This window comes from Paraburkholderia nodosa DSM 21604 (assembly GCF_000519185.1).
Lineage (GTDB): Bacteria > Pseudomonadota > Gammaproteobacteria > Burkholderiales > Burkholderiaceae > Paraburkholderia > Paraburkholderia nodosa.
The window spans coordinates 55,554-101,065 of record NZ_JAFA01000031.1; the positions used below are offsets into that span (position 1 = coordinate 55,554).

Sequence of the window (45,512 nt, forward strand, 5' to 3'; positions counted from 1 at the left end):
TTGTATCCGGCGTGTTCGTTCTTGTGTGCACTCTGCTTCCGCCGTCGGAGCCGTCTCACGTGCAGGCTGTGCCGTGCTACCCCCGACGACACTCAACGTCGTGATCGGGTGGGTTGCCACCATTCATGGTGATCGAGATTGCGCAGCAAATCAGCCCGACGCCGCTCACGGAGATAGTGTGCAGTCACGCCGACCCCTGCGATAACAAGCACGATCGTGCCGGCAGCCATACCCAGCCAGGTTTGGTCCATGTCAGCTTCCCCAGTTAGACCCGGATCTCCGCCTCATACTCCAGGCGGCACGCATCGTGAATATAGTCCGTCGCGGTGACAGGCCATCGGCAATGTGCCCGCGCACAGCGCGCCCGGGCAATCGCCCGCAGGACTGCGTCGCCCTGCGGGGTCACGCGAGGAATCGGCAGGCCCGCTTCGGGCGGGTCAATCGCAATCAGCTCAAGCGCGCGAAGCGCGCCGAGTTCCAGGCGGTCCGCCTCCATCCGTTCAGGGGCATCCTTGACCAGCATCAACGTGGCAAGTTCGTGGGGGCTCAGCATGGCATTCCCTGACGTTGGGATGGTGAGAAAGAAGTCGGTATCCAGTGGCGATCCACCGGGAAACGGCTATCCGGACGACGGGCAGGATTAGCGCGACTGAGTTCGCCGCCTGCGGCCTGTCGGCGCCACGCCTGCGACGTGGTCTGCATCCTTGCGCGCGCTGTCCTGCATGGCAGCAGTGGGCATCGCGGCGACGGCGCAAACCGAATCGTCGGGAGGCAGCGTGGTCATTGCGTTGGCGGCCCGAACGCTCCTGACCATCGCAGTGATGGCCGCTGACGCGTGCCGGACCGTTTCAACATAGCCATCAAGGGCAAAACGGTTTAGCGCAACCGACGTCTGCAGCGTCATGTCCATCACGGCGCTGGCGTGTGCGGCGAACCGCACGACAAACGGCGGCAGCCTGCCGGCCGGGTTCAAGGCGCACGGCCCCAGCGCCTGCGGCGGCTGCGTGCTCTCGCGCCTGTTCTGGGCGCCGGCGAGGACCGCTGCGTACATCAAGAGGTTTAGCCGCGCGAGTTCACTGAAACCGGCAACCAGATGGCCGGCAAGGAAGGGGAACGCAGCCGCACGGGCTGCAGTTGTGGCAAATGATTTTTCTTCAGGATTACTAACGAATTGGCTCCAGGTGCTCACCAACAGGCGTGGCCGCTGCCACCGCGGCCGATCGTCGGCATGCCGGCGTGCGCGAACCTGCGCTGCGCGACGCCTCGCCGATCAATCTAGAGGCTTCATCCTAACTTTGTTAAATCTGCGCCATGAATCCGTATTGTCCAGGAGTTTCCCCAATATGTGAGAACGGGCGGGCGTGGTGACCGGACACGACGTTGGCTTGATGCGCATTCACAGAGCGCCATCGCAAAGCGCCGCCCCGACGTTGCGAGCGCACCGGTTTCGACCGTTCCAGCCGCAAGGCGGATCGATCAGGATTCAATGCCGGTCATGACAGAACAGGTCATCAACGATCTTGCGCGCAGCGCTGTATCCACCCATGAGCGCGTCGGCCTCCGTTGCGAAGGGCCTGCCGCCCGCTTCACCGACGCGCAACGGCGAAAAGACGGCGAGCGTGCTCGCTGCCTGAAATATCCTGACGACAGCGACATATCCCGGCCGGGTTGGCTCGAGCCTCTTCGGTCCGATGCTGATATCGGACTCAACAGAAATCTCAAGCGTAAAGCCCTCGTAATCGTAGCTTCGCGTCATGACAGTCTCCCCGCCTTACTTCTCGCGTCGACACTCGCGGACGCCCGACATGGCTTCGAGCCGCGCGCAAATCGCCGAGAATTCGCTCGTGCTCGTCCGCGACAGTGCGATCTGCACATCATCGAGATCGGCGTCATCCTCCGACTGCTGGACGATGAACTGCTTGACGCGAACGCTACCCGCGCCAAGCGCCTGGTTCAGTGAGTCAAGCGAGACACTACCGTGTTCGACCAGCAGTTGTATGTTGCGCTGCTGACGCACGGAAATAAAGCGCCGCTCCAGAGGCTTCACGCCGACCAGAATGATCACGATGATGGCCGTCGCGCCGATCGCGGCCGTGTACATGCCGCCCCCCACTGCCAGACCGATACCCGCAACCGATCAGAGGCTCGCCGCCGTCGTCAGACCGCGGACCACTTCGCCACGCAGAAGTATCGACCCCGCACCAAGAAAACCAATACCGGAAACCACCTGGGCGGCGACCCGGGACGGATCCAGCACGACGTTCTTCTCGCCCAGCACAACAGCAAAACCAAACGCCGAAACCAGCATCATCAGCGCGGCCCCGACGCAGACGAGCGTGTGTGCGCGCAGACCTGCCGTAGCAGCGCAGCGATCAGCAGGCACGGACCGAATTGTGACATTGTGTGTGACACAGCTGCTGGCCAAGGGGCATGCAAGGAGGCGAGTTGGCCACGCGAGCTAACCCTTCACGCGACCTCGATGCGCTGCACGGCGGTTGAACGATTGTCCGGACGCTACCCGCCTCAGATCCGTATCGCCGTTCGAAAATGGAACGCGACTCTCACCTGCAGCATTCCCCGCTGGGTGGCGCTCCAGCACGGTCAGATTGCTTTATCGCGTTAAACGGCAGATCGCGGGAAGTCAGCCTTGGTAGAGGCCTTGCTCGTCTTGCTGCCCAACGTTGATGTATATAAAGTGACCGCACTTTAATATGTGGTCCTAAACCATGGAGGCCTGAGCAACGAGGTTTGCGTGGTACCACATTCGAATCGCTCGAGACGGTGACCACCACGCGGTGGAAAAAGCAATTAGAGCAACGGCATAAAAGCACCGCAAATTTCTGACGATCATGTGCGCCAACTCTTTGCCACCAATTCCCATCGCCGAGATTGCTTTGACTCCCGGACCAACGGGCCAAGGCGTGAGCTAAACGTAGCGAACGGGAGCGAAATCGTACCGCCTGACCTGCTCGTCGTGCGTCAGGAGCACAATCCCTTCGGCGATCGCCTGGCCGATGAGTAGCCGGTCGAATGGATCTTTGTGCAGCGGTGGGAGCGAGGCAACTTCGAATGCGTGCTGGGCCTCGATCGACAGTTCCTCGTAGCCGGCGTCGAGCAGGCTCCTGCGCAGGACACGTGCGTCAAGTTGAAAGTCGTCGCGACCCAGCGCGCTCTTGATCACGATTTCCCACATGCTCGCGACGCTGAAATAGAGGGTGTTGTCCGTGTCCTCGATGACCGCGCGCGCTTCGTCGGATAAGTCTGGATCGTCGACCGCAGCCCAGATCAGCAGGTGAGTATCGAGCAACAACTTCACTGGGCCTTCCCTTCAAACTGATCGGCAATCTCATCGCCGCCCATCGTGTCGAAGTCTGCCGGGACCTTGATCTGGCCTTTCAGAAAGCCGATGCGCCGTGGCGGCTTTTCGATTCCCGCTTCGATGCGCACGACCTTCACTAGCGGCTTGCCCGCTTTCGCGATGACGAACGGTTCGCCGCCGCTCACGGTTTCTTCAATCAGCCGCGACAGGTTCGTCTTGGCGTCGTGGATGTTGTAGATCTGCATGACTATCCTCTGTCAACTTAGTTTAATGGACTAAGTTTACTCTGAATGTCCAGATATCGCTAGATCACATGAGACATGGACACAGGTAGCAGCACATTTACATAATGAAAGCTATCAATTTTTTAGGGTCGCATTCAAATTATGCTATAGCGGTGTCCCGGCCAGAAGCGCCCGAAATGTTCGTTGCCGCCCCTAATCCAGCCCGACCTCACGCTAACGTCTATTCATTGAGCCTGTATGGGGGAGTATCTGGTCAGAGTACACAACGAGAACGACCGGCAAACGCTGGAATGGCTGCGCCGACATATCGGTGACGCAGCTATCGCTGCCGCCATTCAACGATGTGGGGGCTCGGGCAAACCGTCTCTTTCTGCCGTCTGCAGGCAGCTGGGTGTCACGGCCGCACGGTTTCACCTGCCACGGCGGGAAAGCCCGAGCCCGGTGGCTGAGCAATCCCTGGCGACCATCAGGCGCATCCTCGCCGCGCGTGCCGCGCTGACCGTAGCAAACCCGATCGTATCCAGCCAGCAATGACCGGCCCGGTTGGTGGGATCCGGTCGGGACGACGCGTCGCCCTGTCGTGCGCTGGCACGGGCCGTGGTCCCGGCCACCGTTGCATCGCCCCTGTGATGTGAAGCTTGTACGAAGGCGGAAAGCAACTTCGGAGCTGGCATGGCGAACAAACACCACATTATCTGGGTCGAGCAGCGCGACACCCGAAAGGGTTGGCCGGAGTTCCGCGAAGAAGCTTTCCGGGGCGCGCTCGCTGACGCAATGGAGACTACATCATTGCTCTGGCCGAAGGGACGGGTTTCATCGTAGGCCAGGTCCTTGCGCAGGACGGCCAGATACTGGCAACGGTCGTTTCCTCTGTAAACGGCCGCCTTAACGGATGACCCATCCGGGATCCCGGAGCCCGAAGGATCGTAGTCGCAATTCGGGCCGTCGCCGGGATCGGCCTACTTAAACTCGATGCTATGTCACTCCTGATTGCGGGCCATCCCGGTGTGCGAAGACAGGCCGCATACAGCGCGAGGCAGGTTGGCAAGGCGCCCCGCGGCAGCGCCCTCTACACTCAACGCATGACAAACACGCGCGAGACGCTTTCCGCCCTGGCGATCCAGGCTGGCCCCCCCCCGCGCGATGATGGCCCGCATCGTCGCTTGCCTTCTGCTGCTCGCCGCGTTGAGTGCGGCGGCAATGACGTGGTTCGTCTACGAAGGCCGCCTTCAGCTGCGAATCGACGTCGAGCCGTCCTGTGACCAAGGTGCTGCCCGCGATCAGAAGCGCGTGGAGATCGAGCGCGGCGATACCGTCTAACGACAGTCGATCGCAACCGGTGCCAGGTTATTCCGCTTTAACGAACTTGAGCGTCATGCGATCCGATTCGCCGATCGCAGCATAACGTGCCCTGTCGACGTCGCCGCCCGCGTATGTCGGGGGAAGCGACCAGACGCCGTGCGGATAGTCCCTGGTATCCCGAGCGTTCGCGTTGATTTCACTGCGTGCGGCCAATGTGAAACCGGCCGCTTTCGCATGTTCGATCACGTAGTCTTCCGTTACGTAGCCGGTGTCGATCATTTGCTGTAGGGTTGTCCCCGGCCGCGCGCGATGTTCCTCGACACCCAGTATTCCGCCGGGCTTGAGTGCGCGATAAAAGGCCCGGAGATTCGCGTTGAACTGACCGTCCTTCATCCAGTTGTGGATGTTGCGAAACGTGAGCACACGATCAAACTGACCATCCGCATCCCAACCCGTGAATTCCCCGGCGCGCAACGTGCCGACCACAACATTACCGTAAATAGCCGGCTCTCCCGCCAGCTTGCGCAGATAGGCCGCATCCGTTGGACGGTCGTCGCCCGCCAGCTCTGCCGACGTACTGATGTATTGTGCTTCGTAAAGATGCCCATGGTCATGCAGATACGGGGCGAGTATGTCCGTGTACCATCCGCCGCCCGGCGCGATCTCCATGACGGTCTGCGTCGAACCGACCTCGAAGAACTGCAAAGTTTCCTGTGGATGACGGTAGACGTCTCGCGCCTTCGCCTTTTCGCTGCGCTGGGGGCCGTCGATGGCCGCAGTCAGCGAAGTTGCCGCCAACTCGGAAGCTTGCGAGTCGCGAGAAACCGCTTGCGAGGACGCGGTGCAGCCCGCGGTCATCACTGCAGCGGATACTGCCGCGATGGCAAAAACGAGCGTTAGCGGATATCCAGGCAGTGCCCGGCGCTGGCGGATCTCTATCATTTGCGATTTCGTCATGTTGAGGTTGCCATACGATACAAGCTTTCTGCGCCCTCCTGGCGCCAACCACCTCAGTACCGATCCTCGCTCCGCGTGCTCAGGGGCCGGGAGAGATCGACACCGCTGATTTCGGCGCCAATATGGGCTGAAAGCGGCCGGACAACTATCTGGCTTCTTCTGGGACGACGGCTGTGCTCATGATGATTTCCGGTCAAAGCGCAATACACGGTCCGAAGCGTCGACGATGCCTGTTTGCTGGGAATCGGAGGCGATGAGGCTCAGCGCTTCGTGCACGAGATGATGGTGGGTTGAGGACGAGGTGGTCAACGGCTTCGTGACGAACGCGACGTGCAATCGAGTATCGGTCTTGAATTGCCAGACGGAGACGAACGACTTGTGATTTTCATTTTTCGCGAATACGTCTCGTCGCGCTGCTTGCAGATCAGCGAATCGACGTCATTGCAGATCAAGGTGCCCATAGACTGAACGCCGCGCCGGCTCAGCGCGGCGAGACGACAATTGCGACCCGGCGGTTTTGCGCGCGGCCGGCTTCCGTGCGGTTGTCGCCCACCGGGTCGCGCTTGCCCTTCGCGATGATTTCGATGTGTTCGGCAGGAAGACCGGTGTCGACGAGTTCGAGTGCAACGACCTCCGCACGGCGTCTGGACAACTCGAGGTCATAGGCGTTCGAGCCCTCCCCGTCGCTGTAACCATAGACGCGCATACTGTTAAGCCCCGCCCCCCTAAGCGTGTGGCCAACGCGCTCGACAATCCGGCGGTCGTCGGGCTTGAGGTTGTAGCGGTCGAAGTCGAACAGGATGGGCCCGGTCAAGCCGAACTCGAAACCCTGCTCGGTCTCCTGGAACCCCGCCGACGTGAGTGCCTGAACCTGCGTCTGCGTCAGACCGCGGTAAAGCGGCGGCGTTTTGCAGCCCCCAAGCAGCATACAAAGGAGCAGCGCGCTCCCCACGCCTGTTCGCCAGATACCTGCAGGAAACGAGTGCTTATTCATCGCATTCCCCTCGAGCACGCCGGCCAGGCGCACACTATTTCGAATTCCTGCGACGGCGCCAGCTGCTGCGCCATGCCATCACGTCAAGCCGGTCCAGCGACACCTTCGGCGAACTGCCACGAGCCCGGCCGCGCGCGCTTGGCCCGGTACATCGCTGCATCTGCAGCGCGCAGCAAGCCGGTCGCGTCGCTCGCGTGATCCGGATACAGCGCAATCCCGATGCTCATCATGGTGGCCACCGTGCGGCCATCGGACAACGTGATCGACGGCGTCATGCCGGAAAGGATGTCCTCGGCGATACGGGCGGCGCTGGCCAGTTCGCGGATCGGCGCCAGCATCACGGCGAACTCGTCGCCTCCCAGCCGCGCAACCAGATCGACCTCGCACAACTGCGTGCGCAGTCGCGCCGCAATGCCGATCAGCACCGCGTCGCCGGCGTCATGGCCGAGGCAGTCGTTGATCTCCTTGAAACGATCACAGTCGAGATAGAGGACGGCGACCCGATGCTCCGTCACCATGGCCTCACCCAGGGCGCGCTTGAGGCGCGCCTCGAACTGCAAACGATTGGGCAGGCCAGTGAGCGCATCGTGGGTTGCCTTGTGTTCGAGCGACGCGTTTTCGTCGCGCAGGTTGTTTTGCCAGTCTTCGAATTCATCGAGCAAGGCGTTGAAATCGTCACCCAGCTGGTTCAGTTCGGCAATCGCAGCGGGCTCGACACGTCGCTCGAACGCGCGTTCGCGCCGCACTGCGTGGGCGACGCCGGCCAGCGCGCGCAGCGGAGCGACGATGTTGCGCACCACGCGCTTGGAACTGACATAGGCGCCAAGCACGCTAACGGCGAGGCAGGCCAGGATACCGCCGACGCCGCCGAGCAGGAAGCCGAAGAACTGGTGCCCCTGGCCACGCACTTCAACGTAACCGACGACGATGCCGTCGTGCAGCACCCGTACGGTCACGGGCCCGGGCAACGCAATGTCGGCGACTGCCCGCTCGAGCCTGGCGATCGCACTGGCGGCAGGCGAGCGCCATGCCGCGAACGGCCGTCCCCTGCTATCCACGACGACGATTTCAGCCACGTCCTCTTCTTTGGCAATCAGCGCGATCGCCTGGATCGCTGCTACGCGGTCGCCGAACACCAGCGCGGCCTCAACTGTATAGCCGAGCGAGCGGGCCAGCAGGTTCAGGTTGTTGCCGGCATAAGCCCGCAACGCGATCACGGCGACCATGATCAACGACACCGCGGCCATTGTGACAGCGACGAACGCCAGACGCAGGTGCGCACGGCGCAATACGCTTTGCAGCGTCAGGCGCGGCGTGGGCGGAGCGGAAACGGGGGGCGCGGGCTGTGTCATGGTGTCACCGGCCGCCGCGCGAGGTTGAGCACATTCGGGTGGACTCGTACACCGCTGCGCGCCACGGCATCGAGATTGATATCGAACGTGACGCGTTCGACATCGACATTGAGGCAAAACATGCTGCCCGCGGTGCAGGACGGATCGTGTTCTGCGATCGTCAGGACCGGATGGCCAGCCAGGGCGGCGCTGACCTGCTGTCGCTCGGAGGCGCTCAGGCCGCCTAGATAGACGGCCTGGCAGGTTGTGCCGAGGGTGGAATCATCAAACTGGACGTGCTGTACCTCGAGCGGCGTCGAACCGGCCTGCAGCGTGTCGACGAGGCCCTGCGCGTAGTCGGGCCGGCCCGTCACGCACAGGTGCAGGCGCGCGGGCGGCGTCGGCCAGCGCGTAAAGCTGATGATGCCCAGCACGACCCGGCGCACGGCGGCGTCGCGGGGCGAAATGGCGGGATCGGTAACGGCGTGCGCCGTGTTGGCTGGATCGACCGTATTGGCGGGTGCGTCGGCGTGCGAGGCCGATGCCGCGCCTAGCGCGCAAGCTACTGCGAGCAAGACATGGCGAAGCAAGGCCGACCAGCCAGGCCGGCCAGACGTCGCCAGCGCAATGATCTTCGTCGCGCACCCGTGCGTCATTGCAGTCGCACGACAGGTGCCCGCCGCGCGCACGCTCGCATCCATGATGAAAACACTTGTTGGCGTCGATCCGCGCACTGCCTTCTGGCTCCCGCCAATTGGAGGCCTACACCAGCCTGTGCGCATCGAAATTCATCTTAGGCGCAAAGTCGCACAGTCAACCAGTCGGAAACACCTGTTTTCGTTGTGGCCATCGACGATTGCCGCTTCGCAGCAGATTGATCTGAAGATTGGCGCGACAAAACCGTCGGTGCAGGCCAGGGGCCTCAGCCAGGCTGCAAGGAAAGGAAGAGCGTATCGAAGCGCGCAGGGCGTGCGCGCGATCGATCCGTCAGTGTTGAGTGGGTTGGATTGGTCCTGTCGCCAGCACAGGCGTCAAACCGCGAGAGATGGTTCGCATGCCTACACACGGATTCCAGGAAAATCGCTCAAGACACCTTGTGGATCCAGCCGAATGGATCAACAATTTTGCCGCGCTGAATACCGGTGAGCGTAGTGCGAATTCGTTGTGTGACAGGTCCTTCGCCACCATCGCCGATCTTGAATTCGCCCGCCGCGTGACGAACCTCTCCAATGGCCGTCACAACCGCTGCCGTACCACAGGCGAAGGCCTCCTTGACGCGACCGCTGATCGCATCGGCTTGCCACGATGCAAATGCATAGGGCTCTTCGGAGACTGTGATGCCCTCCCGTTTGACCAGCTCAATAATGGAAGCACGCGTAATACCAGGCAAGATGGTGCCCGATAGCGGTGGTGTACGCAGGGAGCCGTCGTCCATCACGAAGAACACGTTCATGCCGCCCAGTTCTTCGACCCATTTGTGTTCCGCGGCGTCGAGGAACACGACCTGGTCGCAGCCTTTCGCTGCCGCCTCGGTTTGCGCAATCAGGCTGGCGGCATAATTTCCGCCGCACTTGGCCGCGCCCGTTCCACCCGGGGCCGCGCGGGTGTATTGGTCGGAGACCCAAACAGTGACCGCCGTCTTACCCGCCTTGAAATACGGCCCAACGGGCGAAGCGATAACACAGAACAGATACTCGTTGGCGGCGCGCACCCCGAGAAAACTCTCCGTTGCAAACATGAAAGGCCGAAGGTACAAACTGCCATCGCCGCCAGGAACCCAGTCCCGATCGATCTTCACGAGCGCATCCACTGCGCCGACAAAGAGTGTTTCGGGGAGTTCTGCCATGGACATGCGCGCTGCCGACGCGCGAAACCGCCTGGCATTCTCGTAAGGCCTGAAAAGCGAGATCGAGCCGTCGTCGCCGCGATAGGCTTTCATGCCTTCAAAAATCTCCTGCGCGTAGTGCAGGACAGCACAGGCGGGGTCAATCTGAAACGGCCGGCGTGACTCAACTTTCGCGTCGTGCCAGCCAAGGGTATTGGTCCATCGGACAGTCGCCATGTGATCGGTGAACACGCGACCAAATACCGGGTTGGCGATGCTCGCGGTGATCTCACCGTGTGGGGTAGGTGTCGTGCTGGGCGAAATGACAAACTGGCCAGTTGTTTCAGTATTCATGGTTTCTTCGAGAAATGACGAAAATAGGGCGGTCGCAGGGTTCCTGCAGTCCGGCGGTCTGTGACGTGAGAGCCTTGGTCGCTGACCGTTATGGATGCGCGCTGCCGGAATTCACGCCCTCGCCCTGCCGTGCCAGGGCAACCAGCGCGACATCGGAAACGATGGCCTCACGATCGGCGAGAGCCTTGAAGCGCGCGAACGCTGCATTCAATTCAGCATCGCTGTCCATCATGACGCCAAGCTCACGCAGGCGCTGTTTGAAGGCAGTTCGACCAGAAAGCTTCCCGAGCACGATCTTGTTTGCGCTCCAGCCTACGTCTTCCGCCCGCATGATTTCGTAAGTATCACGCGCTTTGAGCACACCGTCCTGGTGAATGCCGGACGCATGAGCGAACGCGTTAGCGCCAACTACCGCCTTGTTGGGCTGCACTGCAAATCCGGTAATCTCCGAGACCAACTGTGAAGCGGCGACAATCTGGCTCGTATCGACGCGCACGTCGAGGTCGAAGTGATCTCTCCGGGTCTTGACCGCCATGACGACTTCCTCGAGCGCCGAATTCCCTGCCCGTTCGCCCAGTCCGTTGATCGTGCACTCGATCTGCCTTGCGCCGCCCGATTTGACCGCGGCTAGTGAGTTCGCCACCGCGAGGCCGAGATCATCGTGACAGTGCACCGAAAAAACCGCCCGGTCCGAATTTGGAATGCGCTCGCGTAGTTCGCGGATCAGTGCTGCATAACCCTCTGGCATGGCATAGCCAACGGTATCGGGTACGTTGATCGTAGTCGCGCCTTCGGCAATGACACCTTCCAGCACCCGGCAGAGAAAGTCCATGTCTGAGCGACTGGCGTCTTCTGGCGAGAACTCGACGTCATCGGTGAAACTGCGCGCCTGATGCACTGCGCGACGCGCCTGCTCGTACACCTGGTCGGGCGACATACGGAGCTTTTTCTCCATATGCAGCGGCGATGTCGCGAGAAAGGTATGGATGCGAAAACGACTGGCTGGCCGCAGCGCTTCTGCCGCACGTGAAATGTCACGCTCGTTCGCGCGTGCGAGAGAACAGATGATGCTATCTTTCACTTCGCTTGCGATTGCGCGCACTGCCTGGAAATCGCCCTCGGAGCTTGCTGCGAAGCCCGCTTCGATCACGTCGACCCGCATACGCTCGAGTTGCCTCGCGATGCGGAGTTTTTCTTCTTTTGTCATCGACGCACCCGGCGACTGCTCTCCATCCCGCAAGGTGGTATCGAAAATGATGAGTTGTTCTGCCATGCCAGTCTCCTGTAGGGATCGGCAACTGCATTGATCAGGGAATGGGGGTAACCTTTCCCGCTTGCCGGAACGCTGGATCACAGCGCCCGACCGTTCGCGATTATAGCCAACGATATTTCAGGTGAACCTGGGGTCAACCCGCGACTTTGAGGATCCAGTCGCACGGCCAATGTGCAAGGCAACGCAACGCTCATCAGTCCCGCGCAGCGCTTGCCTGATTGCGGATCATCTGGAGAAACCACTCGCGCGGCAATGTCACACGTGCAGCCCAAACAGTACGTGACTAACGTCTAGCGTGCATTTCCCTCTTTCTCGTGTTCAGAAGGTACACGTACCCGATGGCGCTACGAGGTTCCCCCGTGTTCGTTGCATTGAAAGATCAGCCTGCCTTCACATCGAGCCCGGCCAATTCATGCTTCATCGTCTTGTCGACCAGTTCCAGAAACGTCTCGACCACAGGATTAGCTTGCTGAAACTGCGGATTGCGAGGTGAGAACCAGACAGATTCGAGATGGGAGGCATCCAGACGCGCATCCAGCTCGCCAGCGGCCCATCCCTTGCCGTCCTCCGGAGATCACGCAGGCGGCGACAAACGAAGGGCGTGTCGCTCACGCACTCGTGGCGGCAATCGCATTCGCTCAAACTCTCTCTATTGACATGCTTGATGTCCAAGCTTTGCGCCTCCGATGCCAACGAAATTGCCTTGACGATATCCGCGACGCGCCTGATCGCAATCTTGACCTCCCTAATCGTTGTGCCTGCCTCCACCGCCTGCCGCGCGCCGTCCCGCACGATTGACGTGGAATCGTCAATAAGCGCTTTGATCTCATTTGCCGCCGTGGCCGAACGCTGCGCGAGATTGCGTACCTCGGTCGCCACAACCGCGAAACCGCGCCCATGGTCAGCCTCCCAATCTCCCCCTGATCAGGCAAGGATCTCACGCAGGTGCGCGCCCGCACGCTCAATCGCCTCAACCGCGGCCGGCAGAACGCCCGCCATTTCGATGAAGCCGTGGACCATACCCTGTACTTCGACGTATTCGGCCGGCACACCCGCCGCCTGCAACGCATTGCAGTAGAAGCTGCCGTCGTCGCGTAATACGTCGCACTCTGCGGTGATGATCAGTGCCTGCGGTAGATTGCTCAAGTCCGGCTCGAGCAGCGGCGATAGTCGTGTGTCGTTCGTATCGAAACTACCGCTGAACGGAGCAGACATTACGTGCATCAACTCAAGAGTCAACGGCGGTACCGCACCGTTCTCGTACCGCGACGCAAAATGCGCTCCGGCGGGAGACAGATCGGTCGAGGGATAGAACAACACCTGTGCGCGCAGCGGGACCTCACCACGCAGACGCTGACACGCGACAGCCGCAAGGCTCCCGCCCGCGCTGTCCCCCGCCACGGCAATCCGCTCCGGATCGAGCCCGAGCGACACGGCATGGGACGCCAGCCAGCGAATCGCGGCCAGTACGTCTTCCGGTCCGGCGGGGGCAGGATGTTCCGGCGCAAGCCGATAATCGACGCTCACCACACCACAGCCGGATGCGCGTACCAGCCGCCGGCAAATCCTGTCGTGACTGTCGAGGTCGCCGAGCGTCCAGCCCCCGCCATGAAGATAGACGGTTACCCCATACGGCACACCATCCGCCTTATCGGGCAGATACAGGCGCAGCGGGATCTTGCCGGCTGGACCGTCCGCCAGCAACGCGCGGACTTCCCGCACGGGCACCGGTTCTCCGCCTAAGGTTGCGCCGATCTGGCGGTATGCTTCGCGCCTTTGCGCGAGGGGCAGCGACTCCAGTGGCGGCGCGCCGCTCGCGGCCATCGCAGCCAGCAGTTCGCGCACATCGGGCGCGAGGCGAAGAGGATCAAATGGTGCAACCTGCATATGCGTCTGGAAGTCGTTTAGAACCGCGTCTGCAAGCCGACGCGACCGATGAACTGCGACGGGCCGCTCGACGCAACCATCACGTCGTTGATCTGTGCGTTCGCCCCCTGATTCGTGCGCTGGTAAACGCCAGCCACGTACACGCTGGTTCGCTTCGACAGGAAGTACGACAGCATCCCGGTGATCTGATGCGCGTGATTGTTGTCGACGACCTGATTGCCCTTCATGTACATATACGCGCCGCTCAACACCCACTCCGGCGCGATCAACCACATGCCGCCCAGCTCCGCCTGCCAGACTGACGCGCCGTTCATTTCGTTACGCACCGCGGTGTAGAGTGCGTTCGCGGTCACCGGGCCGAAGGTATAGTGCGCACCGGCGCCCCAGTTGCGCACGCTGACCTGCGCCCCTGAGACATCCGTCTTCACCTGCGTATAGGCCGCATTCGCCCCGAATGCTCCGTGGACGTAGTTCAGGCCCACGCTCACCCCGCTGTTCGAGCCGAATGATCCCGCCACGCCGCCGAAGCCATACATCGCGCCGGCGGAGAAGCCACCGTAGCTCGGACTTGTGTACTTGACCGAGTTATGGATGGGTCTTGAGCCCGCCATGCCATCCCAGTCGAACGCACCCGTCGGATTGTTCGGCAAAGCGAGTTTCGCAAACGGTCCATTACGGAAGTCGTAGACACCCTGTGCATAGATCGCGCCATCGTCGAGACCGAAGAAAAGCGAATCGATCATGAAATCGTACTGGTTGCCTAAAGTCAGCCGGCCAAAGTGATCGTCGTCCAGACCGACGAACGCGTTGCGGGTGAACAGGCTGCCGCCGGGCATGAATGTGCCCGTGCCCAGTTCGAACTGGCTCGTGAGTTCGAAGACAGCGCGCGTGCCGCCTCCGAGATCCTCCTTGCCGAGAAACTTCAGCAGGTTCGGCACGGCAATACCGTCGTCGAACTTGACCACGTGGCTGCCGCCTTCATTGCTGACGTAGGACACGCCGGCATCCAGCAGGCCAGTTAGCGTGACACTGCCTTGAGCGTTGGCATGGCACGCGAACAGCAGGCTCGCGGCAAAACAGAAGCTTTTCATTTTCATCGACGATCTCCTTTTCTTACTTGCTCTGATCCAGGTTTCGCGTCACATCGACGCCACCTGTGTGTTGGAACTGGAATAAATTCGAATACGCGGGCGCCTTATACGACGTCCTCGGGTACACCGGTCGCGGCTACCGGTGTTGCGGCACCGCGCTGGCGCGGCGAAGTCTCGGCGAGGAACAACGACACCACCGCGCCCGCAACGAGCCCGCCGAACGCGAAAGTCAGCGTGGACGGCAAGCCGAAATGCTGCGCGACGAAACCCGCGATCACCGGCGCGAGCCCCCCCCCGAAAATTTCACCTGCGCCCGAGACGAAGCCAATGGACGAAGCGATAAGACCAGCCGGTGCGGCCTCGGTCGCGATCGGACCACTCAGCAGCCCGAGCAGCCCCAGCGCGAAAACCGATACCCCGAACAGCAGCCCGAACAGCGCCAGAGGATCAGCGCCAGTCCGAGCGAACAGATACAGAAGGACCGCCGCACCGACAAATGCGATAAGTGCAGCGTTACGTCGACCAATGAAATCCGATATGCCGGCCACGCCGAACGAGCCGACGAAGCCGCCAAAGCCGATTGCCGAGACGACGAATCCCATCTGCTGCGTATCGAGATGCAGCACCTCGACGAGATAGGTCGGCACCATCGCGCTGACCACGAAAATACCGGTCATCGCACACAGGATCGCCAGCGTCGCCAGCCACACGTTCCGGCTGCCGAAGATCGCGGTCCAGCGCGGCCGGCTCGGCGCCGACGCCATGCTCCGTAGTTCACTCGCTGGCTTGTCACGCAGCGTACGCGCAATCAGCAGCGCGACGATCAGGCCTGGCACCGCGGAGATCATGAACACCCAGTGCCACGACGGCACAATGCGCAATAGTTGCGTGACGAGGATCGGCGCGAAGCCAAGGCCAAGCAGCGAGAACATGCTCAACTGCAACCCCTGGTTGAAGCCGCGCCTCGACGGCAACGACGCCTCGCCGGTGGCCGCGACACTCGCCGGCGTGAACGCACCTTCGGCCACGCCCATCACGGCACGGATCAGCATCAGGCCCGCAAAGCCGGAAGCCAGGCCCGACAGGCTCGACAACAGCGAAAACGCGACCATCGAGACAACCAGAATCTTCTTGCGCCCAATCCGGTCGGACACCGGTCCCATCGCAATCGCCCATACGCCCCAGGCAACGCTCAGGATGCCAATCAGGCTACCCAGTTGCTGAAAATTCAGATTGAGATCGCGCATCATGTGCGGGAACAGCGGCGCGACCATCCAGCGGTCCAGCCCGACCAGCCCGAAACCAAGCCCGAGCAGAACCAGCGTTTTTATTTCGTAGACCGAATCATGCTTCTTACGATTCGTTGGATCGTGTGGCAACGTGGAACTCACTGGATGTCTCCTGTCAAGGTTGTCTAAATTTACTTATTACGTATATTTGTTATTGATGATAAATTGTTTTCCGAAAAATGCAACAATCTGGAATTAAGGGATAACACTGAAATGGGAGCCACGAGCGTGGGGCGGCTGCCATATAAGCTCGACGCCACGCGTGGACGGATTCCGGGCATATCCACGATGCGTTGACTGCAACCTCGAGGGAGTGGGTGCGTATGTTGACGTGATATAATTTCCCACGTCCGCTTCACAAAATTGGCCCTTTGCCATGCCGACCAAAACCGTTCGGAACAACTTTGCCAGCGATTTTCCGGATCAGGTTGATCAGTCGGAATTGCTCGATCTTCTCGGATACAACATCCGCCGCACCTATCTCATCGTCCAGTCGACTTTCGACGCGCAGATGGAAAAGCTCGAGTTGCGCCAGGCCGACTTCGCAGTGCTGTCGACGTTGCGCCATAACCCGGGCATCAACCAGAAGTCCCTTGCCGATGCGCTGGCCATTGCGCCGCCCAACCTGGCCACGTTGCTGGACCGGCTCGAATCGGGTGGATTGCTGACGCGGCAACGCAGTACCGACGACAAACGCATCCAGCACGTCTCGCTGACCCCTCAAGGCGCCCGGCTTCATACCCAGGCACTGAAGGCCGCCCAGAAAGCAGATGAAGTGGCCGTCCACAAGCTTTCCGGCGCCGAGCGCCAACAGCTGAAATCACTCCTGTCGAAAATCTTCTCCGCCTGATTGTTGGGCGCCCAGCCGGGGCCGCTATCGCGCCCCGGCGGGATCAGGGCCTTCAATGCGGTTCGACCAGCATCAATGCGTCGAGCGCCAGCACGCCGTTGCCCTCCGGATAGACCACAACCGGGTTCAGATCAATCTCGCGGATGCCCGGCTGGGACTGAAGCAACGCGCCAAGACGCAAGACGACATCTGCGAGCGCTTCGACATCCAGCGCCGGTTCGCCGCGATAGCCTTGCAACAGCGGAGCGCCTTTCAGCAGTCCGATCTCGCGCGCTACCGCTTCCCTCGTCAGATCGTGCGGCAGCAGCCGGACGTCTCGCATCACCTCGGCTGCGACCCCACCGAACCCGACCAGGATCACCGGCCCCCACTGCGGATCGTTGCGCGCGCCCACGATCATTTCGAGGCCGCGCCTGCCCATCCGCTCGATCAGCACGCCATCAGGTACGACAGTCGGGGCATGACGCTTCACGTTGTCGCCGAGCTGCAGCCAGGCGGCTCTCAACGCGTCGATCCCGCTCACGCCGAGGATCACGCCGCCGACGTCGCTTTTGTGGCTCAACCCGGCGGCCTGAACCTTGAGTGCGACGGGATAGCCGATGCGCTCCGCGATCGTCAGCGCGGCATCGACGTCCGTCGCGAGCTCCCCACGCGAGAACGGAACGCCGAGCGGTGCAAGCACCTGCTTCGCGCGGTATTCCGGCACTACACCAGCCTGCTGCGGCAGGCGCACATTCACCGGTTCGAGATCGGCTTCGGCGAAGTCCCGGCTGGCGAGTTCAACGAGACGTGCGACGGCCCGCAACGCGCGTTCCGTGCTCGGGAAGTACGGGATGCCCAACTCGCGCATTTGCGCAACGTATTCGGGTGGGACGGCCGCGCCTTCATCCAGCCCCGCGCAAATTACGGGTTTGGTGGGACGCAGTTCACGCACCGCGCGCAACACAGGCGGCATCTTGATCGAGCAGGTGACCGGATCGGTCTGGATCAGACCCACGACGATGACGGAGAACCTCGGATCGTCGAAGAGCGCCGACAGCGTGCGGTAGTAGAGCTCCGGGTCCACCAGTCCCTGCGCGGTCAGATCGAGCGGATTGCTGACCGCAACGAACGCCGGCATCGCGGTGCGCAACGCAGGCGCATCGTCATCGCTTACCGGCGGCAGTTCGAGGTCAAGCGTTTCGCAGATGTCGAGGCACAGTGCCTTGAACGCGCCCGATTCGCCGACAATTGCGGTTCCGCTTGCCGGCAGGCGCGCGCAGCGCAGGCCGATTTCCGCAATATCGCCCAGTTCCTCCAGCGTATGCGCGACCACGATACCCGCGCGCTCGACCTTGGTTAGCATCAGCGCATGGTCGCCCGCCATCGCGCCCGTATGCGTCGCCGCCGATGCGCGCGCCGCAGCGCTCCTGCCCGGATGCAGCAGCACCAGCAGCTTGCCCGCCCGGCGAGCGGCGCGCGCAATCTCGAGCAGACGGCCCGGCTGCCGGAACTGTTCGGCGATCATCGTGATGACTCGCGTGCCGGGATCATCCAGCAGGAACTGCAGATAATCTTCGAGATGGCTCGCCGCCTCGTTGCCGGTCGATACCGCATACGACAACGGCAACCCACGGCTTGCCAGCATCGTATTGAGCACCGCCATCATGGCGCCGCTCTGCGACAGAATGCCGATCGCCGGTTGGCTGCGGCTGCGGCTCGCCTGCTCCTTGCTCACGTTCGTTTCGATGAACGTCAGAGGTACGCGTTCGAGGTAGTTGATGCAGCCGAGGCAGTTCGGCCCTTCGACGAGCATCCCCGCGTCGGCTGCGATTCTCGCGATCTCCTGCTGCTGCGCGATCCCCTCCGCGCCGGCCTCGGCGAAGCCCGCCGAAAAGATCACGACGGCCCCGACCTTGCGCGCGGCGAGCTGGCGTACTGCGTCGAGCACCGCTGCCTGCGGGATCGCCAGCACGGCGACATCAATGCCATCCGGCAATTGCTCGATCGAATTCACGCACGGTCGGCCGTTGATCTCGTCGCGCTTCGGGTTGACCAGATAGATCTGGCCTCGGTAGTCATTGCGTTCCAGATTGGCCAGCAGCGATGCCCCGAGCGCACCCGGCGTCGGCGAAGCGCCGACGATGGCAATCGACGCAGGCCGCAGCAAACGCTCCACGGATTGGGTCAGGTTCATGTCGACGGGCTCCCGCGCTCAGATATCCTGACGCGTCAGGTCGTACGTGCCAAGACCGGGCTTGTAGGTCTTGTCGTCCAGGAACTGCTTGAGCCCCTCCTTGCGCCCGTCGTCGTAGCTGTTGGCGGCTTCCTGAGCTCGCACGAGGAAATCCTCGGCATTGTCATAGGTCATCTCGCGCACACGCCGGATTGCATCCTTGGTCGCCTTCAGGGCAACCGGATTCTTCTTCAGCAGCGCCTGCGCCACCTCGACCACACGCTCACGCAGTTGCGCGGCCGGCACCGCCTCGTTGACGAGCCCCCATTCCGCCGCCTTGCGGCCGTCGATGTTCTCGCCGAGCATCGCGTGATACATCGCGCGGCGGAACGACAGCAGTTCCGCGGCAACCTTCGATGCGCCGCCGCCCGGCAGAATGCCCCAGTTGATTTCCGACAGGCCGAAACGCGCTTCTTCGGCGCAGAACGCGAGATCACACGCGAACAGCGGACCGTAGCCACCGCCGAAACACCAGCCGTTGATCATCGCGATGGTGGGCTTCTGGTACCAGCGCAGGCGTCGCCACCAGCCGTAGCTCTCGCGCTGCGCCTTGCGCGTTCCACCGAGGCCGTGGGCCTCCGTGTCGCGGAAGTACTCCTGGAGATCCATACCGGCCGTCCATGCCGTGCCTTCACCAGTCAGCACGAGCACGCCCACGTCCGGATGAAACTCAAGCTCGTCGAACACCTGCATCATGCGCCGGTTCAGCGCCGGACTCATCGCATTGCGCTTTTCCGGGCGGTTGAATTTCACCCATGCCACGCCGTCCTCGATGCTGAAAACGACGGTTTGTTCCTCTGCCTGGCTGCTCATTGCTCACTTCCTGATCGATAATGAAATATTATTTGGCATCCTGATCACTTCAGGACCCCGCTGTTGCCTAGAACGGATACTGCGGAACGGCGTCCTTGATCGTGACCCACTGCCAGTGCGTGTACTGCTCCCAGTCTGCCGGACCGCCCACGCTGGTGCCGTTGCCCGACGCGCCCGTTCCGCCGAACGGGTTGATGACCTCGTCGGCGACCGTCTGGTCGTTGATGTGCAGGAGACCCGTATGCAGCCGCTCGCCGAGCGCCATCGCGCGACCGACCGATGCCGAAATCACGCCTGCGGACAGGCCGTACTCGGTGCGGTTGGCCAACTCGGCCGCTTCTTCGTCAGTATCGAACGGAATCACACTGGCGACGGGCCCGAACACTTCCTCATCGAACACGCGCATACCCGGTTTCACGTTGGACAGCACCGTCGGCGCATAGAACAGGCCTTCATGCGTGCCCCCGGCCTCGACCACCGCGCCGGCCGCCACCGACGCGCCAACGATGTCGACGACGTTCTGCAGCTGGCGCTGGTCGATGATCGGCCCGAGCGCCACCTGCGCAACAGCCGGATCCCCCACCGGCAGGTGACGCGCCTTGTCGGCGAGACGCCGGGTCAGTGCTTCCGCGATGCTGCGGTGGGCCAGCACGCGGCCCGTTGCCATGCAGATTTGCCCCTGGTGAAACCAGGCGCCGAACGCGATCGCCGAAACGGCCTTGTCGAGATCGGCATCTTCGAGGACGATCAGCGAATTCTTGCCGCCCAGCTCCAGCGACACCTTCTTCAGATGGCGGCCAGCCAGTTCGCCAATCTTGCGGCCGGCGGCCGTCGAGCCGGTGAACGCGAGCATCGGCACGCCAGGCGCTTCGACCAGCGCCTGGCCGACATCCGCACCGCCGGGCAGCACATGCAGCAAGCCCTTCGGCAAGCCCGCAGCGGCCAGCACTTCGGCAATCACGAAGCCGCCGGCGTAAGGCGTACGCGGATCCGGCTTCAGAACGACAGCGTTACCGACCGCGAGCGCCGGCGCGACCGAACGCAGCGACAGCACGAGCGGAAAATTGAACGGCGAGATCACGCCGATCACGCCCAGCGGCAACTGGCGAGCGATGCTGAGCCGACCCGGCACGCTCGGCAGGACCCGGCCATTGGCTTCAAGCGGCATCGCCGCAGCACGCTGCAGCAGCACGATCGATTCCCGTACCTCGTGCTCGCCCTTGGGCAGGATGCCGCCCGTTTCACGGGCGATAAGCGCCGCAGCGGCCGGTGCGTGCTCCTGCAGCAACGCAGCCGCACGATGAAAAACCGCGGCGCGCTCGCGCGGCGGCGTCGCAGCCCAGAGCCGCTGTGCGGCGCGAGCCTCGCGCACAGCGATCGCAACGTTCTCTGGGGTGGCCTTGCCGACCTGGTGCAGCGGCTGACCCGAAGCCGGCTCGATGACGTCCAGCGCGCCGGACGCCGTGAACCAATCGCCGTTGAAAATCTTGCCGCGCCACGTGTCGGCGTTGGCAAACGAAAAGCCTGACGGATTGCTCATCACGAATGTCTCCTGGAATAATGGGATGGAGTAGAACGTGTTCAGATCGCGGTGGCAGCCAGCCCGCCATCGACGGGCAGATTGACGCCGTTGATCCAGCGCGCGGAATCAGAGGCAAGAAATACGATAGCCTCGGCCACTTCGTCGGCATACGCGGGGCGCTTCATCTTTGCAGCATCGGCCTCGACACGTTCGGGTCCGAGCATCGTGACGAAATCGCCAAGGATCGGCGTGAAAACGGGGCCCGGCGCCACGCTGTTGACGCGCACCGAGTGCTGCGCAAACCAGTCCTGCGAACGCTTAGCAGTCCAAACAATCAATGCTTCCTTGAAGTACTGATAGCAGGTAGCCTGGGGAACGGGATGCGCATCGAGCCATTTTGCGCCGCTGTCGAAACCCGCCGTATCGGCCAGTTCGCGGTGCAGGTTCAGTCGCTGCGGCCACTCCGCGCCGAGGATCGATGCGACGTTGATCACGCAGCCGCCAGGCGCGATGCGCGGCAGCAATGCTTCGCTGAGATGGCGCAGGCCGAGGTAGTTGACGCGCGCGACGGCATCGACTGGTGCAGTGCCTGGAACGCCTGCGATGTTGGCCAGCGCGTCGATACGTGCCGGAAGTTGTGCGACGAGCGCATCGATGGAGGCCGGTTCCCCGAGATCGGCCTGGTGAAACGCGTCAAGCGTCATGTTGACGGGCTGTCGATCGACGCCAATCACGCACGCACCGTAGTACCTTGCGAGCCTGGCCGTCTCCGCGCCGATACCGGACGCCACGCCAGTGATGACCAGGGTTTTCCCGTGCAGTTTCATGCAGTTGTCTCCTTCGTTCTGATTGAGCGTCGTTTATGGTTTTATACCATAATCGTTACTTGTTATAACTATTTTTTTGGACTTGTGCCACAACACGAAAACGGTCTGGAGGACCACCGCGGATGAGGCTGAAACCTGGCGGGAATGTCGACGCGCCCGGACAAACACGCCGGGCAACGCTGGAGGAACGTGCCGAAACGGCACGCCACAGATGAAGTTCTACAGGTCGAGCACGAGAAGCGCAGATCGGGCGCGCGAGCAACACGGCAGGAAGTACTCGCCGGCAGCCTTCTCCGCATCAGTAAGATAGCTGTCCCGATGATCGGGCTGGCCTTCGAGCACACGAGTCATGCATGTGCCGCAGACGCCCTGCTCGCACGATGTCAGCACGTCTACGCCGTGCCTGGCGAGCGCTTCGACAACCGAGCATCCGGGCTGCACGTCGATCACCGCACCGCTGCTCTGAATCCGGACCTGGAATGCCGCTTCTTCGCCCGAATACGGAGTCTGCCCGGAAAAGAACTCGTAGTGCAGCCGGTGTTCTGGCCAGCCCTGTGCGCGTGCCTCCGCCAGCACCGCCTCCATGAAGCCGCGCGGACCGCAGACGTAAAGATGCGTATCCGCCGTCGCTGCGCCGAGCACCATGGCAACATCGAAGCCTTGATGCTCGCCTGCGTCATCGAAATGGAACTGCACGCGGTCGCGATACGCAGATCCGGCCAGCCGATGCTCGAATGCGGTCTGTTCGCGCGAACGCGTACAGTAGTGCATATCGAACGACGCCCCGAGTGTGTGCAGATGCGCAGCCATGGAAAGGACCGGTGTCACACCGATGCCCCCTGCCAGCAGCAGGTGCCGGCCAGCCTGCGAATCGAGCGGAAAATGGTTGCGTGGCTCGCCGATACGGATCAGGTCACCCTGCTGTACGCAATCGTGGATCGCCATTGACCCGCCTCTCCCGTTCGCATCGCGCAGCACGGCGATTTCGTATCTGTCCTGCTGCGCTGGGTCGCCGCAGAGAGAGTACTGCCGCACGAATCGGTCTGGCAGATGCACGTCGATATGGGCGCCTGCGCTGAAGCGGGGCAGCGGCGCACGGTCTGCCCGCATGAGTTCAAAGCCGCAGATGCCGCGCGCCTCATCCCATTTGCGCACGACTTCGACCATCAACGTCGCGGCGCTCACGGGGCCTCCTTCGTGGGCACCATCGGCACAACCGGCACGACCGGACGCCCGGGCTGTTTCGCGCTCTCCCCGGCCAGCAGACGATCGATCACCTTGCGCGATAGCACACCGCCGGCATCGATGTTGAGCTTCAGCAGCGGGCGATCCGGCCACGTCAGCAGGTTCTGCTGCTGACGTTCGAGCATCTCGAGGTCCTCGGCGAAAATTTTCCCCTGGCCCTCTTGAATCTGCGCGGTCAGTTCAGCGTCGTCAGGCCGGAAATTGCGCGCCATGCCCCAGAAATACCAGATAGAGGTCTCCGTTTCCGGGGTGATGAAATCGACGACGACCGACGAGGCCTTGTGTTCTGCGGGCGCATCGTAGCCGCCATGCCCGGCATGCGCGACACCGACCTCGATCATGACGTGGCTCGGCGGGCTGAAGCGGCAAATCTGCCAGCGATCGACTGGCACGTCGTCCGCAAGCCCGTTGCCGCGCAACGCCATCTTCCAGAAAGGCGGAGCGCCGATGTTGTTCATGAAACGGCTCGTGACGACTTCATCGCCCTGGCTGACCGTCTTCGGCGGCGCCTCGTCGATCTCTTTCTGACCAATACTGCTTGCATGCACATAGGTTTCGTGCGTCAGGTCCATCAAATTGTCGATCATGAGGCGGTAATCGCAATTGATGTGATACAGGCCGCCGCCATAGGCCCAGGCAGGGTCTTCCGCCCACGGCAGAGGATGCAGTTTTTCCGGATCCGCCTGCGATGCGTCACCGGGCCAAACCCAGATAAACCCGTACCGTTCGACGGCGGGATAACGCCTGATCGATGGGAAACCGCCAATACGCTGCCCCGGCATCCCGGACGCCTTCCCGTCGCACCCCATCTCCAGCCCGTGATAGCCACAGACAAGCCGCCCGTCGCGGACAAAGCCGAGTGACAGCGGTGCGCCGCGATGCGGGCAGAAGTCTTCGAGGGCCACAACCTTGCTGCCCTCCCCACGATAAAACACGATCGTCTCGCCGCAGATCTTGCGGCCGAGCGGCCCGGCTGCGATCTCGTCCGGCATGCAAGCCACGTACCACGCATTCTTCAAGAACATGTCCCTTACCTCCTGGTTCCCCTGGTGCAATGTTGCCGATTTCCGGCTCATCATTCAGTATGCTGAATCACAATCAGTGTACTCATTCAAGGTGACCCGGACAAGGAGAGCGGTATACTGGTTTTCCCTCGACGGGTCACCCAGACATTCGAACAACGCGGATCAAACGAAGACCGCTCTCCCCTTGCCATGAAAAACCGGAATGCCGCCGACACACAGCGTCGGCCACTGGATCTCTACGAAGAGCCCGGCCACCTGATCCGCCGCGCACACCAGATCGCGGTTGCGATGTTTTATGAAAAGCTCGGGCGCGACGTCACCCCGGTGCAATATGCCGTGCTCCGCATGCTGGATGAGTGTCCCGGCCTGGACCAGGTCACACTCGCACAGAAGGTCGCGCTCGACACCTCGACCACGGCCGACATCGCTGTGCGGCTGGAAAGCAAGGGGTGGATCGTACGGGAGATGTTGCCGAGGCGGCAGCGGCGGCTCATGCTCACGCCTGAAGGCAAGATGCTGCTGGCCGGGATGGTGCCGCTGGTGCGCGATCTGCGCGACAGTCTTTTCGAAGGTATGGGCGAGAAGGACGCCATTGACCTGATACGCCTGCTCGGTAAATTCGTCCATTTGAACAACGAGCAAAGCCGGGCTCCGCTCAAGGCATAGTGCCTTCACTCCTTCAAATCGCGACTTGTTCGGAAGGCAACGGCAAGAGACATGCTGTGCGTCTGCCGGACCAATGCGCCCAGCAAAAAATGCCCGCGTCTTCCGACGGAATCACCTCCGTTGCGGCACGGAACCGAGTCCAGTTGCTCAGCCCACCGCATAATCGCGCGCCGTCGCAGCGCTCATCCCTGCAACACGGCACGCATTGCCGGGGTGACGCGAACCGTGCGCTTGAGGCGCTGTCATCGCTCGCGACACCGCGAACGATTCACGTTCACAAAGTCAGGTTGTGCCTACTGCAGGGCGCTGCACAATTTTGCGCTCTGCCCCGCCAGACAAGGCCCGAGCGGCGCTTTCCATTGCAAGCAAAGTTGGACCTGTCGAGTGCCGGATCAAGGAAGGTTGTGTCGCGACCTACGATTGCAGCCGAAGTTGTATCGCGACGGGCGGAGCAATGGTCAATGCGCAAACGCCTTCGAAGCTCATTTGCCGGGAAGTGCTGGAAAGCGCGCAGCAGGCGGCGATTCACGCGGTAGGACCAACTTCGCTTGCGTCTGCGCCGAAGTTTTCTCCAGAAGTCGAAACACAAAGCGAATATAGAGATAAGTATTCGAAACGGCTTCCGGTTCGGGACATACTTAGCGGCAAGTACTATTGCCGCTACAGCGGCGTCGAAATCGACATTCAGCCGCCGTCACCCTTGCTTCCCCCGTGGTTTGTCCAAAAACATTATGGGAAGCAACAAGCGAAAGATCGCTCTTTATATTTATGTAAAACAACGTTGCGGGTTGGGCATTGCTTAACTCACCACCGCGAGCCGGTTTCGTGGTTCAATCTGTCCGCATGTAAACGCGAAAGCTCATCGCCGTATCAGCGACCACAACAGCAGCGCCAGCAATAGAACCGAGATCCCCTGCCAGAACAGCACTGGTTCGCTCTCGAGCAAGGGCTTGCGTCGAACCGGAGCCATCGCACCCTGGCCGCTCGAAAGGCGCTCGAGATCGGCGCAGACTGCGAGTACGTCCTGATACCTGCGTGCGGGATCGGACTGCAGCGCTTTCTCCAGCACGAGGTCAAGCCAATGCGGCGCGTCGAGCCGATACTGGTAAAGAGGCACGCGGCCATTGAAGCCGTATGGCAATTTGCCACCGCTGAACAGCCGGTACAGCGTCACGCCATACGCAAATACCTCGGAACGCGCATCGCCTTGCGCACCCTTCATCAACTCAGGCGCCATGTACGCGGGTGTGCCAGGCGCGGAGGCTGGGCCAGGCAACTCCATACCGGGCATATAACCGAAGCCCAGGTCGAGCAGGCACGTCCTGTCGTCCTGCATCACCAGCACGTTCTCGGGCTTGATATCGCGATGGAAGACATTGCGCCGATTCAGCGCGTCGATCGAGCGGCCCAATTGCCGTGCTATTCCGATCGCGCGCGGCAGCCCTATGGGCTCGGGCGCCGAAAGCAGCTTTTCGAGCGTGACTCCCGCGCCGAGCGGCATCACCACATAAAGCCGGGTTTGCCGATTGGCGTCAACAGGCAGCGGCGCGAGCACGCCGGCGTCGCCGACCTTGCCTGCGAGCCAGCGCTCCCGCACGGTCGACTGGCGTATGTTCTCGTCTTGCTCGACGCGCGGTTTGGGAAACTTGAGCGCCAGTGGCGTGTCCGGATCGGCCAGATCGTAGCCGGCGAAGATCCGCGAATAGAAGCCATCGCTGAGCACGCTCTTGAGCAGATATCCATCGATCACGTCGCCGGCGTCGGGCACGGCGAGAATCGGCAGCATGCCGACCACTCGCTCCAGATAGCCGACGTCGAGCAAAGGCAGGCTGCCGACGTCAATCACCGCGCTCGTGACGTCGTCCTGGGAGCCGCGCGTCAGTGCCAGCGCGTCGAGTCGGCGCGCAGTTTCGAGCGCGCCATTGCGCGTCGCGAGCACCGTTTGCAGTTCCCGCACTGGCACATGACGATAAAGACCGTCCGAGCACAGTAGCAGGCGATCATCCTCACGCAATTCGAACGTTTCGAAGCGGGTCACGAGCGCCGGGTTCATGCCAACGGCGTGCGCCACGTACGAACCAAAAGCAACCGGCACAATGTCGTCTTCGCCGATTTGTGCCAGTTGCCCGTCGCGCAGCAAATAGAGCCGCACATCTCCGGCCGCTACCAGATACGCTGTGGCGCGCCGTATGACCAGCGCGGCGAATGACGCGGCCATCTGCTTGAGCGTTGGATCGACGCGGCCCATGTGGTGCAGCCATCCGTGCACCGCCTCTAGCGAACGCGCAGCGGCCACGCTGGGCTGGAGCGTTTCGGGTAGCCCGTAATACGCGTCGATGAAGGTACGCACCGAGAGTTCGGCCGCGACCCGGCCACCCTGACTTCCGCTCACACCGTCTGCCAGCGCGATCACACTGCCACGCGCGGCGCGCGCAGCCAGGTCGCCCAGCATCACGCCGAAATAGTCTTCGTTGACGCGATTTTGCCCACGCAGACGCGCCGGGCGGGAGACGCAGCCGATCTCGAGCGCGGCACATTCGCCGCGCTCGGGCTGCAACTGCAAGTCGACTTCCTGAGAATCCGCTTCGCGAGGAGCAATCGCTGTCCCGGCTGCATGGACCGACTTCCGGTCCGCGGCCGGTGCAGACAGGCGGTCCACGAAGCGCGGTTCAGTCATTTACTTTTTGCCGTGAGTCATCACGTCGCTGGTTTCCAGATCGTGTTCGATCTTCTCGAGCACCTGCGGCGAACGCTTCTTCAGCATGAGCAACCAGACCGTGCCGACCAGCATGTACGCCACGAACAGATACGGCAGTATGTTATACGGATAGTCAGGCACCGGATAGACGCTGCCAATCACTGCGCCGACCATCGCCAACGCGCCAAGCACGCTCCACAGCACGTTGACCGGCTTGAGTACGCCCAGCTTCTTCAGATAGAGAGGCGCGGAAACCGCGACGAGAAAATAGGTCACCAGAAAGCCAAAGGTGGCGAACGTACTCGTGTAACCGAAGGTATTGAGTGGACCGGTGCCAAGCATCGCAATGCACACAACGAAAGTCACGATCGAGGAGAATGCCACAGCGAGATACGGCGTCTGGTGCGTGCGGTGAACCATTCCCATTGAGCGGTGCACGAACTGGTAGCGACCCATGGAGTACAGCAGGCGGCTGGACGAGTTGATGCACGCAAGCACACACGAGAACGCGCTGACCGAGGCGATCAGATAAAACACCGGGCCGAGCGGCGAGGCGCCGACGCTCGTCAGCAACGTGGTAAGCACGGCCGAATCGGCGCCGAGCTTGGCTGCATCGTCGTGGTAGGCGATCGTCATCGAATACGCGACGAACATGAAGAAGACACCCGACAGGATCAAGCTCCAGACCACGGCGCGCGGGATGATGCGCAGCGGGTCGCGGGTCTCCTGGCCAAGCGAGGCAGCGCTTTCGAAGCCCACGAACGAGAAAATGCCGAGCACCATGCCCTGCGCCATGCCCTTGCCGCTCACGCCCTGCAGGCTCAACTGCGTGTGGTCGACGATATGGTCGGGATGAAGGGCGAGCACGTAGATCAGCACGCCGCCCACGATCAGCACTGAAGCTGCCTCGATTGCCAGTGAGAGGCGCGAGGAAAGCTTCACATCGCGTGCGGAGAAGAACCAGGCGAGAGCAACGAACACGGTGTAGATTGCCCACGACGGGACGTTGATGCCCCAGGAGGAGAAGGCATTCTGCACGAACACCACACCTGCAGCGCCTACCCCCATCGCGGTGCCTATATACGCTGCGATCAACCCCCAGCCGGCCATGCCCCCTGCCATCGGGCCGAGCGCGCGCGAAATATAGATGAAGAATGAGCCGGCGGTTGCAATCCGGCTCGAGAGCGCGATGATGCTCATGCTGACAAGCAGCAGCCCGAGCGTCGAAAGGCCATAAATCAGCCAGGTCCCCGCGCCTGCCAGCGCCGCGATCGCGGTCACATTGATCGAAGGCGTAAAGGTTGGCGAAACGTTGGCGATAGATTGGCCAATCACCTCGGCAAAACCTAAAGTACCGGCACGCAGGCCGGTTGACGATGCCGGCGCTGCCTGTGTGGTGCTTTGCGTACTCATGTAGGGCTCCTGAAAGATTGGGGATTCAACGTCGTGTTTGCTTAACTTTCCCAGAGTCAAAAAATTTCAGCGAACTGAAATTAATTGCTCCAGCCGGGAATCCACGAAGTGCCCGCGAGTGGCACGCGTGCCATCGCGGCGGCTTCCACGGTCAGGGCGACCAGATCCTCGGGCTCGAGGTGATGCACGTTCTGCTTCCCGCAGGCACGCGCGATCGTCGTCAGTTCCATGTTCAGCGTCTTCAGGTAATTGCGCACGCGCCGCGAACCTTCGTCGGGCTGGAGGCGCTGTTCGAGAACGGCGTCCTGGGTCGTCACGCCAACGGGGCATTTGCCGGTGTGGCAGTGGTGGCAGAAGCCCGGCGACGTGCCGAGCGCGGCATAGTCGGCAGCCGCCGAATGCAGTGCGCCGTTCTGGAAGTAGCTGTCGCTATTGCAGCCGAGTGCCATCAGCATGCCCTGCCCGATCGCGACGGCGTCTGCACCAAGCGCCAGCGCCTTGGCTACGTCGGCTCCGGTCCGAATGCCGCCCGACACGATCAGTTGGACCTGCCCTTTCATGTTCAGGTCTTCGAGGGCGTCCACCGCCTGGCGCACCGCAGCCAGCGTCGGAATCCCGACGTTCTCGATGAAGCAGGTCTGGGTGGCCGCGGTGCCCCCCTGCATGCCGTCGATCACGACCACGTCCGCGCCAGCATGGACGGCGAGCTTGACGTCATTGAACGTGCGGGTCGCCCCGACCTTCACATACACGGGCGTGTTCCAGTCAGTAATTTCGCGCAGTTCCTGGATCTTGATCGCCAGATCGTCAGGACCGGTCCAGTCCGGGTGACGGCTCGCCGAGCGCTGGTCGACGCCGGCCGGCAAGGTACGCATCGCCGCCACGCGCGGATTCACTTTATGTCCGAGCAGCATCCCGCCCCCACCCGGCTTTGCGCCCTGGCCGATCACAATTTCGATCGCGTCGGCACGGCGCACGTCGTCCGGATTGAAGCCGTAGCGCGACGGCAGGCACTGATAAACCAGCGTCTTCGACGAGCGGCGCTCCTCCTGGGTCATGCCGCCGTCGCCGGTGGTCGTGGACGTGCCCATCGCCGTCGCGGCCTGCCCGAGCGCCTCCTTGACGTTCGCGGACAGTGCGCCGAAGCTCATGCCCGCAATCGTGACCGGAATATCCAGCACGACAGGTTTCTTTGCGAAGCGCGTGCCCAGAACGGTCTGGGTCGAGCACTTCTCGCGATACCCTTCGAGCGGATAGCGCGACAGCGAGGCGCCGAGAAACAGCAGGTCGTCGAAATGCGGCACGTGGCGCTTCGCGCCGAGACCGCGAATCTCATAGAGACCTCGCTGTGCGGCCGAGTGGATATAGTCGATCGTCTTGCGGTCGTAGCCATGCGACTCTTCGTGCTGCAAACGACCGAATTGAACGGGTTTGGCATCCATGGGGAACCTTCTCAGAGAGCGTGTGTTCAATATTCCTGGTTCGCGTCGGCGTTCCAGTGATAGAGCGTGCGGGCGGAGGCGATTCGCTTGAAGGACGACGCATCGTGATTCAGCCCGGCGGCCGCGAGCAACACGCGCACTGCGTCGAGATCGGCGTCGCTCATCGGTTCGTACTGCGCGTCCGCCCCCAGCGATTTCACTTCGCCGCGCACGTAGAGCACCGCTTCATAGAGCGAATCGCCCAGCGCGTCGCCCGCGTCGCCGCATATCACCATGCGGCCCGCCTGTGCCATGAAGGCCGAGAAGCTGCCCACGGAGCCACCCACCACGATGTCCCCGCCTTTGAGCGAGATTCCGCAGCGCAGGCCCGCGTCGCCGTCGATCACGAGCAGTCCGCCGTGCGCGGAAGCGCCCGCGCCGTTCGAGGCGAAGCCGCGCACATGGACCTTGCCGCTCATCATGTTCTCGGCGACGCCCGTACCGGCGCTCCCCTCGATCACGATCGTCGCCTGCTGGTTCATTCCGCCGGCGTAGTAGCCCGCGTGGCCCTTGATCGTCACATGCAGGTCGGCATCTACGCCCACGGCGATGTTGTGTGCCCCATTCGGCGACGTGAGGGCGATGCGCTGCCCCGCCAGCGCCGCTGCGTCGCCGTGCAGGTATTGGTTCAGGTCCCGGACCGTCTGCGTCTCGAGGTCGAAAATCAGGCTTTCCATACGTACATCTCCTCGGGAGCGGGTTCGAAGACCTTCGCGTTGCGGATATCGGGCAGATGCGCGAGCGAGCGAAACTCCGAGGCAATCGCTACGTAGTCTTCGTTCTCCGCGACCACGGCCGGCTTGCACGCGAACGGATCGCGGATCAGCGCGAGTTCGGTCGTCGTGCCCATCAGGAACGTATAAAAGCCGTCCAGCTCCTCGAAGCCTTTTTGCAGCGCCTCGGGCAGCGCATCGCCCTCGCGCAGGCGCCATTCAATGAAGCGGCACGCGGCTTCGGTGTCGTTGTCGGTATCGAAGTGGATGCCGAGCGGCTCGAGCTTGCGGCGCACGCCGTACGGGTTTGAAAGCGATCCGTTGTGCACGAGGCAGAAATCCTCTCCCGCCGTGAATGGATGCGCGCGGTCCGGCGTGACGGCCGATTCCGTGGCCATGCGCGTGTGGCCAACGAGGTGCGAGCCTTTGAGGTTCGCGAAGTCATAGCGCGCGGCCACTTCGGCCGGCGAGCCAATGTCCTTGTAGAGATCGATCGAGCGTCCAGTGGAAAGCAGATAGAGCTTCGGATAATGCTCGCGCAACCACACCTTGACGCGCTCCGCATCGCCCTGAAGCGTGAGCACTGCATGATTGCCCTTCACGTCGAAGCGTGCGGTGACGTCCAAGGCGTGATTGAGTGCGTCGGCGAGTGCGGCCCACGGAAATTGCGCGCCCTCGTCCGTGAAGCCCGCGTAGAGGCTCAGCTTGCGCTGGCTCGCATCCACCTCGCTGCCGAACACCGCAAGCCCCGCCGAATCGGGCCCGCGCTCGGTCATGCCGATCAGCATCGGCACCATCAGCTCGCCGAGCCGCTCGCGTAGCGCCGGCGTCTTCACCAGCAACCCTACGATTCCACACATTGTGTGTTCTCCTTAGAAAAATTCGAGGTAGTTCTTGAGTTCCCAGTCGGACACGTGCCGCATGTATTCGAGCCACTCCATGCGCTTGAGCTTGAGGAACTCACCGGCCACCGGGCCGAGCGCCTCGCAGATCAGCGTGTCCGCCTCGAGGGCGTCGAGCGCCTGCTCGAGGTTTTGCGGCAACACCGCAATGCCGTGCGCGGCAAGTCGCTCCGACGACCACTCGTAAAGGTTTTCGTTTGCCGGTGTGCCCGGATCGAGTTGCCGGTCGATCCCGTCGAGCCCTGCGGCAATCACGGCGGCCGTTGCGAGGTACGGGTTGCAGGAGCCGTCCGGCAGACGCAGTTCGATGCGCTCGCCGGGCATACGCACCATGGTCGAGCGGTTGTTGTCGCCATAGCTCACATAGGCCGGCGCCCACGTCGCGCCGGTGAGCGAGCGCCCCACCACGAGGCGCTTGTACGAGTTGACGGTCGGATTGCACAGCGCGGTGAGCGCGGGGGCGTGCGCAAGAATGCCGGCGGTGAACTGGTAGCCGAGCTTCGACAGGCTCATGCCCAGCGGGTCGCCGCCGTCGGCGAACAGATTGCGCTTACCGTCGCCGATCGAGATGTGCATGTGCATGCCGTTGCCGGGCCGGTTCGCGAACGGCTTCGCCATGAACGAGCAGATCATGCCTAGCTCGTTGGCGATCTCCGACGCGGCCATCTTGAAGAACACGTAGTGATCGCACGACGTCAGGCAGTCGGTGTAGGTATAGTTGATCTCGAACTGGCCATTGGCGTCCTCGTGGTCGATCTGGTAGACGTCGATGCCAACCGAGCGCAGTGCTTCGGTGAGCCGCTCGAGGAACACCCGCGTGCGCGAGAGACCCTTGTAGTCGTAGCACGGCTTCGCCAGCGTGTCGCTGGGGTCGCACGGTTCGAGGGTGCCGCTAGCGGAGCGGCGCAGCAGCGAGAACTCCGGCTCGAGCCCCGTGAAAAGGGTCCAGCCGCGCTCGGTCAGGCGTGCGACCTGGCGCTTGAGCGTGACGCGCGAATCGAACGGCCATGCTTCGCCGTTCACGTGCCCGTCGCAGACGATGCGTGCGAGGCCCGGCTGCCACGGAACGGGCGTGAGCGTCGCGAGATCGCCGACGGCCATGAAATCGGGGCCGTTCGGCTCGATGCCGACACCCCAGATCGCAAATCCAGCGAAGCCGGCACCCGCCTTGAGCACCGTCTTCAAATGCGCAACCGGCACCGACTTGGCCTTTGCGACACCATGGATGTCGACGAACTGCGCCAAAACGTATTTCACGCCCTGCTGAGCCAGCCAGCCTTGCGCGTTTTCTGCCGAGTCGAAACGGGGCACGCTTCCGGGCTCGCTGAGCGGCAGCTTACTCGTGTCGTTCAGATTCATCGTCACTCCTTGCACCAACTCCGTTTGCGGTTGAAAGAGGCTGGGCGCATCGCGCCTGGGCCGGTTCCGGGGACTTGCTGGCCATCGTTCAGGGCGCTCATGCGGACCCGCCACTACGCTCTCGTCAGGCACTTATCGCTACGCACTACGTCTGGAACTCCTTTTCCTGCCATGCAACAATGCTTCATGCAGTGAAACAACCGGCGCGCGCCGCTGCGTGCCGGCCAGCTACGCGTCAAGCATTTCTACCGAGGCCGATCATGCACACTGGGGACGACAGCAAAGCACCACTAGAACGCTACCTGGGCGCCACGATCCGCGAACTGCGCCTGCGCCATGACCTGACCATCGCCCAGGTCGCCGACCAGGCCGGCATCAGCCGCGGCATGCTCTCGAAGATCGAGAACGCGCAGACCTCAACCGGACTCGACGTTCTGCACCGCATTGCACAAGCACTCGGCGTTTCGCTCTCCACGCTCTTTCGCAACTTCGACGTTCCGCAAGGCGACGCACAGCTCGTCAAGAAGGGCGCGGGCATGGAAGTCGTTCGCAAGGGCACCAAACGCGGCCACACCTACCATCTGCTTGCCTACGACCAGGGCCCGCGCAAAGCCTTTGAGCCCTTCCTCATCACCCTCGAAGACGAAGCGGAGCGGTTTCCGACCTTCGAGCATCCGGGCACCGAGTTCATCCACATGCTCAAGGGCGTGATCGAATACCGCCACGGCCAGCAGACCTACATCCTCCATCCCGGCGACACGCTTACCTTCCAGGCTGATATTCCTCATGGCCCCGAGCGACTCATCAAAACACCGATCCAGTTCCTGTCGATCTTCATCTATCCGCCGGGAGCTGCCGAGTGAGGCGCAGGCCCTGCCATCCCGCCTGCGCTACTTCTTACGCAACGTTCGTGCCATGTTTATCTATATGAATCAAAAATTCCTGCTGATAAACACCCGGCGCGCACGCCGCCCCTCTCCACCTCGCCTTCCTGATTCGCTCGCTTCGCTGCTTGCCTGCTGACGGTGCGCGGTTTTCCTGCCTGCTGTGCGCCACTGCACTGAATCGGGACGCGGGCTTACGTTCGAGTATCAGAATTGCTTATGAAAGCGCGGACGCTGGTGCGAGCGCCTGCACCGCGTCGAGCGCCGCTCCGACCATGCGGGAAAGCGTGGGCTGCATGGCTTCGGCACATTCAGCGATGTAGTCGAATGGCGCGCGCTCGTTCATGTAGGTGGACTGGCACATCTCCAGTTGAACTGCATGAATGCCGCGCTCCGGCGCGCCGTAATTGCGCGTGATGTAGCCGCCCTTGAAACGGCCGTTCGCGACCCACGTGTACGGGCTCGCGGCCATCGCATCGACAGCGGCCTGCTGCACCGCGCCCGCGCAGGTGCGTCCGCCCTGCGTGCCCAGGTTGAGGTCGGGCAGCTTGTTGTCGAACAGCCGCGGCAGCACGCTCGCGATCGAATGCGCTTCCCACAGCAGCACGTTCGCGTGCCGCTCGCGCAGACGCGCATGCTCTGCCGCGAGCGCGTCGTGATACGGCTGCCAGTATTGCGCGACGCGCGCGGCCCGCTCCGCCGCGTCGGGTGCGCAGCCGGGCTTGTAGACGGGTTCGCCGCGGAACGTTTCGCCGGGGCACAGGCCCGTCGTCGTCTGGCCCGGATAAAGGCTTTCGTCGTTGGGCGGCCGGTTCAGATCGATCACATAGCGCGAGACGCGCGCGCCGATCACCGTCGCGCCAAGCTCGCGCACGAAGGCATAAAGACGATCGAGATGCCAGTCCGTATCGGCAACGGTGAGCGCTTCATCCGTATAGAGATGGCGCAGCGTCGCCGGAATCTGTGTACCCAGATGCGGAATCGATACGACCAGAGGCGCATCGCCGCGCTCCAGCGAAAATAGTTCGGACATTTTCATACTCCTCTCGTACAAAAATTTCGATCCGGCTACATCAACGCGTCTTCCGGCAGTTGCGGCAAGGCACGCGCGAGCGCCGGCCTGATGGAGGCGTCCAGGACACGCCGCGTCAATGCGACGATTTCATGCGCGAACGCGTCCCACTCACCCTGCCGATGCAGCAGGAAGAAGTCACGCCGCCCGAGCCGTCCGGCTGGCAGCGGCAACACGTCGATCTCGGGTAAATAATGGCGCGCCTGCCAGAGACACAACGGCGTGGAAATCGCAAAACCGAGCCGGGCCGCGACGAGGCTCAGGAGCGGATCGGTCGCGTCGAATTCATAGCGGCGCGGACGGTTGATGCCGAGGTGCCGCGCATAGCGCTCGACCTGCTGTCCGATCACCGAGCGAGGGGTGTATCGGATCATCGGCATTTCGAGCGCAAGCGTGCGCCAGTCGATGTTCCTGCGCTCCGCGAGCAACGCGCGCGAAACGACCACGACAAACGCTTCCGAAAACAGCGGCACCTCGACGATGCGTGCGTCGTTGAGCGTCGTCTGCGTGCATACCGCGAGATCGAGTTCGCGGTCGTGCAACTGTTTGCTCAAGCCCGGTGTCAAACCCGACCACAACGCAATCTGCCGCGCGGAGCCCGATACCGCGCGAATCAGCTCCGGGCCCACGGTCGCCGCGAATGAATCCACGCAGCCAAGCCGTACCGGCAAGGTGCCGGTGTTCGATGCGTCACCAATGCGCGCACTGACCATCTGCGCGTGCTCGAGCAGCGAGCCCGCCAGTTCGAGCAGCGCGCGGCCCGCGACGTTCGGGCGTGGAGGCCGGCTTTCGCGATCGAACAGGACCACGCCCTGATCGCGCTCCAGCGCCGCGATGGCCTGACTTACTGCGCTCTGGCTCACGCCTAGCTGCTTGGCCGCGCCGGTCATCGATCCGGTCTCGCACACCGCGAGAAAGGCTTGCAAGGCATTGAGGTCGATGGGCGCCTGGGTACGTCTCATGGGCTGCTCCGCGGATGTCTGGGCAAATGACGCCACCGCGCCGTCTTCTGCATGATGCCGCCCTGGACGGCCAGCACGCGGAGGATGAGCAATTGCGGTGATGAACCATAAGTTTGCCTAATACAAAATAATGGCGCGCACCGGCAACGCAGAATTTGCCATCGTTCACCCACGGGGGGCCCATGAGCCACTTTGACTATGTCGTGATCGGCGCCGGCGTAATCGGCACGTCCGTCGCCCACCATCTCGCTGCGCTCGGCGCGAAAAGCGTTCTCATGCTCGATCAGGGCACGATCGGTGCGGGCACCACCTCGCAGTCCTCCGGGCTGCTGCGCACGCATTACTCGGTGCGCCAGAACGTCGAACTCGCGCGCGCCTCCTGGTGGGCGTTCAACAATTTCGCCGACTATCTCAGCGACGACGAAGCCTCGTGTGGCCTCGTCAAATGCGGCTACATGATCAGCGCGCCCGAAGGTGACAAGCTCGACCCGCTGGCCGCCTCGCTGCGCGCGCAGCAGGACATGGGCATCGAAGTGCAACTGCTCGACCGCCAGGCGGCGCAAGCGCGCCTGCCCATTGCGACCTTCGACGATGCCGCGCTGATTGGCTTCGAGCCCGAAGCTGGTTTCGCCGACGCCTATCTCGTCGCGACCAGCTTCGCACGCTCCGCGCGCCGGCGCGGCGTAAAGATCATGGAAGGCGTGCGCGTGACCGGCATCGTGCGCGAAGGCCGCCGCGTGGTGGGCGTGCAAACGTCGGCCGGACGCTTTGGCTGCGGCACGCTCATCAGCACACAGAACATCTGGACGCCCGAACTCGCCGAGTGGATCGGCGTGCCGCTGCCGGTCAAGCCCGAGCGCCACACCGTGCTCGCGCTCGAATGCGAAGCCGCGCCCTACACGTTCACCATGCCCGCGTTCAAGGATCTCGGCTCGCCGGGTATGCTCTATTTCCGCAGCTACGGTGGCAGCCAGATGCTGGTCTCCGAAGGCGTGGTGGGCGAAACGCTCAACGCGCCAGAGACCGAGCAGGGCGATATCTCGCTCGACTATGTGGCGGAAGTCGGCGCACAGGTGGCCGAACACTTCCCCGCCTACGAAACGGCAGGCCTCGCCTCTTCGTGGACCGGCGTGTACGACGTCACGCCCGACTGGAACCCCGTGCTCGGCAATGTCACCGATGTGGAAGGCCTCACGGTGGGCTTCGGCTTCTCGGGCCACGGCTTCAAGCTCTCGCCGGGCATCGGCAAGCTGCTCGCGCAGCACGCGCTCGGCCTGTCCACCGACGTCTCCCTCGAACCGTACGCACTCGAACGCTTTGCAAGCGGCGCGCTGCTGACCGGCAAGTACGGTCTGGGCGCGGTGTCGTAACGCCATCGCGCGATGTGTTTTCGCATGCAAACAGGAGAAAACTGATGACTGTCCGCATTCTGGTGCCCGTCAAGCGCGTGGTCGATCCAAACGTGCGCGTGCGCGTGAGCGCCGCCGGCGCGATCGAAACGGCGGGGCTCAAGATGTCGCTCAATCCCTTCGACGAATGCGCGCTCGAAAAAGCGCTGCAACTGAAGGAAGCCGGTGTGGCCTCGCACGTCACGGTGCTCACCTGCGGCCTGCCCGCGCACCAGGACGTGCTGTGCACCGCCCTCGCCATGGGCGCCGATGATGCCGTACTGATCGATACGGGCGCGGCCACCGCCACGCTCGACTCGCTCGCCGTCGCCCGGCTCCTGGCCGCGCACATAAAGGAAGCCGAATACAGTCTCGTCCTGTGCGGCAAGCAGGCCATCGACGGCGACGTGGGCGGCGTGGCGGCGATGCTCGCTGCACTGCTTGGCTGGCCGCAGGCGCTCAACGCGAGCGCGCTCGACGCCATCGACGGCGGTTGGCGCGCGAGTTGCGGCGACGATGCAGGCACGGCGACGTGGCAGCTCGACGGCCCCGCCGTGGTCAGCGCGGATCTGCGCCTGGCCGAACCGCGTCGCGTGACGCTGCCGAGCATCGTGAAGGCGAAGCAGAAGCAGCTCGCCACGCGAGAGGCGGCCTCGCTCGGCGGCGTGTCGAGCGCCCGCAGCCACGTGCTGAAACTGAACGATCCACCCGTACGCGAGCCTGGTGTGAAGGTGGACGACGTCGGAGCGCTGATCGCAGCACTCGCCGATCGACGCGTATTTGAATCCGTGGGAGTTTGACTATGAGAACGCTGGTTCTGGCCGACACCGACGTGGGATCGATTTCCGATGTCACGCTACGCGTGATAGGCGCTGCGCTACAACTGGGGCAGCCCGTCGATCTGCTGGTATTCGATGCGTCGAGCGCAGCAGCGGCGGCGCGTGTGAATGGCATCGAGCGCGTGCTGGTCGCCTCCGCTGGCGCAGCCAATGCGCTCGCGCCCGAAACGATCGCGGCGCAATTGCTCGTCCTTGTCGGAGAGTATTCGATGGTAGTCGCGACACATCGCGCATCCAGCCGGGCCGCGCTGCCGCGCGCGGCGGCACTCTCCGAGGCGGCATTCATCGCCGACGTGATCGCCATTCGCGAGCGCACACAGTTCGTGCGCTGCCTCTATGCGGACAGCGTGATCGCAACGGTGACGAGCGCCACGGCGCGCACCTATGCAAGCGTGCGGCCCTCGTCGTTCGCGCCCGTCGCGGCAGAAGGCGGCGCTGCGAATATCGTTGCGCTCGCACCTATTCTACCGTTCACCGCCACGCGACTCGTCGAGCGACGCGCCGCCGAACAGAGTGGGCAGGACCTCGGCAGCGCGCGCGTGGTGGTTGCGGGCGGACGCGGCCTCGCCTCGCAGGAAAACATGGAGCGCCTCGGCCGGCTCGCAGGAAGTCTCGGCGCGGCGCTCGGAGCCTCGCGCGCGGCGGTCGATGCGGGCTATGCGCCGAACGCCGCGCAGATCGGGCAGACCGGCCGCAGCGTGGCGCCCGACGTATATGTGGCGTTCGGCATTTCCGGCGCGATCCAGCACCTCGCCGGCATGAAGGAATCGAAGTTCATCGTCGCCGTGAACAAGGACCCGGACGCGCCGATCTTCTCGGTGGCCGACGTGGGGCTCGTTGGCGATCTGTTCGCCGTCGTGGGCGCGATCGAAGCCCACGTGCAGGCCGCGGAGCAGCGTCCATGAACGCGCGCCTGCCCGTTCCCTCCGCCGACGCCGCCGAAATCTGCGCTGTGCGGTTCATCGACTGCATGCGCGTGCCGCCCGAGCCGTGGGCCAATGGCGGCGGCACGACGCGCACCCTTGCGCGCGGTCCCGAGCAGCGCGGCGCCGCGCCGTGGCGCGTGAGCATCGCGACGCTCGACGGCCCGGCGAAGTTCTCGCAGTTAGCGGGCTACGACCGCACGCTGCTGCCCATCGGCGACAACGCAGTCGACCTGCTTTCGCAGGACGGCCAGTTGCTGGCGCGCGCCGGCCAGCCAGACCTCAGCAGCACAGGAAGAGGACCGACCCGGAACACGAGCTATAAAGATAAAGTGTTTAAGTTCGACAACCGCTGCTCTCGTCCAGATATGCGAACGCGAGTAATGGATGCCAAATTTACTCTGGACGTTAGTCCGCTGCACAGGACGTCGTGCGGATCCGGCCCATTCGAGCAGCGCACCTGTCGTGCCTGCGAGGCAGTTTTATCGAACTCGGTGTTGGCCGCCGCAATCGATCGTGCGACACAGAGCGGAGAGATCCGGCCGTCCGGGCCGGTCCCTCACGAGCAACGGATTCGCCTTTGTGGACGTTTGTCGAGTGACGGCAAGGCGATCGCTCAACGGCCCAGGCTTACTGCTCAAACCCTGCGTTACGCAGCGCTTCCTCAGCGGCCTCGTGGTCTTGAAGCGATGTTCCGCCAGAAACACCGATGCCCCCCACCACACGCCCCTCGTGAATGATCGGTACACCACCGCCGACCGGCGTCAGCCGCGGATGGTGCGCCAGCGGAGCAACGGTAGGTTCGGCCATGTACTGATTCCATTGGTGCGTGGCCATGCCGAACGACGCGGCGGTCCATGCCTTGTCGATGGCGACGTCAACAGTCAGGAACGGGGCGGTATCCGCGCGCTCGAAAGCGCGCAGGTGGCCTCCTGCATCGGTCACGGCGATCGTCGCGGCGAACCCGCGCGCGGCGCAGGCGCGCCGCGCTTCTGCCAGTAATGCCTGCGCGGCTTCCAGGCTGATCGTTGTCGTGCTGATAATTTGCGATGTCATGTTGATGATCGTTCTCAGAAGGGTTCAGTGGTTGGCAACGACGACCTTGCCGATCATGTTGCCGGCCTCGACCAGCGCATGCGCTTCGATGAGACCTTCGGCGTTGATGCCGTCAATGCGGCGGGTCAGGGTGTGCTTGAGGCGGCCCTGGTCAACCAGTTGCGCCGCGCGGCGCAGCAAGGCTTGTTGCCGTGCGAGGGTGTCGGTGGTGAACATCGCGCGGGTGAACATCAGTTCCCAGTGAATCGAGATGGATTTCCCCTTGAACGGACCGATGTCCAGACCCACCGGGTCGTCGATGAGGGCGAACTGGCCCTCCGGGCGCAGCACGGCTGCGATCTGAGGCACGTAGGCGGCGCTGTTGTTCAACCCGGCAACATGGGTGACGTGCTCGATACCGAGCGCGGCCAGTTGGGCTGCCCAGGGCTGATGGTGATCCAGGACGTAATGCGCGCCATGAGCCAGCGCCCACTCGCGGGTTTCCGGCCGCGAGGCCGTGCCGATGACGGTCATACCAGTCAGCTCACGTGCCAGTTGGGTCAGAATCGAGCCGACGCCGCCCGCCGCTCCGATTACGAGCAGCACGTTGTTGTCGGTCGGATCCGCTGCCTGAACACGCAGACGGTCGAACAGCAGCTCCCACGCGGTGATCGCGGTCAGCGGCAACGAAGCGGCTTCTGCGAAATCCAGTGATGCCGGCATGGGTCCGACGATGCGTTCGTCCACGGCGTGCAGTTCGCTGTTGCAGCCGGGCCGCGTGATGTCACCCGCGTACCAGACACGGTCGCCTGGCTTGAAGCGGGTGGCCAGCGGACCGGTCGCGCGGACGATTCCCGCCGCGTCCCAGCCGGCGATACGCGCACCGCCGTCCGGAATGTCTCCATCGCGCCGGATTTTGGTATCGACCGGGTTGACCGATACCGCTTTCACTTTCACCAGCAAATCGTGGTCGCGCAGTTCCGGCGTCGGCAGCTCGATGTCCTGCAGCGCCTGCGGGTGGCTGACGGGATGGTTCTGATAGAAGCCAATGGCTTTCATACACGGGGTCTCCAAGGGGGTGTGAGACCATGCTATCTTTCGTCGGTATGCAGATAAATGCCCTTTGAGACCAAACAATTTCGGCATTTCAATGAAAATGATTCGACTCGATGACGTTCAGATCTTCGTGCACACGGTGGACTACGGCAGCTTCTCGGAGGCGGCGCGCCAGTTGAATATTGCGCCCGCACATGCGAGTGCGTCAGTGCAGCGACTCGAAAAGGCGCTGGATACACGCCTGTTCACCCGTTCGACGCGAAGCATGCAACTTTCGGACGCCGGGGAGCGATACCTGCCGCATGCGCGGGTCATGATTGGTGCGCTGGAGCAAGGCGAGCAGGCCCTGGCAAACGCCCGGGGGGCGCTGTCCGGGCCGCTGCGGCTGTCCGCTCCGTCTGACTTTGGTCGAAACCTGCTGTTGCCGTGGCTGGATGAATTTCAGCACCTGCACCCCGGCTTGTCGCTGCATCTGAAAATGAGCGACCGGGCGGCCGACCTAATCCGCCAGCCGCTGGATGCCGTAGTGCGCTACGGAGTGCTACCTGATTCGTCTCTTCTGGCCATGAGGCTGGTCGACGACAACCGACGTGCATTGTGTGCCGCGCCGTCATACCTCGAACGGCATGGCGCACCGGCCAAAGTTGAGGACCTGCGGCGACACAACTGCCTTCGGTATGTCTGGAGCGAGCAGATACATGAACGCTGGTGCTTTACCCCGCTTGGTGGCGAACGCACCGTGGCTGTCACGGGTAATCGCATCAGCGACGATGCCGATGTCGTTCGTCGCTGGGCGATAGCCGGGGAAGGCCTTGTCTACAAGTCGCGGCTGGACCTCATCGACGATCTGAGAGCTGGGCGACTGATGGAGTTATTTCCGCCGGAGTATTGCGAACCTGCGCCGTTGCACTTAATTTGTGCGCACCGTGCGCAACTAACGCCGGCGATTACCGAGTTGCATGTCTTTCTACGGGAGCGATGCGCTGCATTGCTTGCCAGCCATCCATTGGGGGGCACTCCAGCTGTGCTCGCGATTTAAATGGCCGCTTCCTGGGCGGAACCGACGTCTCAATGTCCGAGCGCCGGCGCGGGCGAACGACGCTTCATGGCCGCACCCCGACCGACTTGGGCCGGCTCGACGGCCCGCCTCGCTGGGAGGTCGCATCCCGACTGTGCCAGCGGCCATTCCGCTTCGGTCGGGTGAGGGCGCCCTCGTTAGCGGATCGAACAGCGTAGGGAGTGCGCGCTCCGGAATCGGATTGCCTTTGTTGCCGACGACAACGGTCACCTGTCCATCGTGAGCACGGGCTTCGACGACAATCTGCCCCGAACCGTAGCGAACGACGTTTGTCAGGAGATTGACGATCAACTGTCCGATTCGGCCGCCGTCCCATCGCCCCCGGAGGTCGCCCACAAAACGTAGCTCGATGAGCGCGTCTGGATAGGAAGCACGCACTTCATCCGCTGCGTCGCTACATATGCGCCCCATGTCCTGAGGGGTGAAACCCACCGGCAGTGTGTCACCCAGGCGGGTACGCGTAAAAATGAGCAGTCGTCAATCATCTGTCTCATGCGTAACGCGCCGCGCTGTACGAATGCGAGTGCCCTTGCGCTGACCGCAGACAAGCCTTCGTCGTGCAGCAGCACTTCGCTGGAATTCAATATCGCGCCAAGCGGTGACCGGAGGTCGTGTGCAAGTACGCCAGCAAAAAGATCCCGGATGCGCTCCGTACGCATCACGTAGTGCCGTACCGATTCGGCAAGCACCTGGTCAATAGCCTCGTTAAACCGGGTCATTTGCTGAAATGCTATAGCGCCGACCGGTGAAGTCTTCTGCCAGCGGCGCAGCACCGTGGCGCGCAAGGCGCGCGGAACTCCGCGACGACATCGTTGATACCGAATGCGTGTGAAAGGCGGTCCTCCGCGTGCAGACGTGCGACCGCATTGAACCTTGAGTGCGGGGCATGTTTTTCGCCGCGTGACTTGGTTTGCTGCTGCGCTGCATTCTGCGGCTCGCGCATGTCCACTGCGATGGCAGTCAGGATGTCGAGGGCAGAATTGCGCAACTGGCTTTCAGTGAACTGACTGTCCACCTGACTGATTGCAAGGGCACATTCTGCCCAATCGCCGACCAGGGCCTGAATGTTGGCCTCAATGAAGTCCGCCAGGTCCATCTAAGCCTCCTATTGGCATGCGTCGCTTCACTCCGTCGTGCGCCCAACAGATGCTCCATCGGAATTTTACGCATGCAAATCGGTCTTCACGCGGGGATGTCCGTTAAAGAAGGCGGAACCGATCGCCGACTGTTCGACCGGCGAGGCTTGTGAGCAGCGGTTCGTGGCCGATCACTGCCTCTAATATGGACATTCGCGTGCTCAGACGGCGCGAGTCTGGCGCAAGGTTTAGACACGAGTTCGTGAGGGCGGGTGATTAAACGATTAAACTCCGTCCGATAGAGCCGACCCGATGAGCGCTCTATTCGTGATCAAGCCGTGGTAGGCCACGAGCCTTCGGCCCGCATCGGAATCAGTGACCACCATTTCGATGCCTTCGCGTCCGGCCTCATCGACGGCGCGGCGGACTTCTGGACCTGCGACGCGCTGCCCATCCAGCGGAAAGACTGTTACGACGGTGTCGCCCTTCGCCAGTGCGTCTACCACTTCGATTACAGGCGATGCGTGCGGAGCGACCTCAAATTGGTCTCCACTCACGGACACCTGCCCCCAAAGCACGTGTGTGACCCTTTCCGAATTCCCGTCCACCCGAACCGCCGTTATAGCGTGCACAGCCATCGCTTGCCCTCCCTTGTTGGGGAAATCCTAGCACGAGCGCAATGATCAGCCTTCTCGGAACCGAACAGTACCGGCGAGCCGGCGAAGGTCGGAACAACGGAAAAGCATCTTGAGGATGCCCTACAAGCGGCGATGCCGAAGCGGCGGTTTTTGGCCGATCATTTTTCGATGGATAGCTGGGAATGGACGCACTTCATCTGATCTGTACTCCTTCGTTATTTTGCACAACGCAATTTATCAATCTTATTTAGGATAGGGAAGTATAGCAACTGACCAGACTACAACGAATCCCGCCTGGGCCGCAATATTTTTTGTGGGAGTCGATGACGGCGAGGCGCTTGCGCCTAGTTCGTGCTCACTCGTCGGGAGCCACTCGGCGCGCACGGCCGGCTCAACGTCAACTCGTCGCGGTGGCGTGGCGCTCACCGCGATGGCGCGTCACGGTTCCGCGGCCCTGATTGACCAGGTCCGGAAGACTTGCTGCCGGACTTCAGGCGTGGTCACGCTGCTCGGATGGGTGCCTGAGCATGACCAAGTAGCGCTAGCCGAACGAACCGCGGCTTCGGTCGCGAGCGTCACGTCCGTAGACATCAGGTGGCTCGCCCATGGACGGTAAGATCAATTGCGACGGTCAGAAAAATATACCATTGTTTCGCCTCTCACAGCCGGGATGGGATGACTCTTTGGTCTCTCAGCCCAGCCTCTCCCCGCCTCCTCATACGTTCTCTCGTCAAAGCCCGCCGTTGCACCTCGCGTGCGTCAGGTAAACCCCGCATGGCAACCTTGAAGTCCGGTGTTTAACATCCCACGACGTTACCGGTAACGTTGCATGGTACGCAAACATGCTTTCTGGCCAGGCACACCAATATTAGGAGACGGGAATGCGTCCATCGGGGATCGCCGTGCGTGCACTGTACGCAGGCGTCACATTGCTCACGATTGCGTCGATATCAGGTTGCGCGCAC

Annotated in this window: 44 protein-coding genes and 3 pseudogenes; 11 read left to right on the top strand and 36 right to left on the bottom strand. The window is 62.5% G+C overall.

Translation table 11 applies throughout. The features are described from left to right. Window positions 1-92: 92 nt before the first annotated feature. The 7 genes and pseudogenes from A3CW_RS53445 to A3CW_RS0132765 all read right to left on the bottom strand — a co-directional run bounded on the left by A3CW_RS53445 (window position 93) and on the right by A3CW_RS0132765 (window position 3,564). Entirely contained in the window at window positions 93-251 is a 159-nt protein-coding gene (locus tag A3CW_RS53445; protein WP_169739128.1) for a hypothetical protein, read from the bottom strand. A gap of 14 nt (window positions 252-265) precedes the next feature. Next, complete coding sequence (locus A3CW_RS48255; protein WP_063750884.1) at window positions 266-553, bottom strand: hypothetical protein; 288 nt, start codon at window positions 551-553, stop codon at window positions 266-268. 87 nt (window positions 554-640) lie between these two features. Beyond that, window positions 641-1,189, bottom strand: coding sequence for a hypothetical protein (locus A3CW_RS0132740; protein WP_154678093.1), 549 nt, complete (start codon window positions 1,187-1,189; stop codon window positions 641-643). A gap of 294 nt (window positions 1,190-1,483) precedes the next feature. Then, the gene (locus tag A3CW_RS0132750; RefSeq protein ID WP_028207335.1) at window positions 1,484-1,756 is read right to left on the bottom strand and encodes a hypothetical protein; all 273 of its coding nucleotides are present in this window, start codon (window positions 1,754-1,756) and stop codon (window positions 1,484-1,486) included. Window positions 1,757-1,771: 15 nt separating this feature from the next. Further along, window positions 1,772-2,392, bottom strand: a pseudogene (locus tag A3CW_RS48260) (MgtC/SapB family protein). Window positions 2,393-2,926: 534 nt separating this feature from the next. Next, entirely contained in the window at window positions 2,927-3,316 is a 390-nt protein-coding gene (locus A3CW_RS0132760) for a type II toxin-antitoxin system VapC family toxin (protein ID WP_028207336.1), read from the bottom strand. After that, the gene (locus A3CW_RS0132765; RefSeq protein WP_028207337.1) at window positions 3,313-3,564 is read right to left on the bottom strand and encodes a type II toxin-antitoxin system Phd/YefM family antitoxin; all 252 of its coding nucleotides are present in this window, start codon (window positions 3,562-3,564) and stop codon (window positions 3,313-3,315) included. Before A3CW_RS0132765 ends, A3CW_RS0132760 begins: the two co-directional genes overlap by 4 nt. A 237-nt stretch (window positions 3,565-3,801) precedes the next feature. Between A3CW_RS0132765 and A3CW_RS51415 the strand changes: the two genes are divergently transcribed. Both A3CW_RS51415 and A3CW_RS52630 read left to right on the top strand, forming a co-directional pair. Beyond that, window positions 3,802-4,098 (top strand): hypothetical protein, encoded by a 297-nt coding sequence (locus tag A3CW_RS51415; protein WP_081771913.1) that lies wholly within the window; start codon window positions 3,802-3,804, stop codon window positions 4,096-4,098. A 612-nt stretch (window positions 4,099-4,710) separates the two neighbouring features. Further along, window positions 4,711-4,884: a hypothetical protein gene (locus tag A3CW_RS52630; protein WP_154678094.1), complete on the top strand. Its 174-nt coding sequence runs from the start codon at window positions 4,711-4,713 to the stop codon at window positions 4,882-4,884. Window positions 4,885-4,911: 27 nt separating this feature from the next. On the opposite strand, the gene A3CW_RS0132775 is transcribed toward A3CW_RS52630, so the two are convergent. From A3CW_RS0132775 to A3CW_RS0132825, 10 genes and pseudogenes are all read right to left on the bottom strand, one after another. Next, on the bottom strand, window positions 4,912-5,823 hold the full coding sequence (locus A3CW_RS0132775) for a class I SAM-dependent methyltransferase (RefSeq protein WP_407669788.1): 912 nt from the start codon (window positions 5,821-5,823) through the stop codon (window positions 4,912-4,914). A gap of 481 nt (window positions 5,824-6,304) precedes the next feature. Continuing rightward, window positions 6,305-6,817: an OmpA family protein gene (locus A3CW_RS0132785; RefSeq protein ID WP_028207339.1), complete on the bottom strand. Its 513-nt coding sequence runs from the start codon at window positions 6,815-6,817 to the stop codon at window positions 6,305-6,307. Between the two features lie 83 nt (window positions 6,818-6,900). Then, window positions 6,901-8,169, bottom strand: a complete 1,269-nt coding sequence (locus tag A3CW_RS0132790; protein WP_028207340.1) for a diguanylate cyclase domain-containing protein — start codon at window positions 8,167-8,169, stop codon at window positions 6,901-6,903. Continuing rightward, on the bottom strand, window positions 8,166-8,849 hold the full coding sequence (locus A3CW_RS0132795; RefSeq protein WP_028207341.1) for a YfiR family protein: 684 nt from the start codon (window positions 8,847-8,849) through the stop codon (window positions 8,166-8,168). The genes A3CW_RS0132790 and A3CW_RS0132795 overlap by 4 nt, the downstream gene beginning before the upstream one ends. A 383-nt stretch (window positions 8,850-9,232) precedes the next feature. Then, the gene (locus tag A3CW_RS0132800) at window positions 9,233-10,327 is read right to left on the bottom strand and encodes a branched-chain amino acid aminotransferase (RefSeq protein WP_028207342.1); all 1,095 of its coding nucleotides are present in this window, start codon (window positions 10,325-10,327) and stop codon (window positions 9,233-9,235) included. Between the two features lie 162 nt (window positions 10,328-10,489). After that, window positions 10,490-11,600 (bottom strand): annotated as a pseudogene (locus A3CW_RS48265) (2-isopropylmalate synthase); the annotation flags it as partial. A 648-nt stretch (window positions 11,601-12,248) separates the two neighbouring features. Continuing rightward, window positions 12,249-12,503, bottom strand: a pseudogene (locus A3CW_RS54700) (methyl-accepting chemotaxis protein); the annotation flags it as partial. 21 nt (window positions 12,504-12,524) lie between these two features. Further along, window positions 12,525-13,487 carry an alpha/beta hydrolase gene (locus A3CW_RS0132815; protein ID WP_028207344.1) on the bottom strand — a complete coding sequence of 321 codons (963 nt, stop codon included), beginning with the start codon at window positions 13,485-13,487 and terminating at the stop codon, window positions 12,525-12,527. A gap of 17 nt (window positions 13,488-13,504) precedes the next feature. Continuing rightward, complete coding sequence (locus A3CW_RS0132820; RefSeq protein ID WP_028207345.1) at window positions 13,505-14,584, bottom strand: porin; 1,080 nt, start codon at window positions 14,582-14,584, stop codon at window positions 13,505-13,507. A 98-nt stretch (window positions 14,585-14,682) separates the two neighbouring features. Next, window positions 14,683-15,969, bottom strand: a complete 1,287-nt coding sequence (locus tag A3CW_RS0132825) for an MFS transporter (RefSeq protein WP_051481863.1) — start codon at window positions 15,967-15,969, stop codon at window positions 14,683-14,685. Window positions 15,970-16,243: 274 nt separating this feature from the next. Here A3CW_RS0132825 and A3CW_RS0132830 point away from each other — a divergent pair, with 274 nt between their 5' ends. Next, complete coding sequence (locus A3CW_RS0132830; protein ID WP_028207347.1) at window positions 16,244-16,717, top strand: MarR family winged helix-turn-helix transcriptional regulator; 474 nt, start codon at window positions 16,244-16,246, stop codon at window positions 16,715-16,717. Between the two features lie 52 nt (window positions 16,718-16,769). Here A3CW_RS0132830 and A3CW_RS0132835 read toward each other — a convergent pair whose 3' ends face one another. From A3CW_RS0132835 to A3CW_RS0132860, 6 genes are all read right to left on the bottom strand, one after another. Next, window positions 16,770-18,893 (bottom strand): acetate--CoA ligase family protein, encoded by a 2,124-nt coding sequence (locus A3CW_RS0132835; RefSeq protein WP_028207348.1) that lies wholly within the window; start codon window positions 18,891-18,893, stop codon window positions 16,770-16,772. Window positions 18,894-18,911: 18 nt separating this feature from the next. After that, window positions 18,912-19,745, bottom strand: coding sequence for a p-hydroxycinnamoyl CoA hydratase/lyase (locus A3CW_RS0132840; protein WP_028207349.1), 834 nt, complete (start codon window positions 19,743-19,745; stop codon window positions 18,912-18,914). A 67-nt stretch (window positions 19,746-19,812) separates the two neighbouring features. Next, window positions 19,813-21,285, bottom strand: a complete 1,473-nt coding sequence (locus tag A3CW_RS0132845; protein ID WP_028207350.1) for a benzaldehyde dehydrogenase — start codon at window positions 21,283-21,285, stop codon at window positions 19,813-19,815. Between the two features lie 41 nt (window positions 21,286-21,326). After that, window positions 21,327-22,094 carry a coniferyl-alcohol dehydrogenase gene (locus A3CW_RS0132850; protein WP_028207351.1) on the bottom strand — a complete coding sequence of 256 codons (768 nt, stop codon included), beginning with the start codon at window positions 22,092-22,094 and terminating at the stop codon, window positions 21,327-21,329. A gap of 219 nt (window positions 22,095-22,313) precedes the next feature. After that, entirely contained in the window at window positions 22,314-23,279 is a 966-nt protein-coding gene (locus tag A3CW_RS0132855; RefSeq protein WP_028207352.1) for a PDR/VanB family oxidoreductase, read from the bottom strand. Further along, a complete protein-coding gene (locus A3CW_RS0132860) occupies window positions 23,276-24,364 on the bottom strand; it encodes an aromatic ring-hydroxylating dioxygenase subunit alpha (protein WP_028207353.1) in 1,089 nt (362 codons plus the stop codon). Before A3CW_RS0132860 ends, A3CW_RS0132855 begins: the two co-directional genes overlap by 4 nt. Before the next feature lie 189 nt (window positions 24,365-24,553). Between A3CW_RS0132860 and A3CW_RS0132865 the strand changes: the two genes are divergently transcribed. Then, complete coding sequence (locus A3CW_RS0132865) at window positions 24,554-25,030, top strand: MarR family winged helix-turn-helix transcriptional regulator (protein ID WP_028207354.1); 477 nt, start codon at window positions 24,554-24,556, stop codon at window positions 25,028-25,030. Window positions 25,031-25,484: 454 nt separating this feature from the next. Beyond that, complete coding sequence (locus A3CW_RS52635) at window positions 25,485-25,931, top strand: hypothetical protein (protein WP_154678095.1); 447 nt, start codon at window positions 25,485-25,487, stop codon at window positions 25,929-25,931. Here the strand turns inward: A3CW_RS52635 and A3CW_RS0132870 are convergent. The 6 genes from A3CW_RS0132870 to glnT all read right to left on the bottom strand — a co-directional run bounded on the left by A3CW_RS0132870 (window position 25,890) and on the right by glnT (window position 33,596). Further along, window positions 25,890-27,707: a bifunctional protein-serine/threonine kinase/phosphatase gene (locus tag A3CW_RS0132870; RefSeq protein ID WP_081771915.1), complete on the bottom strand. Its 1,818-nt coding sequence runs from the start codon at window positions 27,705-27,707 to the stop codon at window positions 25,890-25,892. The two genes, A3CW_RS52635 and A3CW_RS0132870, sit on opposite strands and share 42 nt — an antisense overlap. Then, complete coding sequence (locus A3CW_RS0132875) at window positions 27,708-29,141, bottom strand: APC family permease (RefSeq protein ID WP_035514624.1); 1,434 nt, start codon at window positions 29,139-29,141, stop codon at window positions 27,708-27,710. Window positions 29,142-29,221: 80 nt separating this feature from the next. Next, the gene (locus tag A3CW_RS0132880; RefSeq protein ID WP_028207357.1) at window positions 29,222-30,583 is read right to left on the bottom strand and encodes an FMN-binding glutamate synthase family protein; all 1,362 of its coding nucleotides are present in this window, start codon (window positions 30,581-30,583) and stop codon (window positions 29,222-29,224) included. A gap of 26 nt (window positions 30,584-30,609) precedes the next feature. Beyond that, window positions 30,610-31,299: a GltB/FmdC/FwdC-like GXGXG domain-containing protein gene (locus A3CW_RS0132885; RefSeq protein WP_028207358.1), complete on the bottom strand. Its 690-nt coding sequence runs from the start codon at window positions 31,297-31,299 to the stop codon at window positions 30,610-30,612. Continuing rightward, entirely contained in the window at window positions 31,287-32,195 is a 909-nt protein-coding gene (locus tag A3CW_RS0132890) for a class II glutamine amidotransferase (protein WP_028207359.1), read from the bottom strand. Before A3CW_RS0132890 ends, A3CW_RS0132885 begins: the two co-directional genes overlap by 13 nt. 12 nt (window positions 32,196-32,207) lie before the next feature. Continuing rightward, the gene (glnT, locus tag A3CW_RS0132895; protein ID WP_028207360.1) at window positions 32,208-33,596 is read right to left on the bottom strand and encodes a type III glutamate--ammonia ligase; all 1,389 of its coding nucleotides are present in this window, start codon (window positions 33,594-33,596) and stop codon (window positions 32,208-32,210) included. 260 nt (window positions 33,597-33,856) lie between these two features. Here glnT and A3CW_RS0132900 point away from each other — a divergent pair, with 260 nt between their 5' ends. Beyond that, the gene (locus tag A3CW_RS0132900; protein ID WP_028207361.1) at window positions 33,857-34,459 is read left to right on the top strand and encodes a helix-turn-helix domain-containing protein; all 603 of its coding nucleotides are present in this window, start codon (window positions 33,857-33,859) and stop codon (window positions 34,457-34,459) included. Window positions 34,460-34,697: 238 nt separating this feature from the next. On the opposite strand, the gene hutG is transcribed toward A3CW_RS0132900, so the two are convergent. Then, window positions 34,698-35,513 carry an N-formylglutamate deformylase gene (gene hutG, locus A3CW_RS0132905; protein ID WP_028207362.1) on the bottom strand — a complete coding sequence of 272 codons (816 nt, stop codon included), beginning with the start codon at window positions 35,511-35,513 and terminating at the stop codon, window positions 34,698-34,700. 35 nt (window positions 35,514-35,548) lie between these two features. Continuing rightward, entirely contained in the window at window positions 35,549-36,514 is a 966-nt protein-coding gene (locus A3CW_RS0132910; RefSeq protein WP_028207363.1) for a LysR family transcriptional regulator, read from the bottom strand. A 182-nt stretch (window positions 36,515-36,696) separates the two neighbouring features. On the opposite strand from A3CW_RS0132910, the gene A3CW_RS0132915 reads away from it, so the two are divergent. The 4 genes from A3CW_RS0132915 to A3CW_RS54610 all read left to right on the top strand — a co-directional run bounded on the left by A3CW_RS0132915 (window position 36,697) and on the right by A3CW_RS54610 (window position 40,404). After that, the gene (locus tag A3CW_RS0132915) at window positions 36,697-37,884 is read left to right on the top strand and encodes an NAD(P)/FAD-dependent oxidoreductase (RefSeq protein WP_028207364.1); all 1,188 of its coding nucleotides are present in this window, start codon (window positions 36,697-36,699) and stop codon (window positions 37,882-37,884) included. Window positions 37,885-37,928: 44 nt separating this feature from the next. Then, the gene (locus A3CW_RS0132920) at window positions 37,929-38,702 is read left to right on the top strand and encodes an electron transfer flavoprotein subunit beta/FixA family protein (RefSeq protein ID WP_028207365.1); all 774 of its coding nucleotides are present in this window, start codon (window positions 37,929-37,931) and stop codon (window positions 38,700-38,702) included. A 2-nt stretch (window positions 38,703-38,704) separates the two neighbouring features. Continuing rightward, entirely contained in the window at window positions 38,705-39,646 is a 942-nt protein-coding gene (locus A3CW_RS0132925) for an electron transfer flavoprotein subunit alpha/FixB family protein (RefSeq protein WP_028207366.1), read from the top strand. 65 nt (window positions 39,647-39,711) lie between these two features. Further along, window positions 39,712-40,404, top strand: a complete 693-nt coding sequence (locus tag A3CW_RS54610; protein WP_154678097.1) for a HutD family protein — start codon at window positions 39,712-39,714, stop codon at window positions 40,402-40,404. Here the strand turns inward: A3CW_RS54610 and A3CW_RS0132930 are convergent. Both A3CW_RS0132930 and A3CW_RS0132935 read right to left on the bottom strand, forming a co-directional pair. Further along, complete coding sequence (locus tag A3CW_RS0132930; protein ID WP_028207367.1) at window positions 40,295-40,720, bottom strand: GlcG/HbpS family heme-binding protein; 426 nt, start codon at window positions 40,718-40,720, stop codon at window positions 40,295-40,297. The two genes, A3CW_RS54610 and A3CW_RS0132930, sit on opposite strands and share 110 nt — an antisense overlap. A gap of 24 nt (window positions 40,721-40,744) precedes the next feature. Beyond that, entirely contained in the window at window positions 40,745-41,758 is a 1,014-nt protein-coding gene (locus A3CW_RS0132935; protein WP_028207368.1) for a zinc-binding alcohol dehydrogenase family protein, read from the bottom strand. Between the two features lie 97 nt (window positions 41,759-41,855). Here A3CW_RS0132935 and A3CW_RS0132940 point away from each other — a divergent pair, with 97 nt between their 5' ends. Beyond that, window positions 41,856-42,794 (top strand): LysR family transcriptional regulator, encoded by a 939-nt coding sequence (locus A3CW_RS0132940; RefSeq protein ID WP_028207369.1) that lies wholly within the window; start codon window positions 41,856-41,858, stop codon window positions 42,792-42,794. Here A3CW_RS0132940 and A3CW_RS54015 read toward each other — a convergent pair. Genes A3CW_RS54015 through A3CW_RS54025 form a run of 3 tightly spaced genes read right to left on the bottom strand, consistent with a single transcriptional unit; the run spans window position 42,723 to window position 43,929 of the window. Next, window positions 42,723-43,211 (bottom strand): ATP-binding protein, encoded by a 489-nt coding sequence (locus A3CW_RS54015; protein ID WP_245623806.1) that lies wholly within the window; start codon window positions 43,209-43,211, stop codon window positions 42,723-42,725. The two genes, A3CW_RS0132940 and A3CW_RS54015, sit on opposite strands and share 72 nt — an antisense overlap. After that, a complete protein-coding gene (locus tag A3CW_RS54020; protein ID WP_028207370.1) occupies window positions 43,121-43,552 on the bottom strand; it encodes a histidine kinase dimerization/phospho-acceptor domain-containing protein in 432 nt (143 codons plus the stop codon). Before A3CW_RS54020 ends, A3CW_RS54015 begins: the two co-directional genes overlap by 91 nt. 11 nt (window positions 43,553-43,563) lie before the next feature. After that, window positions 43,564-43,929 carry a hypothetical protein gene (locus A3CW_RS54025; protein WP_028207371.1) on the bottom strand — a complete coding sequence of 122 codons (366 nt, stop codon included), beginning with the start codon at window positions 43,927-43,929 and terminating at the stop codon, window positions 43,564-43,566. Window positions 43,930-45,512: the final 1,583 nt, after the last annotated feature.

Coding starts and splice junctions, on each gene's coding strand:
- A3CW_RS0132790 (WP_028207340.1), bottom strand. CDS start 8,169: ATGACACAGCCCGCGCCCCCCGTTTCCGCTCCGCCCACGCCGCGCCTG.
- A3CW_RS52630 (WP_154678094.1), top strand. CDS start 4,711: ATGGCCCGCATCGTCGCTTGCCTTCTGCTGCTCGCCGCGTTGAGTGCG.
- A3CW_RS0132815 (WP_028207344.1), bottom strand. CDS start 13,487: ATGCAGGTTGCACCATTTGATCCTCTTCGCCTCGCGCCCGATGTGCGC.
- A3CW_RS0132845 (WP_028207350.1), bottom strand. CDS start 21,285: ATGAGCAATCCGTCAGGCTTTTCGTTTGCCAACGCCGACACGTGGCGC.
- A3CW_RS0132800 (WP_028207342.1), bottom strand. CDS start 10,327: ATGAATACTGAAACAACTGGCCAGTTTGTCATTTCGCCCAGCACGACA.
- A3CW_RS0132875 (WP_035514624.1), bottom strand. CDS start 29,141: ATGAGTACGCAAAGCACCACACAGGCAGCGCCGGCATCGTCAACCGGC.
- A3CW_RS0132860 (WP_028207353.1), bottom strand. CDS start 24,364: ATGTTCTTGAAGAATGCGTGGTACGTGGCTTGCATGCCGGACGAGATC.
- A3CW_RS0132910 (WP_028207363.1), bottom strand. CDS start 36,514: ATGAGACGTACCCAGGCGCCCATCGACCTCAATGCCTTGCAAGCCTTT.
- A3CW_RS0132890 (WP_028207359.1), bottom strand. CDS start 32,195: ATGTGTGGAATCGTAGGGTTGCTGGTGAAGACGCCGGCGCTACGCGAG.
- A3CW_RS0132835 (WP_028207348.1), bottom strand. CDS start 18,893: ATGAACCTGACCCAATCCGTGGAGCGTTTGCTGCGGCCTGCGTCGATT.
- A3CW_RS0132880 (WP_028207357.1), bottom strand. CDS start 30,583: ATGGATGCCAAACCCGTTCAATTCGGTCGTTTGCAGCACGAAGAGTCG.
- A3CW_RS51415 (WP_081771913.1), top strand. CDS start 3,802: ATGGGGGAGTATCTGGTCAGAGTACACAACGAGAACGACCGGCAAACG.
- A3CW_RS0132870 (WP_081771915.1), bottom strand. CDS start 27,707: ATGACTGAACCGCGCTTCGTGGACCGCCTGTCTGCACCGGCCGCGGAC.
- A3CW_RS0132850 (WP_028207351.1), bottom strand. CDS start 22,094: ATGAAACTGCACGGGAAAACCCTGGTCATCACTGGCGTGGCGTCCGGT.
- A3CW_RS0132765 (WP_028207337.1), bottom strand. CDS start 3,564: ATGCAGATCTACAACATCCACGACGCCAAGACGAACCTGTCGCGGCTG.
- A3CW_RS54610 (WP_154678097.1), top strand. CDS start 39,712: ATGCGCGTGCCGCCCGAGCCGTGGGCCAATGGCGGCGGCACGACGCGC.
- A3CW_RS0132840 (WP_028207349.1), bottom strand. CDS start 19,745: ATGAGCAGCCAGGCAGAGGAACAAACCGTCGTTTTCAGCATCGAGGAC.
- A3CW_RS0132925 (WP_028207366.1), top strand. CDS start 38,705: ATGAGAACGCTGGTTCTGGCCGACACCGACGTGGGATCGATTTCCGAT.
- hutG (WP_028207362.1), bottom strand. CDS start 35,513: ATGTCCGAACTATTTTCGCTGGAGCGCGGCGATGCGCCTCTGGTCGTA.
- A3CW_RS0132940 (WP_028207369.1), top strand. CDS start 41,856: ATGATTCGACTCGATGACGTTCAGATCTTCGTGCACACGGTGGACTAC.
- A3CW_RS0132920 (WP_028207365.1), top strand. CDS start 37,929: ATGACTGTCCGCATTCTGGTGCCCGTCAAGCGCGTGGTCGATCCAAAC.
- A3CW_RS54025 (WP_028207371.1), bottom strand. CDS start 43,929: ATGGACCTGGCGGACTTCATTGAGGCCAACATTCAGGCCCTGGTCGGC.
- A3CW_RS0132915 (WP_028207364.1), top strand. CDS start 36,697: ATGAGCCACTTTGACTATGTCGTGATCGGCGCCGGCGTAATCGGCACG.
- A3CW_RS52635 (WP_154678095.1), top strand. CDS start 25,485: ATGGTCAATGCGCAAACGCCTTCGAAGCTCATTTGCCGGGAAGTGCTG.
- A3CW_RS0132750 (WP_028207335.1), bottom strand. CDS start 1,756: ATGACGCGAAGCTACGATTACGAGGGCTTTACGCTTGAGATTTCTGTT.
- A3CW_RS0132795 (WP_028207341.1), bottom strand. CDS start 8,849: ATGGATGCGAGCGTGCGCGCGGCGGGCACCTGTCGTGCGACTGCAATG.
- A3CW_RS0132865 (WP_028207354.1), top strand. CDS start 24,554: ATGAAAAACCGGAATGCCGCCGACACACAGCGTCGGCCACTGGATCTC.
- A3CW_RS0132930 (WP_028207367.1), bottom strand. CDS start 40,720: ATGACATCGCAAATTATCAGCACGACAACGATCAGCCTGGAAGCCGCG.
- A3CW_RS53445 (WP_169739128.1), bottom strand. CDS start 251: ATGGACCAAACCTGGCTGGGTATGGCTGCCGGCACGATCGTGCTTGTT.
- A3CW_RS0132935 (WP_028207368.1), bottom strand. CDS start 41,758: ATGAAAGCCATTGGCTTCTATCAGAACCATCCCGTCAGCCACCCGCAG.
- A3CW_RS0132785 (WP_028207339.1), bottom strand. CDS start 6,817: ATGAATAAGCACTCGTTTCCTGCAGGTATCTGGCGAACAGGCGTGGGG.
- A3CW_RS0132820 (WP_028207345.1), bottom strand. CDS start 14,584: ATGAAAATGAAAAGCTTCTGTTTTGCCGCGAGCCTGCTGTTCGCGTGC.
- A3CW_RS0132900 (WP_028207361.1), top strand. CDS start 33,857: ATGCACACTGGGGACGACAGCAAAGCACCACTAGAACGCTACCTGGGC.
- A3CW_RS0132775 (WP_407669788.1), bottom strand. CDS start 5,823: ATGACGAAATCGCAAATGATAGAGATCCGCCAGCGCCGGGCACTGCCT.
- A3CW_RS48255 (WP_063750884.1), bottom strand. CDS start 553: ATGCTGAGCCCCCACGAACTTGCCACGTTGATGCTGGTCAAGGATGCC.
- A3CW_RS54020 (WP_028207370.1), bottom strand. CDS start 43,552: ATGACCCGGTTTAACGAGGCTATTGACCAGGTGCTTGCCGAATCGGTA.
- A3CW_RS0132885 (WP_028207358.1), bottom strand. CDS start 31,299: ATGGAAAGCCTGATTTTCGACCTCGAGACGCAGACGGTCCGGGACCTG.
- A3CW_RS0132830 (WP_028207347.1), top strand. CDS start 16,244: ATGCCGACCAAAACCGTTCGGAACAACTTTGCCAGCGATTTTCCGGAT.
- glnT (WP_028207360.1), bottom strand. CDS start 33,596: ATGAATCTGAACGACACGAGTAAGCTGCCGCTCAGCGAGCCCGGAAGC.